The following is a 57,671-nucleotide window of genomic DNA, read 5'->3' on the forward strand; positions in this document are numbered from 1 at the left end:
CGCGGCTGTGGGCAGGGATCATGTCCTTGCGTTCACGCCATCCGTCGTCGTCTTGCGCCAGCCGGGCGCCTACCACGTCCTCGATCACATGCGGCGGCTCGTCTATCTGCACGTGCAAGGCGCGCCACAGCGCGGTCCGTACCGCCGTATTGTCCGGCGTGTTGGCAACGATTTTCGTCATGGAGCCAGACCCTTCCCAAGGTGCGCTATCGGTGCGTCCGTGATGGCGATGGCACACCGAAATACGGCGAACCACCAGTGAACGCACCCATATTAGCATTGCCTAACCTGATTTTCCGGTGGATCGAGAGCGGCTCGATCCAGAACACCACCTCGGGGCGGGCGGTTGAGGCGAGCGCCGACGCGCCGCTTCATTGGTTCCCGCGATCGAGCCCTCACCCGTCAATTCGATTCCGCTGAAGCCCATCTGAAGCACCAGCACGGTCGATTCCGCTGAAGCCCATCTGAAGCACCAGCACGGTCGATTCCGCTGAAGCCCATCTGAAGCACCAGCACGGTCGATTCCGGCACAGAACCGCTTCGTAGTCGCCCACCCTTCCAATACAGCGCGTTGACATCTAGCGGCATGATCGCCGCGGCGGTGCAATACGTCCTACGCCTGGCATGAGTAGCGGCCTCGCCAACCCAACCGACAAGTGCGTCTTACCGCCCCCAGCCAGGCCCGAGAGCACCATATTCGTCGCTATCTGGATATCGACAGGTCGCAAGCTGCTCGATGAGCTTGCGATCGACCTCGGAAACGTGCATCCCAGTCCTCTAGACGGCGAAATTGAACTTCGTAAGTCCAATTCGTGTAGAAGATCAGAAGACCGTTTCGGTTCTGCCGCACCATGCTTGTCGTGCTGCGGCGACGCTCGAGGTCAGCTGATCGAGGCGGCGTCCTCCAGGCTGTCGAAGAGGGCAGCACGCCGCATGTAGGCGCGCGCACTGTCGAAATTTTCTGCAGTACGGCGTAGTTCGTCGAAGTTGCTCTGGCGGACTTCGGGATCGCGCTCCTCGAGAAGTCGCTTGTTGGCCATGGTCTGGGCTTGCACGTAATTGACCGCGGCGTGACGGCGTTGGCGACTGTAGAGGTCGAGTAGTGATTCGGTTGCACCACCGATCACCTCTGTGAGCTTTCCCGCGAGATTGATGGCGTCATGGATTCCGCCGTTCATGCCCATACCGCCGATCGGGTTGTTGACATGCGCGCTATCGCCGGCGAGTAGGACGCGACCCTGCCGGAAGCTCGCAGCCACTCGCTGGTTGACGCCGTAAACGTTGACGTATTCAACTGGGTAGGCACCGGCCTTGGGAAAGAACTTCTGTAGCCGCTCCTCGACTCGTTCCGCCGACAGTGCGGTCGCATCGTCTTCGCCGTTGGCTATCGGCAGGATCACTCGCCAAAGCCCCTCGGGTGTTTCGCCGCGCACTTTGAACAAATTGGCCCATTCGTTGGGGTCTGAGAAATAGTTGCGCAGCGACAGGGTGGAATTGACCGTCTTGAAGTCGAACCCGGTCGCGATTTTGATGAAGCGTTCCGGGTACGTGAATCCTTCGAATTCGATGTCGGCCGCCTTGCGCACTGTTGATCTGCCGCCATCACAACCGATGACGTACGGCGCGGTCATGTATTCAGTGCCCGCGGGCGAGCTGTACTGCACCTCGACCCCGTTGGCGGTTTGGTCCACGCTCTCCACCGTGTGGGAAAACCGCACGTCGAAGTCGGATTCGTTGCCATACACCTCGGCAATGGCTGCGGTCAGTTTATATTGCTCGTACTGCAAGACATAAGGGAACTTGATTTCATCCTTCAGTCGTCCGAGGTCGAACTCCGCCACGACGGTGCCTGTCGGTCGATCATGGAAGCAGTAGGTGCTCGATATGAGCGCGTGCGGCTGAATTCTCTCGGCTATCCCTAGTTCATCGAGCATCTCCAGGGTGCTCGGGTGAAGGGTTGCGGCTCGCTGATCCATCACCGGTGCCGGTTCTGATTCGAGAACAGTGACCGGGATGCCGCGTCGGTTCAACGCCAGTGCGCAGACCATTCCGACCGGACCCGCACCGACGACGATGACACGTGTGTTCTGTGAGTTAGTCATGGTGGTTTACTTAGTGTCCGCTCAGTTCTGGGCGCGCTGCAAGCGTTTGCTGACTTTGCCGACCGCGGTGTACGGGAATTCTTCGACGACCTCCACTACATCGGGGAGTTTGTATGCGGCTAGGCCCCGCTCTCGCAGGAACTGGCGCATACTGCCCAAAGTGAGATCACCCGCGTTTTCTGGCGATCGGGGGATCAGATACGCTTTGATGCGTTCGCCGAGCACAGCATCGTCGATACCGATGACCGATGCGTTGTGTATACCATCATGTGCGAGAAGTGCGTTTTCCAATTCCTCGGGTGCAATTTTTTCGCCGCCGCGATTGATCTGATCTTTGGATCGACCTACTACCCTGATGAAGCCACGTTCGTCCCGTTCCACGATGTCACCCGTACGGTAGAAACCATCGGCCGTGAACGCCAACGCGTTCTGTTCGGGATTTCGGTAATAACCGCGGATTACCGAGGGGCCGCGAGTCAGCAAATGACCAGGAAGCCCGAAGGGCACGTCATTACCTTCGTCATCGATGACCTGAATTTCGTCGGCCTCGGACGCTGGCCGGCCTTGGTATCGAACGCTGGTCGCCCGGTCTACTCCGGCAGGATTGCTGACAACCAGCCCCTCCCCCATTCCGAAGCTCTGCGATAGCTCCACGCCTAACTCGGGTTCGACTCGGCCGGCCACCTCCTCGCTCAATTTGGCGCCTCCGCACATCAGTATCTGCAGGCTGGAAAGATCGTAATTCTTACGGAACGAGGAGTTCAGCCAGGTCAACAGGATGGGCGGCACGAGCGAAGCTCTGGTCACTCGGTGCTTCTCGATCAGGGGGAAGGCCGCGTCGGGGCTGCCATTGGGAGCTATGACAATGGTCGCACCAACGCTGAACGCGCCAAGAAAGCCAGGCGAACGCGTTGACATGCTGTGACAGATCGGGATGACCAGCAGGTGAACCGTCTTTTCGGTGATCCCTCGCTCTCCCACGCTTCTGCGCAACGCATAACCGTAGGTCTGGTGGGTGTGCGGCATCAACTTGGGGACGCCTGTGGTGCCACCGGACATTTGCAGTAACGCGACATCCTGTGGGTGGCAACGCCGCACGTGGTCGAGTGAACCGTGCGACAGCAAATCGCCGTAGTCGCTGCCGCCCTTCCGATCCACGACCACGGTGTGCTTCAGATGGGGCCACCGTTGCTTGAGGTCGGCAGCCAGCTCGGCAAGATCGGTGCCTCTGTCTGAAGCGACCGTGATGTATGCGCGTGCTTCGGCAATCTCGATGAAATGGTCTATCTCGGCACGTCGGTGCGCGATGGGCGCGACGACGGGTATCAAGCCGAGCTCCCAGAGAGCGAAGACGATTGCGATGTACTCATAGGTGTTGGGCAGATGTACAACGACCCGGTCACCTCGACTCAACCCCCACCTCTGCAGACCGGCGGCGAGTTGCAACACTTCCTGCGCAAGCTGCGCATAACTGAGTTGAGCCTGGGTGTCGATGACCGCAATTTTGTCAGGAATTCGCTCAGCGGTGGAAAATAGCAGCTCTGGTAGCGTTTGATCGTGCCAGTACCCCTTTGCGAGGTACTCCTGGGTGGTCTCCGGCGGGAATGGAACGACTCCATCCAGTGCCAACGGTTCGATACTCATCAGTTTCCTCCGCTAGGCAGGTTGCATACTCTAATGCAAGTTAGGTTAACCATACCTACCCGCAAACGATAGCGCGGGGTCCGAACTTAGGCTACGCTTGCCTTATGACTCGAATCGCAGTTTTAGGGGCCCGTGGGCGTATGGGGACAGCGTCGGTCCGCGCCATCGAGGCGACTTCGGACATGAGCGTGGTTGCCGAAATCGATATCGACGACGACCTGCAAGGTGTCGTGGACAACAACGCTGAGATTGCGCTCGTCTTCACCCCGCCGAAGGTCGCGCGCGAACACGTGCGGTGGTGCATCGAACGGGGTGTCCATGTCGTTGTGGGAACTTCCGGCTTCGACGAGGCCGCTGTGGATGAGATCCGCGCCAGCGTTGCAGGCCATGGAGATGTCAACGTATTCGTCATCCCCAATCTCTCGATAGCCGGCGTCCTCGTCACTCGGTTTGCCGAACAGGCCGCCCCGCACTTCGAATCGGTCGAAATCATCGAGATGCACCATCCAGAAAAAGTGGACGCTCCATCGGGTACCGCATTGCGCACGGCCGAGCTGATGGCGCAGGCCCGCGCGAAGGCCGGCTGCACGCCATCGCCCGACGCTACTGAGCTTGACCCTCACGGCGCTCGAGGTGGTCGCATCGAAGGCATCGGCGTCCACGCCGTTCGAGTTCGCGGGTTCATGTCGTCGCAAGAGGTGCTGCTCGGAGTTGCAAGTGAACTTCTGACACTGCGTTACGACTCAGTCAACCGTGAGGCGCTCATGCCGGGAGTGCTTGCCTCGCTGCGGGCCGTTCCGACCCTCGCCGGGGTTACGGTTGGGCTCGACGCGGTACTAGGGCTGGACTGAGTACACCTCATCGACATGGAAATGCCGGACCCTGATGTTGTGGTCGTGGGCGGCGGCAATGCCGGTTACTGTGCCGCACATGCGGCAGCTGAACGGGGCCGACGCGTACTAGTGCTGGAAAAGGCACCGCGCCAACACTCCGGTGGCAATAGCTATTTCACGCTGGGTTCAATTCGGTTTGTGCACAACGGAATCGATGACCTGCTGCAAATTCTCGAACCTGATGAACGGCACGTACACACCGAGGTCCCGCCGTATGCGGCGGCTGAGTTCTTGTCCGACCTGGAGCGGGTCACAGAAGGCCGGGGTGACAAGGCGTTGGCTAACGTTGTCGTCGAAGGCTCGCGTGATGCGATCGGGTGGCTACACGCTCTGGGGCTGCGATTTCGCCTGATGTACGACCGACAAGCCAACGTCGGCCCGGACGGGAGTTTCGTGTTCTGGGGCGGGTCGCACGTGTCTACCGTGGACGGCGGCTCGGGGCTGATGGCTGACCATGAGCGAACCGCTTCGCGGCTCGGAGTGCAGGTTCGTTATGACTGCGCGGTCACCGATTTGATCGCCGAGGACGGCGCGATCGTTGGCGTTCGGGTGGGTGACCGACGCGTGTCGGCGGAGTCGGTAGTAATTGCCAGCGGCGGATTCGAGGCCAACCCGCGCTGGCGTCAGCGCTATTTGGGAGACGGGTGGCAACACGCCAAGGTGCGGGGTACGCCATACAACACGGGCGACCTGATCGATGCGGCCTTGAAAATCGGTGCGGGTCGTGGTGGCGACTGGTCGACGTGTCACAGTGTTCCGTGGGATGCGTCCTACCCGCAGAACGAAAGCAACCGTGCCTTGACGAACAGACTAAGCCGGTATGGTTATCCGCTCGGCATTCTTGTCAATCGCCGCGGTAGACGGTTCGTCGACGAAGGAGCAGACTTTCGTAACTACACCTATGCCAAGTACGGCAAACTGATCCTGGAGCAGCCAGGTTCCGTAGCGTTCCAGGTATTCGATGCGACGTCGCGCTCAATGCTGCAGGGGTACGAGTATGAAATGCCTGGCATCGTCCCCATGGTCGCCGACGATCTCAGGGAGCTTGCTCTGGCCATGGATGTCGACGTCGAGGAATTCGTACAGACGGTATGTGAATTCAATGCCTCGATCGATACTGGCCAGCCGCTCGATCCAACGGTCAAAGATGGTCGAAGCGCGTCCGTCAAACCGGTCAAGAGCAATTGGTCGTCGGCGATCGAATCTCCGCCGTACTACGCATATCCAGTGACGTGCGGAATAAGCTTCACCTTCGGCGGCTTGCGTGGTGACATCGACGGGCGAGTACTCACGTCGTCGGGTAGTCCGATCACCGGTCTCTTCGCATGCGGAGAGGCATTGGGGGGGCTTTTCAGCGGAAACTATCCGACAGGCGCAGGCTTGATCGCGGGAGCAGTGATGGGGCGGCGCGTCGGTTCGTGCGTCTGAGGCAAGGGACGACCGACAGCGTGTCGGTACAGCGCCACAAACATCAGATCCGAGTCGGCATGGCACGTCATCTAAACCTCCTTTGACCGGTGACGCCGCGAGGGAAGCGGTATCCGAACCGGGGAAGGCGTCGCCCTCCGAGCTGTGTGGCTCGTCGAGCGGCACAAGAAAGACGGCCGTTATCTTAAGCTTCGAGCGTCGGCCATCTGAGCGGCTGACCATGACCGCGGACTCCCCCACGCGCAATCAGCGATCACCCGACTGAGCTTTCACGGTCCCCACCATCATAGAAGAACCTCCTACCGTCTACGCGCTCGACCCAACAGCTGACGAAAGCAACGACAACGCCCGTCTTCCATAACTCACCACGGCGGTCCCGCCCATCGGACAATCAGGTGTCTTACCACCCTGGCAAGCGACAACGCCGCGTCGTTCTGTGTGCAAGGACGAGGTACATGCCGAAGCGGTACACCCCCGCCGAGCACCGTGACTGTGCGGTGAGGGAACCCTCGACCACATGCACGAGTGCAACTCCGATACGACGCAGCAACGAAATGAAATTGAAATTGGGTGTCGGTTCCGAGTCACTCCTGTTCCACACATGACAGGCCCCGATTTTGCCTACCGAGCTCCTGTTTCAACGACCGACAAGCGGCCACGCATCAAATAATGCCCGACCTCGGCACCCAGTGCGTCACGGATGCAGGCGAACCAAAGCTGTCAGAGCGTTCTGCCAGGTATGGACTAACGTCTGCACCTGTTCGACTGGTAGCACCGTTGATAGGTAACGCCATTCGGAGCGGACCCGTGGACCGCTCGCGGTGTCCAACGCGCTGACATTGATTTCCAGCATGTGGCCGGCAGGCATGTCGGGGTTTGGTCCAACGTGCGCCGATATCCCGTCCGGTGCGAACGACCAATCTTCCTCGGCGAGTTCGGAGAACCGCCCGAGATAGTTGAACTCGATGAGCGGCGACGGAATCTCCATCAAGGGACTCATTGGGAGGAGATGGCGGAGCATTCCAAAGCCGATGCCGGAGTCAGGGATTGATGCCATCGACGTACTTGTGCGCTGCACAAGGGCTGTCGCCGCAGATCGGTCTCCTTGCAGGAGCGCCTGATACTCGGTCGCGGTTCCTTCCAAGCGGAACGGATGGATCACTGTGAACCAGCCTACCGTCCGCGACAATTCGACATCGCCCAGACCTTCCTCGCGTCCGTGTCGCTCCAAATCGATTATTGCAGTGGCGAGCTCATCTATCGATGATTCGGACACACTGTGCCGCCACTGCGCCAGCGCGACAGAGAGCGCCGCGGTCATCAGATCGGTCACTCCCACCCCGTAGGCATGTGGTGCCACACTCAGCAGGTCTCGCACCGCGTCCTCGGGTTCTAGCTGACTGCTGATCGCCTTGACCGCCGCGACGGTGTCGACCTCGGGGTTGATGCCGCGTGATAGCGGTAGCGGCGACGCTTCTTGCAGCATCGACTTCCACAGCGGTATCTCCTCGCGCCTACTGGCGGCCTGCTCAGTGAGCAACGCGCTCCACGTTCGGAAAGAGGTGCCCTTTTCCCCGAGATCCGGAGACTGCCCGTCGGCAAGTCTGAGATAGGTGCGCACCAAGTCGGGAACGATAGTTCGCCACGACACCCCGTCGACGACAAGGTGATGCACGGCGAGGATGAGCCGCCCTGGAGATTTCGGTCCAGCATCGATCCAGATAGCTATCATCATCTGACCAGCTTGCGGATCGAGCCGCGAGCGCGCCTCGAGCGCCGCCGACCGGAGATCGGCGGGCCAGTCACCGGTCGCGTGTCTCCTTCTCAACCAAGACCGACCATCATCTGATTCTGGAATGTCCAGATTCCAGTGCTCACCGTCAGCGCGAATACGCGCACGCAAGCTGTCGTGATGGCGCGCGATGGCGGTCAATGCCGCATCCAACTGCCCGGCATCGACACCACCCGGCGTCTGCAACACCACACTTTGGTGATATCCGTCGGTGGTTCCGGGGGCAATTGCGTCGATGCCGCGTAGCCAGTGCATCACAGGCGTGATCGGCGCGGTCCCGGTCGCGATATCGGCCGAACGCATATCGGTGATGTTTTCGACAGTCTTGGCCAGTTCGATCACGGTACGGGAGATGAACACGTCCCGCGGCGAGATCCGCAAGCCGCATGCGCGGGCGTCGCTGACCAGTTTCATGGCCACAATGCTGTCCCCACCGAGTTCGAAGAAGTCCGCGTCCGCAGCGACTGACTCGACCCCCACAACACCGGCAACGATGTCACACAACGTTCGCTCGATATCACTGGTTGGTTCCATCCCCTGCGTGGGTGCCGGCGGCTCCGGGAGCGTCGCCCGGTCGAGCTTTCCATTCGCCAGCAGCGGGAGCTTGTCGAGAACAACCACTGCAGCGGGCACCATGTAGTCCGGGAGCACGCGCGCCGCCTCCAGACGGACGTCAACGTCAACGTCAACGTCAACGTCAACGACAACGTAGGCAATCAGTCGAGGCGGCCCGCCCGGGCGTTCGCGCACCACGGCAGCCGCATCCGACACTCCGGGAATCGCCCGCAGGACGGACTCGATTTCCCCGAGTTCGATCCGGAAGCCCCTGATCTTGACTTGGTCGTCGCCGCGCCCGCGATATTCGATCAGGCCATCGAACGTCCACCGAGCCCGATCGCCGGTCCGGTACATGCGGCCATTCCCAATCGGATCGGCCACGAACCGTTCTGCGGTCAGCCCCCAGCGGGCAATGTAACCACGAGCCAAACCTGCTCCCGCCAAATACAACTCACCCTCGACACCGACGGGCACGGGCCGTAGAAAATCATCGAGTATGTACGCCGACGTACCATCGACAGGACGACCGATTACCGGGCGCTCCGAATCCGTCACGACTGCCACGGCGGAATCGACGGTGGATTCGGTTGGGCCATAAAGGTTTACGGCAACGGTTTCCGATAGCGCCTGCAGCTTCGACCACAACGAAGCCGACACGGCCTCCCCACCGAATCCGAGCATTGCGATCGGGACCTCGGTGCCGAGACCGCGATCCAGCAACTGCTCGATATAGGTCGGTGTCAGTTCCAGGAAGTCCCACTCGCGCGCACTCAGCCGGGCCAGCAGGGCATCCGGATCACGTTGGGTGTCCTCGTCGACAATATCGATGGCGTGGCCGCCTAGGATCCACAACAGCGGTTGCCACGAAGCATCGAATGCGAACGACCAGGCATGTCCTACTCGTAGGTGTTGGCGCCCGGTGCTACGAACAGCCCTCTCGTGCAGCATTCCCCGATGCGATGAATAGAGATTGACCAATCCGCGGTTCGTGACCGCAACACCTTTCGGACGACCAGTGGTCCCCGAGGTGAACAGAACGTAGGCCGGATTGTCGGCGTGACGATCGGCTCCGATCGGGCCTGGATCGTTGCCGGTCCGTAACTGCAACAGATTCACGCGCCGTAGATCGGCAGGCACGCTGTCGTCGGTCGTGTCATCTACGATCGCCGCCACCGCGCCTGAGTCGTTGACCATCGACCTCGACCGTGCCGCCGGCGACGATGGATCGATGGGCAGGTATGCCGCGCCGGCAACCAACACGCCGAAGATCGCCGCGACGTAGTCCGCGCTCCGAGGCAGGCAGATGGCAACCACGCATTCCGGTCCGACACCATACGATTGCAGCTTCGCGGCCACTCGACGCACTCGGATATCCAAGTCGGCAAAAGTCCATTCGGTCGACCCGGAGATCACCGCCAGGGCACCACCGTCACGCTGCACCTGCATGGAGAACAGCTCGGCGATCGTCTCCGGCGTATTATCGGCGGGGCTCACCGCAACTGGTGGCCTCATCACGATCGAACGCTCATCTCCCAAGACGTCGATGCTGTCTATCCGTGCATCCTCCAGCTCGACCATCGCGTCGAGTACGCGATCGAAGCGCTTGGTGATCGCTACGACCGTGCGGTCATCGAAGAGGTCCGTTGAGTACTCGACAACACCACCGAAACCTCCCGATTCGTACTCGGTGAAGTCGAACGACAGGTCGAACTTCGCCGTGCCCGTGGAATTGGCGAACTCCAAAAGAGTTCCGCCAGTGGTGTGCCGCACTACCGAGGAGGCCGCTTCGACCGACCCGATGTAGACCACCATCACCTGGAACAGCGGGTGCATCGACATGGTCCGGCGAGGCCCGATTGCATCGACAACGTATTCGAACGGGACATCCTGGTTGTCGAACGCGGCGAGGTCGGCCTCGCGAATACGGGCGAGCGTGTCACCGATGGAGGGATTTCCGGATAGGTCGGTCCGCAGCACAACGGTGTTGAGGAAGAATCCAACGAGATCCTCGAGCTGCTCGTCGCTGCGGCCCGAGATCGGAGTACCAATGACGATGTCGTTGCCAGAACCACTGCGGTGCAACGTGATAGCCACCGCGGCATGAATGAGCATGAACATGCTGACTTGATGCCGATCGGCAATCGCTCGCAGTAACCTGGCGCGCTCCGGTGCACAGATCACCGGGACCGCTCCACCGAGATAACTGATTTGGGCAGGTCGCGGCCTGTCCAACGGAAGCGGTAGTTCTTGCGGGGCACCGGCTAAGGTTTCGCGCCAGAAACCGAGTTGCCGAGCCGCCAAGCTCTCTGGATCGTCGCGATTTCCGACTCGTTCGCGCTCCCACAGCGTGTAGTCGATGTAGTCGACCGGGAGCGGCCGATACGACGGGGCGTGCCCCGCCAGGCGGGCGTCATACGCCGCGTCGAGGTCGGCTCGCAGGCGTCGAGCCGACCACTCGTCGGTTGCGATGTGATGGATGACGATAACCACGAGGTGATCGCCGTCGAAGTCAAAAGCACTGACTCGCAACGGAATCTCTGATTCGAGCCTGAACGCGTGCCGTAACGACGTAGCAACACCGTCGGTGAGGTGATCCTCGGTGACACGCTCGTACTCGACCGGGACGTGCACGTCCGGGGGTTGCACTAGTTGAACTCCGCGACCATCGATCGACGGGAACAACGTACGTAAGGTGCAATGCTGCCGGACGACGTCGGCAATGGCAGCTCGCAGTGCGGCAACGTCCAACTGTCCCGAGGGTGCTTTCCAGAACATCGGAACGTTGTAGGTCGGTGACGGTCCCTGAACTTGGTAGAGCACCCACATTCGCTGTTGGGCAAATGACAGCGGCAACTCGGCAGGCGGCTGAGCCACCGGCACCAAAGGCGGTTGCTCACCCGCGTCATGTCCGGACTCGATCGCCTTCGCGATCTGAGACACCGTCGGCGTGTCGAAAATACCTCGCAGTGTCACCGCCGTGCCCGTGCCACTTCGGATCCGATTCGCTAGGCGGATCGCCAACAGTGAGTGCCCACCGAGCAGGAAGAAGTTGTCATCGATGCCCACAGATGTGAGAGCGAGGATGTCGGAGAAGATCGTGCAGAGAATCTCCTCGGTGGGAGTCGTCGGTGGATTCTGTGTGGTGCTCGGGGAGCCGAATTCAGGCCGCGGCAAAGCGTCGCGATCTACTTTGCCGTTTGCACCCAGCGGCAGGGCATCAACGACGACGACGATCGCCGGGACCATGTATGCGGGCAGGAGCCGAGCCGCCTCGTGGCGTATGTTTTCTCCGTCCAGGTCGTCGGTGACCGTGTCACCTACCGGTGCCACGTATCCGACGATTCGGGCCAGACCGTCAGTTGTCCGATCGACCACAGTCGTCGCGACCACCCTGCCCGAGGGCTCACCGTCTGATGCCCCATTGCCAGCCGTTGCGTTGATCGATGCGGTCGTCAGCGCGGAGCTGACCTCTCCGAGTTCGATGCGGTAACCGCGGATCTTGACTTGATCGTCGCTACGCCCGAGGTACTCCAAACGTCCCTGACCATCCCACCGGGCGAGGTCTCCGGTCCGGTAGAGGCGGGTGCCAGGGGCACCGGCGTCAACACTGTGCGGTGCGGCAATAAATCTATCGGCGGTGAGCGCGGCCCGGTTGTGGTAGCCCTGAGCCATTTGCACACCACCGAGGTAGAGGTCGCCGGGCACCCCCGGGGGCACAAGCCGCAGGTTTCGGTCGAGGACGATCGCCTCAGTATTCGGTGTCGGGACACCGATCGAGACTCCGCTGTCTCCTTGGTCGACTGATTCGGCGGAATTGATGGCGAAAATCGTTGCATCACCGGTGATTTCGGTTGTTCCATAAAGGTTGATCAACTCAACACCGGGAATGAGCGATGTCAGCGTGGCAGCGGTGTGTCCTGTCAGCCTTTCGCCGGAGCATATCCATCTCCGAACACTGGACAGTCGCGCTCCGGCGTCACTTGCCGCTATGAGAGCATCGGCAAGAGCCGGGATGGTCACGAGGTCGGTGACACCGTGACGATCGATCAGACTCGCGATTCTCTGGGCGTCACGCACAGAATCCGTATCGGCGACCACAAGTGAACCGCCACGGACGAGCATCGAGAAGATCTCCGTGGACGCATCGACGAATCCGATTGCGGATTTGGCGAGTCCTACTCCGCCGGTCCCGAACTGGTCGATCGCCCATCGCAGACGATTGACCAGGCCGGCATGAGTGATCGTGACGCCCTTCGGTGTGCCGGTCGAGCCGGAGGTGTAGATCAGTGCCACGGCGTCGTCGGGCAGTAGCGCACGGGAAGGAACGACGTCGACGAACGGTGCGGCACATAGCTCGTCGGCCACGGTCGGGTCGTCCACCACGACAGCGGCTGGCATGTCCCCCAGGATCTGCGACAAGTCTCCGTTTATGACGTGACGATCGGTGATCACGGCGGTAGGAGCGGCATCATCGAGGATGAAGCGGACCCGGTCGACAGGGTACGACGGGTCGACCGGGATGTAGACGGCACCGGTTCGAACCACGGCGGCCAACGCGATAGGAAGGTGTTCGCTGCGGTCCAGTGTGATCGCGACCCGGTCGCCCACTCGCACCCCACGGCGGGTCAGAAGATGCGCCATTTGATCGATTCGAATGTTCAATTCGCGATACGAGAGCGTCACGTCCCCGAATGTGACCGCACCCGCTTCTGGGGTGGTCTCACACTGGACGCGAATGAGGTCATCGACGATTGCGGTCGGAGACTTGGGAACTCGAGGCCCACGAGACCATTCGGCCACCAGTTCACGATCGACGTCCGGGACAAGATCGAGTTGGGAAATCGGGACAGCAGTGTCGGTTGCGAACGCAATCAGTACCCTACTGAGCGTCCTGAGGAACCGTTCGATCGTCGCGTCGTCATAGAGTTCACGGGCGTAACCTCCGACTGTCGAGATCTTGTCCTCAGAGACAGTTATGTACAGTTCCACATCGCATTTCACCGTCTGCAGCGAAACACGTTCGACCGAGCCCAGACCGATTCCGGCCGCGAACTCCGGTGGCTCCTTGCCCTCTTCGCGATACATCAGCATCGTTTGAAACAGGGGCGTCCTGGACTCGGTTCGTTCGGCACCAACCGCTCGGACTATTGCGTCGAATGGTGCCTCCTGGTTTTCGAAACCAGCAAGAACTACCGAACGAACCCGCGCGAGCACCCCTTCCAAAGTCGGCCTACCGGATAGGTCGTATCTCAGCGGCAGCGTATTGACGAAATACCCAACGAGATCATCGAGATCACTGTCGGTACGCCCTCCGACCGGAGACCCGATCACCAGGTCATCGCCCGCACCCAACGACCGCACAGTCAATGCGACTGCCGCCTGGGTGAGCATGAACATCGACACATCGTGTCGGCGAGCAACCTCTCGCAGCCTTGGCACCACTGCATCCGCGATCGTGCTCTCCCGCCAGATACCCGACCAACTCGGAGTGGACGGTCGCGACCGGACGGATGGAAGCCCCGATACCTCGGGCGCACCGGCCAGCGTGCGCTCCCAGTACCGCAATTGCTGTGCCAGTAGCGAAGATTGGTCAGCGTGTTCTCCAAGGTGCTGTCTCTGCCAGATTGCGTACTGCGCATACTGAATCGACAGTGGAGACCAACGCGGTGCATGCCCTGACGAACGCGCCGCATAAGCGGTGCCCAGATCACGGGACAACGCAGGCATCGACCATTCATCCAGTGCCGAGTGGTGCACCGCCATCCCAAGAATGCAGCCATGGGCGTGCCCGATCAGCACCGCACGAATCGGCAGGTCAACGCCGAGCGCAAAAGGCTGATGCATCAACGCTTGCAAGCACTCGTTGACGCGCCCCGTATCCCACTGGCTTCCGTCCAGGATGTGCAGACTCAGCTTCTCGGCCGCTTCCGGTGCCGGCACAATCTCCTGTCGCACTTCCACCTGCTCATCGGCAACGAGCAGAGTGCGGAGCGCCTCGTGGCGACCGACGACGTCGGCGACGGCCAGGCCCAGGGCGGCTATGTTCATCTCTCCTACCAACGGCATCAGGACTGGCACAACATACTGGTCCGACGGTCCCATTAGCTGGTCCATCAACCACAGTGATTGCTGTCCGTACGAGGCCGGGACCGGGCCGTTCGGGCGCACGACGTCGGCGATCCGTAGCCGGGCCTGCCGCCCATCGTCAGCCACCCCGCCGACCAGCAGAGCAATGTCGGCAACCGTGGGGTGCTCGATGAGACTGCGGAGCGTGAGCGCAACTGCGAGCTTGGCGTTGATCCGTGAGGTGAGCCGAGCCAGCAGCAACGAGTCCACGCCGATGTCGGTAAACGAGGCGTCCACCGAGACGGTGTCGTCTGCCACGCCTACCACTGCCGCGACGATCGCGCGGATCTCACTTTCCATCTCGTTAGCTGGTGGCGTGAGGTGATCACCGGAGACGAGGTTGGGTGCCGGTAGGGCGGCGTGGTCGACCTTCCCGTTCGTGTTCAAGGGCAAGACTGCAAGCTCTGTGAACGCGACTGGCACCATATAGCCGGGGAGTTGGTTCGCGACAAAGTCGCGCACTTCGGCGACCGTGACGTCACTGCTGGCGGTGTAGTAGGCGGCGAGGCGGATGTCCTCGGTGCCGTCGGCGCGAAACGGCACCACTGCCGCCGCGCTGACACTGGGTTGCGCTCGGACAGCCTCAGCAATCTCGTTGAGCTCCACCCGGAATCCGCGGATCTTGATCTGATCGTCGGTGCGTCCGAGGAAGTCGAGTTGCCCATCGCTGCGCCAGCGGACCAGGTCGCCCGTGCGGTACAGACGCCCACCGCTGCCGAACGGGTCGGCCACGAACCTCTCCGCGGTCAACCCGGAGCGACCAAAGTAGCCGCGGGCCATACCAATGCCGGCCAAGTAGAGCTCGCCGGAGGTGCCCGGCGGCACCCGCTTGAGATTGGCGTCCAGGACGTGGGCTCGGGTGTTGTCGATTGGCCGCCCGGCGTTCGACGTAGGACTATCGGCGAGGTCGGCACCCAAAGCGTTGATGGTGTATTCGGTAGGCCCGTACAGGTTGTAGCTCTCCACACCCGGTGCGTCGCGTAGCGCCGTCCACAGTGCCTCGGGAACCGCCTCACCGCCCAAAGAAACGAACACCACTCCAGGATCAGCTTCAGCGGTCGACCGACCAGCTGGCCGGGGACGATCCAGCAGGCCTTCCTCCACCAGCACTTGACCATACGAGGGTGTGACGTCGAATCCATCGATGAGTTCGCGGTCGTAGTGCTCGAGCAGCCGTTGCGGATCCTTGCGCAGACTCTCGTCGATCACGTGCACCTCATGCCCATTGAGCAACCAGAACAGTTGCTCCCACGACGCGTCGAAGGAAAACGAGGTGGTGTGCGCAATCCGCATCCGGCGACCCTGCTGATGGGTGACCACCGGGTCGAAAATTTTCCGGACGTGATTGAAGTACATGTTCGTCAAACCGCGGTGCCCGACGGCGACCCCCTTCGGACGCCCTGTGGAGCCCGAAGTGAAGATCACGTACGCGAGGTTGTCCGGATGTACGGCCGTCGGAACAGCAGGGGTGTCGGCAACGGCGAGTTGGGACTGGACATCGTCGGAGTCGAGCACCACAGCTCGTGCCGCGTAGCTATCGGGCAACCGATCAACTAGCGCACGGGTGGTCACGATCGCCGCGGGATCGGCCGCGTCGAGGATGTACGCGACACGCTCGGTTGGATGATCTGGCTCGATGGGCACGTAGGCCCCGCCGGCCAGGAATACGCCGAATAGTGCGAGAACGGCCCGCTGGTCCCGGGGCAGCAGCAGGGCAACACGATCCTCGGTCCTCACCCCAGTGTCCACCAGCAGGGCGGCGTAGCGGCGGGAACCGTCCAGGAGTTCGGCGAAGGTCAGTCGGGTATCGCCCGCCACGATCGCCGTCTCGTCAGGTGTCCGTGCAACCTGGCGCTCCAGCAGCTCGCCGACAACGAGATCAGTTGTCTGCCAATCTGTATCGTTCCATTCAGCAAACCGTGTCAGCTCCGACGACACGGTGGCCCCGATCCGACCGACCGGGGCGTCGATATCGGCTGACATCACGTCCAAGGTGCCGAGCAGCCGATCGATGATCGTCTCGACGTCGCTCTCCGAAAACACATCGCTGCGGAAGGAACAACGCACCCGCATCTGTTCACCTGGGTAAACCGCAAATGACAGTGGATAGTGCGTGGAGTCGTGGAAGACGAAATCTGCCGGCCGAATCCTGCTTTCCCCCGAACCGATCCACTCCTCTTCATCGGGGGCCAGGGCGGGCATGTTTTGCATGATGAACAACGTGTCGAACATCTGGTCGTACCCGGCGATCCGCTGGATCTCACTCAGCGGGACATGAGCCGCCTCGAGCACCCCCGCGTTGCGCGAGTGCTGCCCGGCAAGGACGTCGCGGACCGAAGCGGTCGGCGGCGCAGACACCACCACCGGCACGGTGTTGAACAGCAAACCGATGATCGATTCAGCGCCAGCCAATTCTGGCGGCCGGCCCGACACGCTGGTGCCGAACACCACATCACGGCGATTGACCAGGCGTCCGAGGGTGATACCCCAGGCAACCTGCAGGAACGTGCCGATCGTGACTCCGGCACTGCGGCCCGCCGCCAAGACTCGCTGGTGTAACTCCGCATCGAGGTACCGATAGACATCCGCTGCAGCAGCAGCGTCCGCGGCGACATCAAGCGCAGTAGGAGCCACGATGGTGGGTTCAGGACAATCACCGTCGGCGATCCCGGGTGCGCTGGTCAAATACTGCCGCCAGGCCTCACGAGCTGCGGTTTGGTCATGCTCTTCCAACCAGGCCAAATAGTCTCGGTATCCGGTCCGGTCCGGCACAGACTGGGCCGAAGGGTCGTTGTAGAGCGCGAACAGATCGCTCCAGACGAGGCCGAAGGACCATCCGTCGATGAGCAGATGCTCGTTCGTCATCGACAGAATCCACTCGTCCTCAGCCAGTTCCAACAGAAGGAACCGAATGAGCGGTGGCTGATCAGCGATGAAGGGGGTCGACCGCTCCTGCTCCAGCACATCGTCGAGGTCCTGACCGGACCACTGCGACCGGTAGACGACCCGCACGGGAGGCTCAGGATCGGCGGGAATCACTTGCACCGCCCGGTCATCCACGCGTGCGAAACCTGCCGTCAGATTCGGAGTGCGGGCCAGCAACGCTGCCACCGCCGCCGTCATCCGCGCAGTATCGAGTGCACCGATCAATCGGAACTGCGCATAGGAGACATAAAGATCGGGAGTGCCTGACTCGTTCGCAAGCTGCAGATGGTAGAAGAAGCCCTCCTGCAGCGGCGACAACGGCAGCACCTCCGCGATCTCGCCGAATCGTGTCTCGAGATCTGCGTGCTGGGCGGCGGAAATCTGCACGAGCGGCTGCTGTACGGCATGCGCATTGACCACAGCATCGACCACCGTGCCCGTGTCCCAGCCGCTGGCGGGTGCCGTTTCCCCGCCGCCTGCCAACGCGCCGACGAGCGCGATCGCGTCCAGTTCCCGGCTGCACCGGGACTGCACGAGAATGCCGATCTTGCGGCGTCGAGCTCGGGCCGCAACCGGTCGGCGCAGGATTGTGACAAGTAGCACGTAGGTCCCCCACCAGTCGGATTCGTCTTCGTCAGCGACCAGTTCGCTCGCTGTGTCCGCGACCCGGATCAGAACTTTCGATGGTGGAAGGTGGTCGAAGGTGCTGCGCGATCTCTCGTCCTGCCAGCGGAGCAGCCCATAATCGATCTCAGACGAGCTGTCGGGCGGCAAGATTCCCTCAGCGCGCATTACCTGCACAGCGTCGGTACCAGGCGGCACAGCGACGATTCGATCTGGGTCCAGCAGCACCGGGTAGCGAACGCTCAACCGGCCCGGTACGGCAGCAGTCGACACGTCACGTACCGTGCGCTCGACATCCACGACCGTCCCGTCCGCAACGAGATCGCCAACCTCGGCTGAGAGCCACATCAGCGTGCGAGCCACGATGCCATCGGTGTCCAGGCCGGTGCGGCCCTCGGCGCGCGCAGTGCGAATCGGGCCGGACCATATCTCCGCTGTGGCCGCGCCGACGCCGGACTGTGTAAAGCCAGAGGGACAGCTGTCGAACCAGTATGTGGACTCGCGGATCTCCTGCGACGCAGCCCGCGCTGCGCGGGCTGCCACAAGGTCATCACCATCGGGAGCGGCCAATGCGACTTGCTCGCCAGCGGCGAGCGCAAGAGCCGTCCTGGCCACGCTGCGGGCAAAGATGTCTACCGCGGATGAATCGAGATCACCTGCGGCCGCCACACAGAACTCGGGTGGCTCGTGCGCGGCGATCAACAGGTGCGACGTGCCCGATGCGATCACTTCGGGCATGGCACCGTCGAGTACATGAATGAACGACCGGATATCGGAGCTGTCCATCGAGACGCCGCGGTCGTAGCCGAATGCCGTGACACACCGGACATACGCATCGACGACGAACGGCACCGCAATCTGCCCGACATCAAGGGTGTGCGTCCAATGCCAAATGTCGGCGGCCCTGAGCCTGGACTCAGCATCCGAATCAGCAAGGAGATCAATGGGTTTGAGCGATCCAGGCGACTCGTCCCGCAGGGCAGACCGGGCCGCGGCGATCCCGGCCGCGATCTCGGCGTCGATCGTGCGGGCATCGCCGGCGGTAACCCACCCAAGCTGCACCAGTGCGGTGTCGATCTCACCGAGTAGACGTTCGATAGTCCCCAGTGCGTATCGACTCGGGTCGTAGGTGCAGCTCATTGTGTGTGCGTCGCAGTCGAATACGAGATCGATGCCGGGCTTAGGGTATTCGGTTCCGGCGCGTTCACTCAGCGCCACCATCACCCAGCTCCCCGGATCGACGGCGGCATCGGCGTCATCGGCGTCATCGGCGAGTGCGGTATGGATGTCTGCGAGCCGAAGAGCAGAGTGCGCGTCCGCCTCGGCAATGGACTCGCGAACCTGTTGCAGATACGCCAGGTCGGCCTCAGCCGCTTCCGGTGCCGCGATACGCAGTGGCACCGCGCCCGCGGGCGCGGCGACGGGAATGACCAGCGGCACGGCCGCGTCGCCGGTGAGTTGCCGGATCGCCATTCCGGTAGCCGCGACGCACACCGCGATAGGGGGGTGCTCGTCGGCATCGAGCCCGAACTTCCGCATGAGGCGGCCGGCGGCGACTGCATCGCGCCCACCGTCGGTAGCGATCGGCACCGGGGAGCGAGTCGACCAGCCCAGGTGCCTCCAATATCGGAGATCGGAGACTTCCGTGGTCAGATCGTCGTTGCCATCCGCCAACTCGAAGACGATGGCGTAGTCCCAGTATATGGCGGCTAAGACCCCTAAATCCGTTGCTCTTACAAAGGTCTCGAGATCGCGATGCTTGCCCACCGTCGCGAGCTGCTTGCTGCCGTAATACGAGCCCTTCGGCTGCGCCGCAGTGCGCTGCGGGTCGGTGGCTAATTGCCTCGCAGTCCCAGCCGGATCAAAAGCAGTGACGAAAATGTCGTGGCAGCGTTGGCTCACGTCCAGGGTGAGTTGTTCGAGGGTGACGTCCGGTGCGAGGTCGAACATGCTCTGAGCGACGACCTCGCCGGTGTCGATACCGGCATCGACGCGATGGACCGTCACGCCGAATCGGTTCTCTCCATTGAGGATTGCGTACGTCGCCGCCACCATCGGCACGCCCCGATAGTCCGGCAGCGGACCACCGTGAACATTGAGAATCGTAAGACCCAGGTCCAGTATCGGAGACCGGAAGATGAACGGGTTTCCCGTGGACCACACGATGTCGCCGGGCTCGGCCACTTCGCCGAACAGTCCGGCAAGTTCGTTGACATCGGTGGTGGTGACGGTACGCAGACCATCCAGCTCTGGCGGTGCCTGCTCGCCCGGAGGTGTGACGACCAGTGTCACGTCGCCACCGACCGAGAGCGCGTGTGCCACCGCCCGCCACAGCAGTGTCCCCGATCCTACGAAAATCATCCGAGCCCTTTCCAGAAATCTATCGCATACGTCTCGGGTGTTAGTCAGGCTAGGCTAGCCTGATTCTCGTTGGTTGTGGGTTCGTGCGCCAGCGACGTGAGTACTTGGATCCATAGGTCTCGGAGCTCTCGCGCATCTGCGTCATCGAGGATGTGGGATGCGTAGGAAATGCCGCCTTGCAAAGTCCACTTGCCGTCGGTGCCACCATCAACGGCGGCGATATTGATTTCCAGCACGCTGGCCAACGGCATAGTCGGGTCGGCGAAGCCGCTGATTCCCGGTGCCTCGGGCGCGGTGCACCACACCCCGCGGCTACCGTTGCCGTCGGCACCGAACTGACCCAGATAATTGAAGACCACTTGCGGCACGGCCCCCGTGCGCAGTGCGCTTTTTGCCCGCGAGTTCAGCTCGCGCAGCACGCCGTACCCGATGCCCCGGTCCGGAATCTGACTGAGCTGTTCCTTCACGCGCAACACCACATCAGCGGCAACACGGTGATCCGTCAATGCTGACACAAAATCGATTTCTTTGGTGTTCAACGCAACTGGGTACCAGGTGGTGAACCATCCGACCGACCGGGACAGGTCACTCCCGGGAACGAAAGTCTCCTCGCGTCCATGGCCCTCGAGAGCGACCAGCAAGCTGCGCTGGGTGACATCGCGCCGAGCCCGCAAGGCACCGACAGCCACTGCCAGCGAACCCAGGAGGATCTCGTTGGGCTCTGCCGACAGGACTTGAGGCAGTCTGGTCAGCACCGCATTCGCGACATCCGGCGATATCGAAATGGGCACTGCCCCTGCAGTCCGGCGCGTATCACGCGCCGGATCGAGTTGGCTGGTGCCCAAGAGTGGATCCTCGGCAGCGGTCACCTCTGCCCAGTATCCGATTTGCTCGAGCACGTCCGGATCCGAGGCACGGACCTCGAGCGCCGCGGCCCATGCCGGCACTGTCGTGCCCGAGGTCAACAGCGTGTCCGTCGTGCGCCCGATCTCCTGGTCCCACGAATGTTGCAGATCGTCGCCCAAGATGCGCCATGACACCCCGTCGACGACCAGGTGATGAATTACCAGCAACAGCCGGCCGGTCAGTTCCGACTCGCTCGTGAACCAGGCCGCCTGCCACAACACACCATCTGATGGATCCAATTGCTGCGACAAGGTCGAGGTGGTCGAACGGACCCGCTGCAACCACTCTGCTGACGACCATTCCCACGAGACTGCCGCGGACGCAAACTGACCGGCCTCCGAGACAGCGTCCTCGGGCCGGATCTCGAATCTTGGTCGGTCCGCAGAATCCCACACAAGCTGGCCGCGTAGTGCGGGATGATGTGCGGCAACCCGATCCCAGATCCGGCGGACCTGCTGAGCATCGATATCGGGCGGGGTGACAAAGACAAATGACTGCGTATACGAGTCGAACCCTGGTTGGTCCACCCTTCCGGCGGCGATAGGCAACAGCATCGACTCCGAGACCGAGTCAGCGGTCGGAGTTGGGCTGTCACGATCCGCGGCCCGCGCCTTGTCATCAAGCACCCGGGCCAATCCTTCGATTGAACGGGCCGTGAAGACTTCCTGGCTACTCAACTGCATCCCGGCCCGTCGCGAACGAGCTACGACCTGAAACGACATGATGCTGTCTCCGCCGAGGCGGAAGAAGTCGTCATCGGCCGACAACTCGATCGCCTCGTCCAGGCGCAATACGTCACGAAAAATCTGCGCCAGCATGAGTTCGGTTTCGGTCTCCGGCTGTCGGCCACCAGCGGTGTCGCCGCGGATAGGCTCAGGTAGCGCCCGACGATCCAGTTTGCCGTTCGCCGTGACCGGGAACGTATCAAGCCGAGTGAACGTGGCCGGAATCATGTACTCCGGCACCACCGCTGCAATGTACTCACGCAGCGCGCCGAACAGATCGCTCTCCTCAACAGCGCCGGAGTCGGTCGAACTCGTGACATACGCTGCCAAATACTTGCCGCCCGCAAGGTGGTCTCTGGCAACTACCACCGCACCAGAGACCCACCGATGCCGTTCCAGAACCGACCGGATCTCATCGAGCTCGATCCGGAACCCCCGGACCTTCACCTGATCGTCGGAACGGCCCAAATACTCCAAGGCGCCACCGGCATTCCAGCGAACCAGATCCCCCGTCCGGTACAACCGGACACCACCGGCACCGAACGGGTCGGCAACAAACCGGGCCGACGTCAAACCGGGCCGGCCCACGTAGCCATCCGCCAGTTGCACCCCGCCGACATACAGCTCACCCACCACTCCCACCGGGACCGGACGCAACCACTCGTCCAGCACCCGCACCGACGAATTGATGACCGGCCGACCGATCACGATGTGCTCGATGTTCTCCAGCGGTCCGTCGATATGGTGACTGGTGATATCGATCGCCGCTTCAGTCGGGCCATACAAGTTGTACAGCCGGGCACGATCGAAGATCTCTCGCGCCCGAGTGGCGGCCGACGCCGGCAGCGCCTCACCACTGAACAACGCGACTCGAACCGAAGGGAAGGAGCCTGGTTCCGTGGCGGCGTCCAAGAATGCCTGCAGCATCGACGGAACGAAATGCACACTGGTGACCTGTCGGCGTCGGATCACCTGCACGAGGTATTCAGGATCACCGTGTGCCTTGTCGGCAGCCACAACGATCGTCGCCCCCACGATCAACGGTAGGAAGAACTCCGACACCGAAACATCGAAGGTAGCGGGCGTTTTCAGTAACACCCGATCCGCCGCCGTGTATTCCAGTTCCTCACGGGCCCACAACAATCGGTTCACCACCGCGTTATGTGACAGCTTCACCCCTTTAGGCCGTCCGGTGGTACCCGACGTGAAAATCACATACGCGGGGTCCGCCGGCGTGAGCGGACGCGACAAAACCGGCGGCTCCGATTGTCCGGAGACTAGTTGTGCACGAACTGGTTCCGTATCCAACACCACCACCCGAACGCCCTGCAAAGCCTCCCGCTGAGAGTCAGCGGTTCTCTGGTCGGTAATGACCAATACTGGGGTCGCATCTTCCACGATCGCCTGCACCCGCCCACCGGGGTAGTCGGGATCGATCGGCACGTACGCTGCCCCCGCACGCAACACTCCGGCGAGAACCACAACCAGATCCGCAGACCGCGGCAGCATCACCGCAACCCGATCGGCTACCAGCACGTCCTGATCGATCAGCAGGCCGGCTAGTCGATTGACCCGCTCGTCGAACTCGAAATACGACCATTGTGTCCCGTCCGCGTCCGCCACCACGGCAGCTGCGTCCGGTGTCGCCGCAGCTTGCAACCGCATCAAGGAATCGACGGTGGTAAACGGCACCGGGCACCGGGCACCGGACGACCACACTTCGATGTCGGCGCGATCAGCTGATGGCAGGAGCTGTAAGTCCACTACTGACGTTTCAAGTCGAGTGGAGATAACCACGAACGCATTCCGCAGCACTGTCAGGAACCGTTCGATCGTGGCTCGATCGAACAGCTCGGTCGAGAATGTGATGAGGCCAGTGAGCTTGTCGACACTGTCGAACACATAAAGGTCAAGGTCGGTCTTGACCGCACCGAGCGATACCGACCGACGCGCGGCGCTCACACCGGGGAAAGCCATCGCGTCTCGGTCGCCTGTGACGGCTCGGTGCGTAAGCATGATCTGAAAGAGAGGGTTTCGGTTGGCCGCTCGCTCGGCACCGGCCGCCGACGCGATCTGCTCGAACGGGGCCGATTGGTGGGCTAAACCGTCCAGCACAGTTCGCCGAGTGCGGTCCAATACGTCGCCGACCGTATCGTCGGGCCTGAGCCTATGACAGATCGGCAGGGTGTTGACGAAATATCCCACGAGCCCGTCGAGCCCGTCCTCGGTTCGCCCACCTACCGGGGAGCCGATGATCACATCATGGCCCGCCCCCACGGCGGATACCGCCAAGGCCACGGCCCCCTGCATGAGCATGAACATCGACACACCTCGGGCATCGACCACCCGCCGCAAACCCGCCGCCACGTCATCGTCGATCGTGAACGCGATGTCCTCGCCACGGTGAGTGGGAACGGCCGGGCGGGGCCGGTCCGAGGCGATCGTGGCTTCCTCAGGCGCTCCGGCGAGGGCTCTTTCCCAGTATTCGAGGTGCCGGGAGATGGCGGATCGCGAGTCAGCCGGGTCCCCAAGTACCTCCCGCTGCCACAGCGCATAGTCCGCGTACTGAACCCGCAACGGAGCCCACGTCGGTGCCGCACCGGCGATCCTGGCCTGATATGCAGTCGACAGATCGCCCCACAACACCGGCAGTGACCACTCATCCACCGCATGGTGATGCAACACCAACACCAACAGCCACTCCGCGTCGGCGACCCGAAGGATGTTGCAGCGGACCGGGATGTCTACCGCGAGATCGAATCCCGCATGCAAGGTCTCCTGCACTCTGGCGTCGACCGCCTGCTCACCGGCGCCGACGAGATCCTCGGCCACGAGGGCCAGTCGAGAACCGAGCTCGGTTGCCGGAACAATCACTTGGCGCAGCGGGCCGTCGTCGTTGATGATCACGGTCCGCAATGGCTCGTGCCGGACCACCACGTCACGCAGCGCAGCTGCGAGCGCCTCAAGATCGACCTCACCGGCAAGACGTACCACCGACGGCACCAGATATCGCCCACTCGGACCACCGAGCTGGTCGATCACCCAAAGCGCCTGCTGCCCAAATGAAACCGGAATCGTGTCCGGTCGCGGCACACCGCCAACCAGAGCTGGCAGGGCATCATTGTGGGTTGCGGTATCGATGATCGCGGCCAGGTCGCCGACGCTGGGGTGATCGAACACATCCCGCAGACTCAGCCCCGACCCCAGCAGCGCGTTCGCCCGCGCCGCCATTCGGGTCGCCAACAGCGAATGCCCACCCAAACGGAAGAAATCGTCTTCGGCACCGATAGATGTGACCTCGGGCAGGTTCAACACTTCAGCGAAGATGACAGCCAGAGCGCGTTCGGTCGGTGTTTCGGGGTCACGGCCTCCACCGGCATCAGCCAGCTCTGCCAGGTCTACCCTCTGCAAGGCCCGGCGGTCGAGCTTCCCGTTCGAGGTGACAGGGAACGACTCGAGCTGGATGAAGACCGCCGGGATCATGTACTCCGGTAGCCGGTCCGCTACCCAGTCCCGCAACAGCTCCGCCGTGATGGGTTCGCCAGTGTGATAGGCGGCGAGGTACTTTCCGCCCGCCGGGTGATCGAGTGCCACCACGACGGCGGTAGCCACACGAGGGTGCCGTTCGAGCGTAGCGGCGATGTCGTCGGGTTCGATCCGGAACCCGCGGATCTTGACCTGGTCGTCGGACCGACCGAGATACTCCAACTGTCCCTGAAGGTTCCAGCGCACCACGTCACCGGTGCGATACAAACGTCGACCCTCGTCACCGAACGGATCCGCCACAAACCGGGCAGCCGTCAACCCGCCCCGACCGATATACCCGTCGGCAACCTGCACACCACCTACATACAATTCGCCGGCCACACCGACAGGCACCGGACGCAACCATCCATCCAGCACCCACGTAGTCGTATTCACCACCGGAATGCCGATCGGCACTCCCGCGGCTTCGGACAAATCGACCCCGGCAAGGGGTTGGGCAGTCACTTCCACTGCCGCTTCCGTCGGCCCGTAGAGGTTGTGCAGCTCAGCATTTTCGAAGAGCACGTCGGCATCGACGGCCGCCGACACCGTCAACGCCTCACCCGAGAAGGACACTCGTCGCAGCGACTGCACCGCCGTTCGACTCGGCTCCGAGGCGAGGAATGCCTGGAGCATCGATGGCACGAAATGCGTGATCGTCACTTCGTGCCGCTCGATGACAGCGAGCAAATAGTGCGGGTCCTTGTGTCCGCCATCGCGTGCCACGACCACAGCTGCACCGGTAACCAACGGTAGGAAGAACTCCGGGACCGAGACATCGAACGTGAACGGAGTCTTCAGCAACACCCGATCCGTGGCCGTGTAACCCAGCTGGTCTCGGCCCCAGAGTAGTCGGTTCACCACTGCACGATGGGACACCGCAACGCCTTTGGGGCGTCCGGTGGTGCCGGAGGTGAAGATGACGTAGGCGATGTCGCTGGGCAACAGCGGGCGCGAGAGGGCGGGCGCGGTCGTCGCGCCGGCGTCGAGGTGCCGCTGCACCACCGAATCGTCGAGGACGAGGACACGTGCCGAGTGTTCGGTGAACTCGGAGGCATACGTGCCGATGGTGGCATGGTCGGTGACGACCACCCGTGGGGCAGCATCAGCAAGAATCTGATGGACACGCTGCGTAGGATAGTCCGGGTCGATCGGCACATACGCCGCCCCAGCTCGCAACACCGCGGCCAACGCCACCACCAGCTCGACCGAACGCGGCAACGCGACCGCCACCCGATCACCCACCCGCACACCCTGCTCGATCAACAACCGCGCCAACGCGTTGACCCGCACATCGACGTCGCGATACCTGTATTCAGGTCCACCATCAGCGACGACCGCGACCGCATCCGGAGTCTTGCTGGCCTGATCCCGCAACAACCCATCGAGGGTCGCCTCGGACACCGCACGCACCTCACCGCGCGACCACCCCTCGAGCCGCCGCCACTCCGACCCGGACAGCAGGTCGAGATCACCGATCCGGGTATCCGGACTGGCGGCGATCGCTCCTAGCACCGACGTTAAGACGGCGACGAATTGCTCGGCAGTCGGTGCATCGAACAGCTCGGTCGCGTAAGCAAGCTTCCCCGCCAGAGCATCGGCGGTGTCGAGGATGTCGAGGTCCAGATCGGTTTTGACTGCGCCCACCGCGGCAAAAGTCGGTTCGATCTTGACATTTCCGAGGTACAGGTCGTCGTTGCGAGGGCTTTCGCCGACGCGGTGCGTGAGGAGGATTTGAAAGAGCGGGTTTCGGCTGCTGGTCCGCTCAACTCCTAGAGCTCGGGCGATTTCCTCGAAGGGTGCGTTTTGGTGTTCGAATCCGGCGAGCACGGTGTTCTTGGTCGCCCTCAGTACGTCGGCGATCGAGTCACCGGCATGGAATCGGTGGCGGATCGGTAGCGTGTTCACGAAGTAGCCGACCAGGTCTTCAAGGCCGTCCTCGGTGCGTCCACCGACTGGCGAACCGATTACCACGTCCGCGCCCGCGCCCAGCGCCGAGACGGTGAGCGCGGTCGCGGCCTGGGCGACCATGAACATGCTGACCCTGTGGTCAGCGGCGACCTGCCGCAGACCGTTTACCACCTGTGAATCTATAGTGAACTTCAGATATGCGGCGTGATGGGTCGGCGGTGCCGGTCGCGTCCGGTTCGCCGTGATCGAGGACTCGTCCGGTGCGCCCGCGAGTACGTCACACCAGTACTCAAGGTGATGAGCAAGGCGCGAATTCGAGTCCGACGCCGCACCTAGTACCTCTCGTTGCCAGACCGCGTAATCCGCATACTGGATCGGCAGCGGATCCCAGCCGGGTTTCTGCCCAGCGGTCCGCGCCTGGTATGCGATCGATAGGCCACCGAGCAGCGACGGGAACGACCATTCGTCTACCGCCTGGTGATGGACCGCGATAACAAGCACCCATTCGTCGTCGCCGATGCACAGCAATGCGACGCGGATCGGGATATCGGCCGCAAGATCGAACCCATCCTGCGCCACCTCACCTACCCGCGCGTCGATGACCGCAGCATCTGCGCCAATGAAATCTTCTACAGACACAGTGAGTCGGTCAGCCGCGTCATCCGCGGGAATAATTACCTGGCGCAGCGTGCCGTCGATGTCTACAAGTAGTGTGCGCAGTGCTTCGTGACGCCTGACCACGTCTTGCACGGCGACCGTCAGAGCATCCGGATCAAGATCGCCGCGCAGCCGCAGTACCATCGGCACCACGTACCGTCCGTCCGGACCGCCCCATTGATCGAGCACCCAAAGTGCTTGTTGCCCATAGGAAACCGGCAATATTTCCGGGCGGGGAAGGTCACCCACCCGTAGCAGACCGGTAGCATCGGCCACATCGGCGGCGTCAACGATCCGGGTGAGCTCGCCGATACGGGGATGGTCGAACACATCCCGCAGCGTTAGTGCCGAACCCAGCCTCGAGTTCGCGTGCGCGACGGCCCTGGTCGCCAGCAATGAATGCCCACCTAGGCGAAAGAAGTCGTCGTTCAGGCCGAGGTCGACATCATCACCGAGGCGCAGTATTTCGCGAAACACCGACGCCAGGGTGATCTCGGTGTTGGTTTCGGGAGGCCGCCCGCCGGTGCCTGTGGCGGCTAGGTCTGGTTCGGGTAGTGCGCGCCGATCCAATTTGCCGTTGACCGTGAGTGGAAATGTGTCCATGCGGGTGAACGCGGTTGGGACCATGTACTCGGGCATGCTGCGAGCGCTGTACTCGCGCAGGGTGTCGAGCAGCATCGGGTCTTCGAGCGGCGTTGTTCCCGACGCGATCACGTAGGCGGCGAGATACTTTCCGCCCGCCGGGTGATCCACGGCGACGATTGCCGCACTCGATACCCAGGCATGCTGCTCGAGGATGGCGCGGATTTCGTTGGGTTCGATCCGGAACCCGCGGATCTTGACCTGGTCGTCGGACCGACCGAGATACTCCAACTGTCCCTGAAGGTTCCAGCGCACCACGTCACCGGTGCGATACAAACGTCGACCCTCGTCACCGAACGGATCCGCCACAAACCGGGCAGCCGTCAACCCGCCCCGACCGATATACCCGTCGGCAACCTGCACACCACCTACATACAATTCGCCGGCCACACCGACAGGCACCGGACGCAACCATCCATCCAGCACCCACGTAGTCGTATTCACCACCGGAATGCCGATCGGTGGTTGCCCGGCGTCGGTGAAGGTGCTCATGGTGGCATCACCCCCGACTTCGGTCGAACCATAGAAATTCAACAGTGTCGCTTGTGGTGCGGCTTCGTGCGATGCGTTCGCGATGCCGCGCCCGAGTGCCTCCCCGGACGAGACCCAGCATCGGACGGAGGCCAGCGCCTCCGTTGCGCCCTCGCGGCTAGCCAGTAGGTCGGCCAGGGCGGGCACGGTCAACAGGTGTGTCACACGATGGCGAGCGACCGCATCGAGCAGGTGCGCCGGATCATGCGTGGCTTCGGCGGGCACCACCACGACTCTGGCACCGACGATCAGCGGCGCAAACAGCTCCGTCACGGCATCGACAAACCCCACACCACTTTTCGACAACGCCACACTGTCTGGTTTGTGCTCGAGCACCTTATTGCCCCAGGTAAGTCTGTTGACGATTGCGGCATGGGGCACCGCAACGCCTTTGGGGCGTCCGGTGGTGCCGGAGGTGAAGATGACGTAGGCGATGTCGCTGGGCAACAGCGGGCGCGAGAGGGCGGGCGCGGTCGTCGCGCCGGCGTCGAGGTGCCGCTGCACCACCGAATCGTCGAGGACGAGGACACGTGCCGAGTGTTCGGTGAACTCGGAGGCATACGTGCCGATGGTGGCATGGTCGGTGACGACCACCCGTGGGGCAGCATCAGCAAGAATCTGATGGACACGCTGCGTAGGATAGTCCGGGTCGATCGGCACATACGCCGCCCCAGCTCGCAACACCGCGGCCAACGCCACCACCAGCTCGACCGAACGCGGCAACGCGACCGCCACCCGATCACCCACCCGCACACCCTGCTCGATCAACAACCGCGCCAACGCGTTGACCCGCACATCGACGTCGCGATACCTGTATTCAGGTCCACCATCAGCGACGACCGCGACCGCATCCGGAGTCTTGCTGGCCTGATCCCGCAACAACCCATCGAGGGTCGCCTCGGACACCGCACGCACCTCACCGCGCGACCACCCCTCGAGCCGCCGCCACTCCGACCCGGACAGTCGAGTAACCAGCAGCTCATACACGGTCCGATCAACCGATCCGTGAAGCACGTCATCGAGGAAGCTTCCGAACAGCGCACTGTGATTGGACGCATCTTCGGTGGCGGCGGCTGCAGAAATCGCTAACCGAAGGCCCCCATCGGTATTGCGATATACAGCAAGATCAAGCGCCCCAACCAGTCCAGGGCTGATCGTCTCGGAAACCGCGTCGACGGTACCGAAGTGCAGCATCTCGTCGAAGATTTTGATGTTGACCGTCGGCAACGCGAGATACGACCCTTGGCTGCCCGACCACAGCCGAGCTATTTGGTGATCTTCGACGGATACGTGACGGCGCATCTCCCTCATCTGCCGGGCGACCACCTGAACAACGTCGGCGAGTGTGTCGTACGGTCTGAGCGGAGTGACGAGCGGGAGAACACGTGCAATCGCGATCGGAGTTTTCAGTAGATGGCGACCGTCACGCATCATCAGTGGCACCCGTAAGGCGACGTAGCTACGACCAACGGCGACCGCGGTGTAAGCGCCCCAGAGCGTTATGAGGAGGTCGGTCCACGAGACTCGCGCTTCTCGCGCCATTTCTTTGAGGCGCGCGTACATTTCGTCGCTGATCGAGGTGACACTGGGCCGGTAGGAGAATGCGAATACCTCAGCAAGATCGTCTGGGCCTTGCCGTCCGACAGAATGCGGTTCGACCTCATCTGCTTTGAGCGTCTGACTCCAATACTCCAGGGCCTGCACTTTCTGCGACTGCAAGCCGAGCGCGCGGGACGCCTCGGCAAGACTGCCGAACCACCGAGCGGGGACCTGATTCTCGGCCAGCAACGCTGAATAGACTTCGGCGACTCGGCGGACAAACAGCGAGACGCTGTATCCGTCAACCAGCAGGTCGTTGGAAATGAACAGCCATGCCCAAGTCTCATTCGCCCGGCCGACAAGAGTGGAACTGGTCGAAGGCTCCGAATAGGTGGTCGGCATTTCGGATAGTCGCTGACGAGCGATCGCCCGGACCTGGTCGTCGTCATGGTTCCCGGCAACGATCGTCGTCTGGAGGGTCATCGACGTGTCGACGTATTGAAAAGGGGCACCGCCGGCGTCGCCGAAGCGAACCCGCAAAGCGTCGGTTTCGGCGAACACGATGTCGACTGCGGTAGTGAATCTGGTCGTATCTATCGGACCGTTCAGCCAGATCGCCCCACCCGTGTAGAACACGGAAGCACCTGGAGCAAGCTGCTGGGCCACCCAGGTTCCTTGCTGGCCCAGCGTCAACTCCACATAGTCACCAGTCGTCAATGACAACACGTCTCCACTCTTCGACATTCAAGTCCAGGCCTAGCCGCGCGAATATCTCTCTGTCATGGCGGTTGATCGGCAAGTGGAGAATGACGGACTCACTCTGCCCAACTGCTCCGAGAGCAGCGCCAACCGCAATGAAGCTTAGGCTAAGCTAGCTTCTCGCGCACCTGTCTCGACGCTTGCCCTTAGGGCCGAGTCCGGTTTCTACCCAGTGGCACGACCTGGGGTGTGCCGGCCACCGGATCGGGCACCACCAGACAACGCAGACCGAACACCTCTTCGACCAGCTCAACGGTCACGACCTGCGCGGGGGTGCCTTCGGCAACTACGGCCCCATCCTTCATCGCAATCAGATAGGTTCCATAGCGGGCGGCGTGGTTCAGATCGTGCAGGACGGCGACCAGGGTGTGGCCAACGTGGTGCAGATCGGTGAACAGCTCCAGCAGCTCGATCTGGTGGGTGATGTCGAGGAAGGTGGTCGGCTCGTCGAGCAACACAATGTCGGTGTCCTGTGCAAGCGCCATGGCTACCCACACCCGTTGCCGCTGCCCGCCCGAGAGCTCGTCGACCAATCGATCAGAGAGGTCGGTGACGGCGGCGTTGTCCATCGCCCTCACGACAGCCTGCTCGTCGGCCTCGGTCCACTGCCGGAGCAGTCCCTGATGCGGATAACGTCCTCGCGCGACCAGATCGGCGACCGAGATCCCGTCAGGAGCAATCGAGGTCTGCGGCAGAAGCCCGATCCGCCGTGCCACCTCCTTGGCCTTGAACGAATGAATGTCCGCCCCGTCGAGAATTACCTGTCCTTCGGACGGCTTGAGCAATCGGCACAGGGCGCGGAGCAGGGTGGATTTGCCGCAGGCATTCGGCCCGACGATCACGGTGAACGATTCATCGGGGATCGACACCGACAGCGCCTGGGAGATGATGCGTTTGTCGTATCCGATCGTTGCATTCTGGGCGTGCAATCGTCCGGGCCCCGTGATGTGCGGAGTCGTGTCGGTGGCGGGATTGGTCGCGAGGGACATGTCGGTCCTTTCGGAGACATCGGGTGGCGTATCAGGCACGGTGTCGTACCTCGCGGATGATCAGCCACACCAGATAGCCGCCACCGACGACAACTGTGACGACGCCGACGGGTAGGACGACCGGGAGCAGGTGCTGGGCGATGACATCGGCACCAGCCAGCAAGAGAGCGCCGGTGAATGCGGCAGGAATGATCGTGACCCCGGGGGTGCGGGCGAGGCGTCGGGCAATCTGCGGGGCCGCCAGCGCGATGAAGGTGATCGGCCCCGCGGCCGCCGTGACGGTCGCAGTGAGAGCTACGCCGAGCACGACAACGGCCAGTCGGACAGGTTCGGCCCGAATGCCGGTGGCCTTGGCAGCATCGTCACCGAGTCCGAGCTGGCGCATCGCCGGTGCCAAGGCCAGTAGTCCCGCCGTCAGCACGACGATGACCCCGCTGCCGATGGTGGCCTGCTCCCACGTGGTGCCGTTGAGTGAGCCGGCACCCCATGCAGCTGCGGACATGGCGACGTCGAGTTTGGCGGTGAGCATGAGCCAGGTGTTGAGGGAACCCAACACCGCGCTGAGGCCGATGCCGACGACGATGAGCCGGAAGCCCTGGACCCCGCCACGCCACGCGAGCAGATACACCGTGATTGCTGTGGCGATTCCGCCGACGAGCGCCCCGCCGGCGACCTGTAGGTAAGAACCGCCGATGAGAATGATGACCACCAGCGCGCCGGTAAAGGAACCGGCGGAGAAACCGATGATGTCCGGGCTGGCAAGCGGGTTGCGTGTCAGGGACTGGAACACCGCACCCGATGCACCCAACGCCGCCCCGAACACGGCCGCGGCGAGAATTCGCGGTAACCGCCACTCGACGACGACCGTGCGGGCGAAGCCTACGTCGGGGTCGTTGATCAGCGCACCCCATACCTGGTCCAGGGTGATCGGGTAGTTTCCTAGCGTCACCGCCCACGCCGAGACCACCACCGTGGCCGCGAGGAGAACGGCGCAGACGAGGATCGACCGAAGCTGCCACCGCACCGCGAATCGCGAGCGACGCACCACCACCGTGCGGTGGCGGAAGTTCACCCGTCGCGACGGATTTCCGACCGTGGTGTTCACAGTCCACTCGCCTTCCTTCTCCGGACGAGGATGATCAGGACCGGAGCGCCGACGAACGCGGTGACAATACCCACAGGGAACTCGCTGTCGCCTGGCCCGAGGACGCGTCCGAGAATGTCGGCAGCCACGACCAGCGACGGGGCCAGCAGAAGGGTGTAGGCAAGGATCCAGCGTTGGTCCGGGCCGACGATCCAGCGGGCGACGTGCGGGATCATGAGTCCGACGAACCCTATCGGGCCGGCGATCGCTGTCGCACCACCGGCGAGCAACGTCACCGCGAGGATGACGATGACCCGGGTGCGGATGATGTTCGCGCCCAGGGACCTGGCCAGATCGTCGCCCAGGGCGACCGCGTTCAGCGCCGAAGCTGCCACAGCCGCGAGCACGAGCCCGACGACGAGGAACGGCAGCACCGGTAGCAGCACGTCCCATCCTCGTCCGGTAACGCTGCCGGCGTTCCAGTTACGCATCTGCTCGAATGCACGAGGGCTGAGCAGCACCATCGCGGTGACCAGTCCGCTGAGGACCGCACCGAGGGCGACACCGGCGAGGACGAGCTGCACCGGATCGGCACCGCCGCGTCCGGCGGAGCCGATGATGTACACCGCCACCGTCACCACCAGAGCACCGGCGAACGCGAACCAGACATAGCCGCTGATCGAGGCGACCCCGAACACCGCGATACCGACGGACACGAAGAACGCCGACCCGGCGTTCACACCGAGAATGCCGGGGTCCGCGAGAGGATTACGAGTCAGGGCCTGGATCAGAGCACCCGACACGCCGAGGGCCACGCCGACCGCTAGTGCGACGACGGTACGGGGGATGCGCAGATCCCAGATTACGTAGGCATCGCCCTGGCCGGTTTTGTTACCGAGAGCCTCCAGCACCGTGTCCAGCGGAATGTTTTTCGATCCGACCGCGACGCTGACCAGCAGCAGAAATCCGAGTCCGAGCAAGCACGCCACGAAGCCTATGAGTCGACGGGAGTTGGTGGCGGCGACCGGGCGGCGCTCCACCGTGGCAGCGTGCGGCGCGTTGCCTCCATCCCGGGAATCCGGGATGGAGGCAACGACTTTGATCGACGTGCGCACGACTTTGTTGGCCGGTCCGTCACTGAACGGTGTTCAGTGCGGACTTCTCCAGGCCCGGCAGGATTCGCTCGAGCAGCCACGGGACAGTTGTGGGTGCAACGGCGGTCATATTGTCGAGGCCGATCAGCGGTTCGAGAATGACCATTGTTCCGCTTTTGACGGAAGGCAGGTCGGCGTACCGCGGATCGCTTTCGAGGTCTTTATGAGCGCCGCTGGCAAAGCTGGCGACAAATACGACATCGGCTGTGATTTGGTCACGGTTTTCTGCCGAGATGGGATCACCTCGGTCGGGGATCACGGGCATGTTGTCCGCGGGAATCAGTCCCAGCTCGCTGGCAAAGATACCCATCTCAGGGAGGGGATACAGACTGCCATCGAGCATGGAACCGGCGAAGAACGTCTTGCCCTGCAAACCTGCGATGCGCTCGCGAGCGGCGGAGAACTCGGCCTTCATGTCGGAAACGAGCTTCTCAGCTTGCTCACGTTTGTTGGTGACCGCACCCATGGTGGTCACTGCGTTCTCCCAATTTTCCGGGTTGTCGTCTGCGTAAACAGGAGCTATCGCCGAGAGCTGCTTCTGGAGGCCCTCATCGAGATTGCCGAAGGTCTGGAGGATGATCAGGTCTGGCTGTAGGGCACCGATAGCCTCGGCGTCGATCTCGTAAGCGGGGAAAATCTTGTCGTCGTATGCCCCGTACTGCCCCTCCAACCATGGGTAGGACTTGAGAGTGGTCTGTTCGTCCTCACCCGACCCGAATACTGCCGGCGCTTCGCCGAGTGCAGCCAGCACATCGACATAGCGCGCGTCTCCCACGACTACGATCTTCTCGGGCTTCTTGGTCAGTGTGACCTCACCGAGATCACTGTCGACAGTCACGGGATAGCCCTCTGCTGATCCGCTCTGCGCGTTGCCGGAGTCGTTGCCACCGCCGCTCCCGCAGCCGGTGAGGACAAGTGCAGCACTCAACACGGCGGCAGCCAGTGCCGCGCCTCGTCGTCTCAAAGGGGGCATTGTCATTGTTGTTCTCTTCTTTCTGCTTGGAGGGTGAAGGGGTCAGTGGAAGTTACGCACTCGTCGACGGCCGTACCTGCCCTGAAGGTGGGTATTGCTCTCTGGATCAGTGCGGGGCGTGGGCCACAGTGGCGTAGGTCGGAGCCGTGGACGGTGAAAACGATCGAGGTCTCCGAGGTCGACAGTCTCTTCGATCGGCAACACCCGGTCCCCAGAGAGCAGGTTCTCGGCTGCTCGGCATATCACATGGACGGCGGCGGCCCGTGCCTTGAGCGGGCGGATGGCGAACACCGAATCGACTGGCGACGTGAGTTCGAGGATCGACTGATCGGCCAAGGCTGACACGTCCCTCGCTGCTGCTCGTCGGGAACGGGGTTAGACAGGTCGCAGCGCAGCCAGTCGGCCTGGATGACCAGCGCGTGGATCGTGATCCGCAGTTCATCGGGAGCTGCGACGAACCCGGCGGGGCACACATCGTCGTTCATGAACTCGAAGGTCAGCACCTCCCCCACCGGCCCCCGGCGGAGTCGCAGGTCACATCCGACGGCGCACTCATCGGTGAGCCAGGCAAAAAGGGTGCCGACCCCATCAACGGACCTTCCGGGCCGCATCCGCTAAGGGAAGGCAAAGAGCGCACAGAGATCCAACGAGAGGACTTCGGCATGCTGAAAAGCCTTCCTAAGTGTTATCGAGGCAAGAAGGCCGCGCACCACCATCGGCGGAAGCACCTTCCACCTAGATTAGGCCATCCTCACCTATTAAACCACCTCTACCTTGAGTAGCACAGACTGTCGTGTAGCTACGCCGTGCAGATAGCTTCTCGGCTTACAGCCAGCGAGAGCGCGCGCAGAACGCCGCGGGATCGGCGGCGCATGTGCTGCCGAAGCCCGCCGGAGTCATGTCGGCGAATCTGGAAAGCAAGTCGGCGCGTTGCGTGACTCCGCCGTTCTTCTGAATCCACGCACTCGCAGGAACCAACGGCGCGAACGCGCCGAGTGGAATATTCGAGCTGGACGATGTCGCGCTCACCCGCGTTGTGCGGATGCCCTGGCCACCGAGGACCTTGAGTGCCTCTGCTGCGAGTCGACTCTTGCCGACGCCAGCCGAACCTGCCAACAACACACCGCGGCCCGACTGCAGGCGTGCACAGATGTCGGCGACCTCACCTGTTCGACCCACTAATGGCCACTGATCTGCGACCGGCGGAGCCACTAATTGCTCTGACATCCTAACCACTCAACTCCAACACTCCTTGCCTGTGTGCAACTTCGGCAGACTCGACCGTTCACGTCACTTTGTCGCCTGCGGTCAGGACGCGACCGACGCCGCGATGACCGCTCGCATTTCCCTGGCCCATTCTCCAGCGAGTTCCTCTGGGTCGTCTCCGCTCGATGCGTCGTAACGAAAGGTCGCCCCAAGTTGCGTAGCACCCAGCGCGCTCATTTGCTCAACCACTATCTCGCTCGCTCGGTTATACGTCGTGTAGTAACTGTCACCGAGACCGAAAACCATAAAGCGGACACCTTCCAACCGCGCAGACATCGCCAGGAGGGCGTCGAAGAACCGCACCCCGCCGCCTGCCAACTCGCCTTCGCCGTGCGTTGCGGTCACTACGACCACAGTGCCAGCTCCCGATGCGAGCAGCTGTTGCGGGCTGTAGTCGCTCATATCGTGAACATCGACCGGAGCGACCTCGCCCATGACTCTGCTGATCTCGATTGCGCATTCCTCGGCATTGCCGGTCTCGGTTCCATAAAGTACGACGACACTCATAGCTATCCATGCTTTCTCTACTAAGTTTCGGGGCTCAGGTTCGGGCGATCTCGATCATCGTGGCAATGTCAGGCACTTTTACCCGGCAACGCCCCTCCCTCTGCTGTGCCGACTCGAATTCGTCGATTCGCTTCCAACCTGCGAAATCTACTGTTTTATCGTGCAGTTCGGGAGCCAGCGCACGCAGTCCACGCCTACCCGTGCTTGTTGTCTCGTCAGCCAGATCCGCAACGATGCGCGAGCTGAGAAGTTTTGCGTCCGCCCGGTTGTGCGGTATCCCACCGGCCGAACCCCTTTCTAGCCAGCCGACGCGATACAGGCCTTCTGGATCCGATCCGGTCGAGGTGTGGCCCGACTCAGGCTGACAGTCCTGCGGGGCGAACCCGACGGCTGTCACCACACTGTCCACCTCGATCTGCCGTGCCGTGGACAGGCCATCGGTGCTTATCAAACCGAGTTGCTGTGCACCACCGGCGATCTCCAGGTTGAGAGGCTGCCATCCGAAATTGAATTCGATCCGCACTCGGGGTCGCTCCAAGGCGCTTCCGTCAGCTAAATCCCGCAAGGCCTCGGCCTTTGCCCGCACCCCTGGGTCCTGATGATCGAGCGAATCGAGAACATTTACGGTGACGGCCAAGCCGTCAATGGAAGCCAATTCTCGAATCATCACGCTGTCGAACTTCGCCGCCGATAAAGCCGAACGCCCAAAGACATGGATATGTGACGGCTTGTGTCCGAGCCTGAGCGGATCCAGGTCGCTACCGACGAACGCGGAAGCACCCTTCGACAGCAGGCGAAGCACATCAACCGCGACGTTGCCGTTGCCGATGATCGCCACCCGATCGCCGAAGTGAGGCTCGAACAGCAGTTCGTCCGGGTGAGAATTGAACCAACGCATAACCCTGCCAGCACCGTAGACCCGATCTCCCGAGACGCCTTGCACGGCACGATCGGTCGCCAGACCCGTCGCCAGTACAACGACGTCGAACAGTGTTCGCATCCTGTCGAGCGAGACGTCTTTTCCAACAGAGACATTTCCTACGAAATCGACCTCGCCGCTTCCGAACATCTTGTCGAACTGACGGGTAACTGCTTTGGTGCCCTGATGATCCGGTGAGACCCCATAGCGTAAGAGACCGTACGGAACCGGTAGGCGATCAAAAACTGCAATTGCTGCTTGCGGCAATTGCTTGCGTAACATCTGCGCAGTAAAGCAGCCGGACGGACCACTGCCCACGATCGCAATGTGCGGAGAACGACGTTTGTCTTGAGATGGACCGAGGACCTGTATGGTCGCTGGGTGGTCGAGCAAAGTGTTTCCCTCCTTGTGAACCCTTGCCGGTCGTCAGATTCCTGCCTGCACGCTCGCCGTCTTTCGGTCACTCGTTCAATCGCTTGCCCCTGGGAAATACGATCGGTACATGCAGCATTCCTGCGACCTGACCCATGAGCCACTCGCACTCCTTGTCTGGGTCCAGAGCGAAATCAGGTATGCGGTTGAGGAATTCACTAACCGCGACTCGCGCCTCGACACGGATGAGATGAGCGCCGAGACAGCGGTGGATACCGTGTCCGAGGGAGAGATGACGATTCGTGTCTCGGTCGAGAACGATGTTGTCGGCGCTAGGGAATATCGACCGATCGCGGTTGGCTACCGCAAACCACAGCATGGCGGTCTGACCCGGTTCCATGGTGACGTCTCCGACTGTAATCCGCTCGGTTACGAGACGCCCGACCATGGCGGGACCGTAGAAACGCAACAGTTCATCAACTGCGGCAGGTATCCGCTCAGGATGAGCAATCAAGCGACGTCGGAGCTCGATATCCCATGCGAGACGCCAGAACACAGAGCTCAAGAATCGAGCAGTGTTGTCGATGCCTCCCAGCAGCAAAACAGTGAAGAAACCTACAAGGTCGTCGTCGGAGAGTCTTTCTCCGTCGACCTCGGACATGACTACTCGTGACATGATGTCGCCGCCCGGGTTCCTGCGTCGCTCGTCGATCAAGTTCCGCGCGTGGGCGACCAGCTCCGCGAATATCTCGGCACCCTCTTCAGGGTTTTCGACATGGGTGATCGCCCACACCCACCGACGATAGGTGTCTCCGTCCTCGGGTGGGAGACCTAAGAGGATGGCAGTGAGTCGGGCCGGAATCTCGTCCGCCAACCAGGACGCGATGTCACCTTCCCCGAGTTCGATGCGATCGTCGATCAAGGCGTGGGTTGTCTGACGCAACTGTTCGGTGAACAGGTCGGTTGCTTCGGGTGAGAACGGCTTAGCGACCAGCTGCCTGTATTTCTTGTGGACCGGATCGTCCTGAGCGGCCATCATCAGCTCGAACTCCCCGGTCTCGTAGCGAGGAAAAGTCACGCCCTTGTTGGAGAACGCCTTTGGGTTTTGGATGATGCCCTGAACTTCTTTGTAGCCCGCGACCACCCAGTGTCCGCCGTAGGCCTCACTCCACGCGATCGGTGTTGTCTCGGCCTCGTCGCGCAGCGCCTCGAAGAACGCATGCGGGGTCCCGTCCGAACCAAGTGGAGTGTGGTAATGGTCAGCTGTAGTGAACAAACTGGTCGTGGGCTCGGCTGCGGCAGTCATTGGTCAGGTCTCCTACATGTAGACGGGTGACCACAGAGTCTGCGGTCGTGAGTCGGAATGCGGTCGGCTGCGTACGCACAACATGCCGCTCACCCACTGTGATAGCGGTCACCCAATCGTCCAAGAGTAGCTACTACTCGACTTGAAGCGCAGTCACCACCTTGCCCCAATTCGACAGCAGGGCCGAAGGTGATCATGTAACCCGTTTCCGTGGTCGTCGGATGCGACTGCGGCTGCAATTCTCAAACGGCCGATTGGTTGTTTTCGGCCGTTACTCTCTACCGAACCGACACCAGGAGCACTTAACTCATGACAGGCAGACTCGCAGGAAAAGTAGCTATCGTCAGCGGCGCCGCACAGGGCATGGGAGCGAGCCACGCACGCGCCGTCGTACGGGAAGGTGGTCAAGTCGTGATCGGTGACATCCTCGACAACCAGGGCTCGCTCCTCGCAGATGAACTGGGGGACAGTGCACGTTTCGTACACTTGGACGTCACGAGCGAAGATGACTGGGACACCGCCGTTTCCACCGCTATCTCCGAATTCGGCAAGCTCAACGTATTGGTTAACAACGCGGGAATCGTCAACTTTGGATTTCTCGACAATTACTCGCTCGACCAGTGGAACGCAATCCTTGCCGTCAACCTGACCGGACAGTTTCTCGGAATCAAGGCAGCCCGCAACGCGCTGGTCGATTCAGCACCATCGTCGATAGTCAATATCTCCTCGACTGCAGGAATCACCGGCAGCGCCGGGCAGCATGGGTACGCTGCCTCGAAGTTCGCCGTCCGGGGTTTGACGAAAACCGTTGCGGCCGAACTTGGCAGCAAGAACGTTCGAGCGAATTCGGTTCACCCCGGCACAATCAAGACCCCAATGACCGAGGGGATGGACCTGTCTTCACTTGCAGCACCGATCAGGCGCATCGGGGAGGACATCGAGGTGTCCAACCTCGTGGTCTACTTGGCATCGGACGAGTCAACGTACTCGACCGGATCGGAGTACCTGGTTGACGGTGGATTGGTCAACTGCGCCGGAGCGGTCGTCGACGAATAGCGCCCCGTGGGCCGCTCTACGACTTTGACGAGACCGGCTCAGAAGGGATCGCAGAAGCGCCGCCACCGTACACAGCAACTCGAAGCACACCAACAGTTCACGCTCACCACAGAGCGTTTGCGTCGGGCGGGAAACACGTTTGAACAACAATAGAGAGCCTCAACTGCGGGCAACCGCTGTTGAGGCTCTCTTCGTTGTGCGCCCCAGGGGGATTCGCAACCCCTAACCTCTTAGTAGTAACTCACACGGATTTGCGGACCGATATGGATCCACTTACACCATCCGGCCAGCCGTTTCCGCGATGCAAGTATCCACCGAAGTTCTGGTGGAACCACCCGAACCGAGATCAAAGTGTTGAGTGAGTGTTGAGCGAGTTCCAGGGTCGAGCGTCCTGCGAAGCTTCACGTAGTCCATCAACGTCTGCCCGGTTAGCGGGCCCGGTGCCACCTAGGCCGAGCAGTTCCAACTGGGTCGGTGCGTCGACGAGCGCGGAGGTCCGACGGCGCAGCAGGTGACTGCGCATATCGGCGCCGGTCTCGCCGTGCGAACACGATGGCCTCGGGTGCGCCCGACGTGAACGGCAGTTTTCGTGGGAGCGCAGCGACTGCTCGACGAAAAGTGTTCGGAGCCTTCGGCCGTAGCGCAGCGGAGCGAGGGGTTGAGGCGGCGGGCACGGGTGATGGATGCTCGGAGAAGCCACCTACGTCACAAAGAAATTCGATTTTTTTCGCTCTTTTGAGAGCGGAGCGGAGTTCGATTCGGTGCAGCCCGTAGGGGTGCGTGTGGCCCGCTAGAGCATGCCTGTAAGCGTGGCCGGGTGGGTGCTGGGACGCGGAACGCCACCGGAGCTGGTGCTCCACGGCGGCGCGGTGTGGGGTACGGCAATGTAAATAGTGATCCAGTCACCGCGCAGCCGTGCTCGACACGAACGGTCCGCACGGACACGGTAACCGGCCGCGAGGCCCCTCCGCATGGTGAGCTCGTGATTGTCTCGGCCCAAGCCCAACCCCCAAATGCTTGAATGGCTGTGCTAATCAGTCAACACATTCTGCATCAAGAGAAAAGGGGTTCGAATAATGGAAAAGACGAAGCTGCTGAGCCTGACTACTGTGTTCGGCGCACTTGCGATGACCGGCTGCGCCCCCTGGTCGCAATCCGAACCGACAACATCGATGGTTGTCGAGGTGGAGGTCACCAGCGACGCTGCGATGGCCGGTACGCTGCATGTCGAGGTCGACGCGAGGGAAGATCCGCAACGCGTCAGAGAGCAAGACACACCATTGCCGTACGCAGCAACGTTCGAGGTGCCTCTCGATGTGCCCTTTCCGTTGTCGGGATCGACGGTCGAAGCCACCGCATCAGAGCAGGCAAGCTGGATCGCGTGCCGTATCGTGCAAGACGGTGCCGTGGTCGCTGAGGATCGGGCGGAGGGCGCAGGCGCAATTGCAGTATGCGAGAAGAAGCTTCGGGCAGGACCGCAGTGACCGTTATCCCCTTAGACCAACTGGGTGCGCTGGTCGTCCTGGCACTGACCGACTCGTTGAGCGTCGGCACTCTCCTCGTTCCCGTCTGGCTCCTGACAGTCCCCGGACGGATTCGTGCACATCGCGTCCTGCTCTACCTGACTGCAGTGTTGACCACCTACGTCGCAATCGGTGTCGCACTGCTCGCAGGTGGACGGACCGTGTTCGATCGTGCAACAGGAATTCTCGCCACTCCAGGCTTTTCGGTCGCGCAGTTCGTAGTCGGGGTCGCGCTGTTCATCTCCAGTTTCGCCTTCGACACGAAAGCCGCTCGCGCGCGGGCTGCTGCCCGTACGCAGTCTGGAACCGGCCGTCTACCGCGCTGGCGTGATCGCGCGATGGCAGATCAGCATTCCACCGGCGTAATCGCTAGCCACACTACGACTTGGATCGCAAGTTTCGTTGCACTTGTTGCCTATTGCGTCGTCATGGTTGTTCCGGCGGTCGTCCTCACCGTTGCCCGTGTGACTGCCAAGGGATTGGTCGAAGCTCCGTTACGCCGACTGTAAGGTCGGCTTACCCGAAACGCTCGCACCAGTACGCTCTGGATCATTGGAATTGATGGCTTCTTCCTCGCTGCGACCGCGGCTCAGAAGCGGGGCTGGGCTCAATCTTCGTCTTAGCCTCGATCTTTCTCCACAGTGATGTGCTGGCCTGAGCGGGCCGGGATTGTGTTTTGAGCCTGTGGGCGCACGATGGAGCGACCGGTACCGATCGGTAGCGCTCGGTATCTGCTCGAGGTAGGGGTTCTTTCGGGGTCGTCGGGTTGGTGTAATGCGGTCAGGCGGGCGCGGGTAGCGCCGCCAACCGGGTCAATGCGGTGACGATCAACGTCGACCATGTCCCGTTTCTTCGACAGGCGCAGGTGGATGCGACGCGGATAGTTCGAGATGCATCCCGCAACCGAGAAGATGCATCGTTCTCCTCTCGAAGTCAGGCGCTGCGCCGACCGGCGACCCCGCGTGCGGCCAACTCATCCACCACCATGGCTGCATGCCCGCGCTCGTTCGCAGCCGCAGCCACGGTTTCAGTAGTCGGGACGGACGGGAGATCGACGACGGCTGCGGCGACATCGGCGGTGGTGTGGCCGATGTCGATACCGAACACACCCTGCCCTCCGCGTAGTAGGTCCATGATCTGATCGTCGGTAGTGCACTCGTACACCGACCCGTCACGTCGCGTAACCTTAGGCAAACCTAACCACCACGAAAGAAGGATGGAGCCACGGTGCACAACACGACGCGCACGCTCGCACGAACGACGCTGCTGACGTTGGCCGCGACACTTGCCCTCGCAGGATGCTCTTCTACCGATGACTCGTCAGCCGTGGCGGGTGCGTCATCAACAGCGTCCGCGGATTCAACCTGGCCCCGTACCGTCGACACCGAACAAGGACCAGTACAAATACCGGCACAGCCGGAGCGGATCGTCTCCACCGCGGTCACCCTGACCGGGAGTCTCCTCGCCGTCGGCGCGCCAGTGGTCGCCAGCGGTGCCACCTCCCCCAATTCGGAAGTGGCCGATGAACAAGGCTTCTTCACCCAGTGGGGCGAAGTCGCCGACGAACGCGGCGTCGAGCCGCTGCCCAGCGGAGACCTCGACGTCGAGAACGTCATCGCCTACGACCCCGACCTCATCGTCGTGTCCAAGACTGGTGCCGATTCGGCCGCCGAACTTTACGATCAACTGAGCCAGATCGCGCCGACCATAGTCCTCGATTACGGCAACAAGACCTGGCAGGACGTCACCACAATCATGGGTGAGGCCACCGGCCACGAAAACAACGCCCTCGCCACCATCGACAGCTTCGAACGGACCGTCGCCGACGCCAAGAAGACCATGACGCTTCCACCGCAACCCACCACCGCGCTGGTCTACAACGGGCCCGATGGCGCGAACGTGTGGACCGCCGAATCCGCACAAGGCAAACTTTTGACCGAACTAGGCTTCAGCCTCGCGGAGCTCCCGGTCACCGGTAACGGACCCATGAGCACGCGCAAAGACATCGTTCCGGTCGCACCGGAGAACTTCACTCGTGCCTTCATCGGAAACACCGTCATCCTGGTCAACGCCGACGACTCCGACACCGCAACCTATATCGCAGACCCGTTGCTGGCACAGACACCGGCAGTCATCGGAGGCGATGTATACGCGGTCGGCGTCGATACTTTCCGCCTGGATTTCTACAGCGCCACCAATTTCGTCGAACGCCTCACCGGTCAGCGACAGCAATGACCTTCGATATCTGCCCTAAGCGGCTCAACTGCCAAGAGGTACGGCAGCTTCGAAGGCCCTTGCCGTCGTCGAGCGGGTCAACGGACACAGTCCCGAAATCCACGCCAACTTCTTGCGCTCGAAACGACGATGCGCGCACTCCTCCATCGAGCGACGGCACATACATTCTCTTAGAATGAGACTGACGGAACTACCGTCTGACAGGATGGATGTTTCAGGGACTTAGCGGTCCCGGATAGTCGGCGGCACGCTGTCCGAACACCAGTGAATCCTGCCGAATACCTCTGATGACCACGGCATCCCGCAAGTGTCCTTCGCGGCGGAATCCCGACTTCTCCAGCACCCGCGCCGAACCGATGTTCTCTGGTCGGCAGGTCGCAGCAACGCGTTCGAGACCGAGCCGATGAAATCCCAGTCGCACCAGCTCTTGGGCCACCAAAGTGCCATAGCCGCGCCCCCAGAAATCACGATGGAGAGTAAACCCGAGTTCACCGGTTCCGTGCACTGTGCTCGTGGTCCACACAGCAGCGGAACCGACCACAACGCCTCCGGACAGAATCGCCAGCTGATACCTGCCATCGACAACCGCAACGGCGTCGTCGAGAAATTCGTGTGTGTCCTCGACCGTGTTCGGCCCCCAGGCTTGATGGAGGCACACCACAGGATCTGAAGCGAACGCATGTACATCGGCGAAGTCGCCCGGCATGAAGCGCCCCAGCTGGATTGGCCCGAGGTCGCTGATAAGTTGTCGCACCACAGCAACATTGGCACATGACCCACCAGGTCGTCACGCCCACGGGCGCGCCAACACTCCGCACTGGAGCCAAACCCGTTCGTCAACAGCGATTCGCCATCTGCCGGTCAGGTCGGCCCGCCTGCCCACCGACCGACCGGCCGGTCGAGTCGCCAGTCGGATTCCCCTCCCGAGGAACGGATCTGGGTCAGTTGCCCACCTGATCGGCCGGATACAACTGCGAACCCGTTTCCACTCCACAGCGCGGGTACGCCGACGGACGTGCTGCCCACAGACAGCCACCCTCGGGGCCGGTTCCCGCCCGGCATCATTCGCGGGTGTCACTCAGTTTTCTGGAGCCGCGTTCAGGGCGGACGACCGCCGAGGTAATCAAGTACGCCCTGCGGCCCATCGCCATCATGACCGTGATCCAGCGGGTGGTCATCAAGGCGGTCAACGGTGATATCACCAACGACTTCAATCCCGTGTACAGCGCAGCTCTGGCATTCCTCAACCGCCAGCCGGTGTACACGGCGAATTTCGACTCGGTCGATCCGCACTACCTGTATCAGCCGAGCGCGACGATGCTGCTCTCCCCCATTGCCGTCATCGATCCCGAGCGATCCCGCTGGCTGTTCATCATCGCCAGCACGATCGCGATATTGCTGGCGCTGTACATCCTGTTGCGCATCTTCGGATTCCGCCTCGATTCGGTTGCAGCCCCCGCACTCCTCCTCGCCGCATTCGTCAGCGAGACGGTGACGAACACGTTGGTGTTCACCAACTTCAACGGCTTCGTCCTCCTCGGCGAAGTAGCGTTCCTCGGGTTTCTACTCCAGCGCAAGGACCTGTCGGCGGGCGTTGCCATGGGTCTGACTCTGGCGATCAAGCCGATGCTTGCGCCGCTGCTGCTGCTTCCGCTGATGACGCGTCAGTGGAAGGTGTTCATCACCTCGATCGCGATCCCGGTTGTCATGATGGCCATCGCCTGGCCGCTGTCGGTCGACCCGATGAACTTCATCGACCGGACGCTGCCGTACCTGTTGCAGACCCGCGATTACTTCAACAGTGCTGCTGTCGGCAACGGTCGCTATTACGGTGTTCCCGAACTGCTCACCCTCGGCATCCGCGCGGTGCTGGGAATAATGGTTCTGGTGTCGCTGTGGCTGCTGTACCGGTACTGCCGCGAGGACCGCCTGTTCTTCTTCGCGACCACCTCGGGATTGATCCTGACCGCGCACTGGTTGCTGGGCTCGCTGGGACAGATGCACTACTCGATGATGCTGTTCCCGCTGCTCATGACTGTGGTGCTGAAGAACTCGCTACTCCGCAACTGGCCCGCCTGGCTCGCGATCTACGGGTTCATGAACTACGACCGATGGCTGTCCGGGCGCTGGATCGAAACGGGCCGTGCCCTGGATTACCTCCGAACCACGTTCGGGTGGGCGCTGCTGATCGTCGTCATCTTCGGTGTTCTCGTCGGGCGCTATTTCGCCGCTCGAAGCGAAGGACGACTGGGCGACGGAATCGAACCGAACTACCTCGCAGCTAGGTCCCTACCACCGCGATGACCCGGTCCCCGGGTCGGACTCGACACGCAAACGTTTCGCCGCGTGTTCGACAGCGAGGCGTGGGCTCGACAACACAGGCACCGACAAGCCGAGAAGACGCCCTTCAGCAGGTGCCATGCTCGCCTGCGCCAGCACGATCACCTCGACCCTTCCGTCCAGCGCGAAGGCACTTTCGGCGATCACTCGAATGTATCCGTCCAGGTCCCCAGCTTGGAACAATGACCACGCCTCACCGGCGACCACGAGGTCGATACTGATCTGGGTATCCGCGGCCTCGGCCTCTCCAATGATCACACTCCGCGTCGGGCCTACGGTGGATTCCAGTGCGGCAACGATTCCGACCCTTGGCCCCAGACCCTTGACCCCAGTGCGACGGCTTGACGAGCCATCGGGCGGTCGACTCGAAAGACGGGCACGCCCATCTCGGACTTTTCCGCGATGTCACCGACTGTCGAGCAGGTGCAGCAGATGACGTCAGCGCTGTGGTCCTCGAGCTCGTTGAGGCGCGTCCGCACAGCAGACTGCGTCGCCTCCGGCCCTTCCGCCCGCGCCTGAGCCAACAACGCCTCGTCCACCACATGAATCGTTCCGAGCAGTGGCCAACTCTGGTGTGTCAATCCATCGAATGTCGGAACATGGACTGGCGAGGTATGCAAGAACCCGATCGTGCTCATCGCTGAACCCTAGCGTCGTATCTCGGCAGTACTGCAGGAGTCGATGCGGCTGATCGACGGCCGCACAGATCTTCGTGTGACTCCAGGCGATTTCACTTCGATCGATGGCCGATTCGTTTGGGCTTGGGGACGTGCCCTCGGAGATTGCGGTCCGGCCGTGGCGCAGAAGGGTACTGAGGATTGACGAAACCCACCGACACGATCTCGATCAGCAGCAACAATCCCATCTGCAGCAACCACCACACAGCTTCGACGACGAACCTCACGTAACGAATCACCCGATCAGAATATGCACCTGCACCGAATTCCAGGCGTGTCCAAAGCATTCACCGCACGTCGAGTGCTGTGCGGGTCCCCAACGGACAGAACACAGTCAGCGCGCCGTTGGATTCATGACGGTGTCGAGAAAGGCCAGTGCGTCGGCTAGCGCTGCGACGATGCCCTCATGGTCGGTGTCGTAGGTCTTCAGTTCGTAGCGTGTTCCTGCAGTCGACATCTGGGCTGCGAGGGTGAGGGTGAGGGGGTACGGGACCGTCGTATCGCGGGTTCCGTGAGCGATGAAGATGGGGCGGTCGAAATCGCTCGCGGGAACGGCCATGTAATGCCGCAGAGCCTCGGCCATGGCGGGGTCGCTCAACGGTCGGTCGAGTATGTCGGCGATGCCGGCACCACCAGTCGCTGTGCCCCAGTCGTTCACGCATGCGGTAGCGACACTATCGACCACTTCTCGGCCACGGGGAGTGAGGTAGGAGTCGACATCGACATCGGGCCCGGTGGTACGCAACCCGGACAGTGTCGCTGCCAGCAGCGGTGCGAACGACGTCGAGATCTCCGACGTCGGGATCCACGGCCCAGCAGCGGTGAACAGTGATTCGATGTTCGACGCCGGGGCCAACGCAGCGGTTCCGCGGAAGTCGAGCCGTGGTGCCTGTGCCGAGGCGATACGGCCGGTGTTGAGGGCCGCATGCCCGCCCTGGGACGCTCCGAGCACGGCCCAAGTCGAGGACAATGTGGGATCGGCTGCGACCGCGGCTTTCACTATGTCGGTGGTGGCGGTGGCTTCTGTGGCCGAATTCAGGTACGGGTGGGTCGTGGTGGAGTCTGCGCTCAGCCCCACGTAGTCCGGTGCGACGACGGCGTATCCGTGATCGATCACAGACTCTACGATTGTCTTTTCGTTCACGGCACGATTCGTTGTCAGACTGCAATCGGGTGTCAGACCGGCGGTCCCATGATCCCACGCTACGACCGGCCAGCCACCTTCGGGTGCTATACCGTTCGGGGTGAAGACGACGCCTGAGGCGACTTCCGGCACACCGGTAGGCCCGGAGGTGACGTACCGCAGCAACGCAGCGTCGGTGTATCCGCCCCAGCCGGGCTCCTGCCGAACATAGTCCACCACAGCACCCGGTGCCGGAGAATCGACCGCCTGGGCCTGCGCGACGGCCGGTGTCAAGAGAGCCGCTGCGCACAACGCTGCATACACGATCGCTACCGCAGTGCCCCGCATACCCGGCATATCGCGGCAGGGCGCACTCGACATTTTGGTTTCGGAAATAGGCGTGGCAGCTGCCACGGAATGCCATCGCATCAGTTGAGGTCCTGTTCGTCGAGGAGTTCGCCGCACCGGCATCCGAGCGGCGACCAAACCAGTCGAGCTGTGTGCGGCCCATTTTCGTTGTGAACTATCGACCTACAAGTCGACATGCCAACGGTGCAACGTCTCCAGCACCCATTGAAACCGGCTATTTACTACAGAATCGGTCCGCCGGTGAAGAGGTTGAACAAGCTCACCGCGAAGAACTGAGTCACAGCGATGGCGGTGGCGAACGGGTTGCGCGCGTAGGTTTCGGCGTTGATCCATTCGTTGAATGCGGTGATCAGATCCATTGATGGACTCTCTTCGGAAGTGTTGGTGCACTGCGTGAAGCAGCGCTTGTCCATCACGGTAACCGTCGGACCGACTCGTGGTGTTACACATCGTCCACATCCAATACTGTTGTGTAACAAACACACCCGGAATGTAACGGAGGCAGCCGACGGTGTGAAATGCTTCCTCGACCACGTCCTCGACGATGCACCGCAAACACGGACAGGAGGTCTGCACGCCCGGTCAGCCGCCCCGTATGACTCAATGCGCAAGTCTGCATACACCCTCTGCGGCTCCACTCTTCGCACGTGGTGGACACCGGACCGCCGCCCCGGGGCCAGATCAAGTTGACAGAATCAGCCCTGTCGCTATTGATAAGAACACCGACTTACGACGTAGGGAAACGCATGACCGACCCCGTCTCGGGCTCGCACGGCTTCACTCAAGCATTCAGCGACCTGAAGACGGGACTGCATCAACGAGAACTGTGGTTGCACCTGGGTTGGCAAGACATCAAGCAACGCTACCGCCGGTCAGTGATCGGACCGTTCTGGATCACCATCGCCACTGCGGTACAGGCCGCTGCTATGGGCCTGCTGTATTCAGTCCTGCTGGGTCTGGACCTGACAACATTCTTGCCGCACGTGGCTGTCGGGCTCATACTGTGGAACTTCATCAGTGCCGCGATTGTCGAGGGTGGTGACGTGTTCATCGCGAACGAGGGACTGATCAAGCAACTACCGTCGGCATTGTCGGTGCACGTGTACCGACTCGTATGGCGTCAAGTGCTGCTCTTCGGGCACAACCTGATCGTGTACGTCGCCATCACTCCATAGGCCCTACTGAGGGAAATGGATCCCGGCTCGCCTTTTCGTGTCGATGAAGAATGCGGATATCGACGCTGGTTACCCTCGTGGAGACGAATGCGGTTGCGCATTGCGAATGTGTCGATGAAAGGTTTTCCGGCTGTGGCCAAACGAGTGACAACCCAATTGGTGGACGATATCGACGGTCGGTCATCGACGACGAGTCCGGCGAGACGATCGAGTTCGCGATCAACGGCGTCGAGCACTCGATCGACCTGAAGGCGAAGAACGCGAGCGAGTTTCACAAGAAGCTCGACTACTACGTCGGGCATGCGACGCGTGTCGGTGGACGCAAGCGTAGGCCCTCCCCCGCTGCCGCGTCGACCGCGACAGCGGCCGGCGGATCGGTCAAGCGTGATCCGGAGCAGACACGCGCGATTCGGCAGTGGGCGTTCGACCAGGGCTACGAGATCAGCGAGCGTGGCCGCATCCCGGCCGATATCGAAGAGGCATACAACGCCGCTCACTGATTTCGGTGAGCCGCCTGCATCGCAGTGAGCGGGCGCCGGTGGTGGTGCGCCGAGCGGGGGAGCTCGAGTGCTTCTATCTCCTTCGCAAGCCCCGCCACCGAGATGCCGGACTGGCTTGCGTCCGCGTGTGAGCTTTCGCTGGTCGACTCAGCCGATCTGACGACGCTTCTCAAGATAGCAAGGTCGCCGCCGCACTGGGGCCGGGTTGATTACGCGGTCATCAGTACTCGGTCAGCCCTCGTAAAAGCAGGCCGATAAAGCCAGTCATCCGACTGGCGAGTATGCCCGCCACGAACAACGTGGTTGCAACAGCGCTCAGTTCCCACAGGGCCGCGTAGTCGCCGGCCGGTGCATTGGCTCGACGGCAGCTTGCGAAATCGGCGGCGAGGTAGAGGAGGATGAGAAGTGTCGACACCGCTAACCAGGCGGCGGCTACGGACGGCAGTCCCGCGAGTGTGAGCAGTGCTCCGCCAGCGAGGACTGCGAGTGTTTCGATCAGAAGTCCTCCGGCGGCGAAGAGCCATCCCGCGACAGCGGAGTCACGGTATCGGGTGAACGCGTGTACGTAGCGGTGGTCGTCGGGACCGATCCAGCCGTCCGGGGTGCGTAGAGCTACGTGCGGCGGCCTCGCGCCGATCACGACGCGAGCGGCCCCCCGCGGCAGCCCCACCAAACGTCCCACCAGCAGGTGACCGTACTCATGAATGACGATCGTGCCCCAGATGAACCCGACAATGCCGAGTACCCACCCCACTATATCCAGCACACTTGCCCAATGTTCAGCCACGCCGGTACACGGCAACGAGGCTCGGCATACCTTTCGAGTATTTGGTGCCGGCCCAATCCGACCAGTGGGCTTCTTTACGCAGACCGACACCGCGCGCCATCTCGTTCAGCTCGGCCGGGGATGTTGGGTGCATCGTGACCGGCAGCAACCGGATACCCGACTCCGAAATGAGGATGTCTTGATAGTCGAGTCGACCGGCAGATTTGTCGTAGCGTGACACCCCGATGCCGACGTGGTCGGCGGTCATAGCCGATACACGTACGGAGCTGTCGACGTAGTCCGACCACTTATCGAGCTCCATGATCGAAATTTCGATCAGCAGGGCTCCGCCGGGAGCGAGGGCACCTGCAATGTTCTCGATGGCGGCGCGCTGGGCTGTGTGATTGCCGAGCATGATGAACGTTTCGAAAAGGAGATATACAAGGTCGTACCGTCCATCGATCGGATCCTTGGTCACATCGCCGTGTTCGCAGGTCACGAGCCCGGCAAGGTCGTTTTGCCGGAGCTTGAGCAACATCTCCTGCGAGGAGTCCAGACCTGTGACGTCGAGGCCTCGCTCGGCGAGGGCCTTCGTCATCCAACCTGTGCCACATCCGACGTCGAGGACGGTACGCATCCCTGTCCCGGAACGTGCAAGGCCTTCGAGCACCGCGAGCTTTTCCTTGCTCGGTGCGACTTCCAACGCGTAGTGCGCATCGTAGATGTCAGCGATGACGTCTCCGAATGTGTTGGCGTCGTAACCCTTCATGCCTGCTCCTCGCTCGATGGATGCTTGGGTGAACTTCAGATGGGGCCGTTTACCTCGGGCGTTCGACGTAGACCGAACCGATGCTGGCTGGATCGGGCGCGTCTGAGATCGGTTTCACGGGCCAGCGCCGCAAGGACGTTGTAGGCGACGTGCGCTGAAACGGCCGCCGCAAGCCCCCCGCCTGCCAGCAGCACTCCACCGAAGACGGCACCTGTTCCGCAATGCAGCAGAGCGATCCGTGGCCCACCTACAGGCAAGTGGTGTAAACCGAACACGATGGTGACGATGAGTCACGCCCACGGCGCGGGCAGCACTGCAACGGCACCGGACAACAGCAGCAGACGAAATGCGATTTCCTCGCCTATGGCGCTCCAGACGTTGGTGCCCACGCCGACGATCAGTCGGCGACCCGGCGGCCAGGCGGCCAGGCGTAAGGGGTTGCTCCAGCCGGTCAGGACGGCCCAGGCCAGTATCCCGCTGACAACTCCGACGGCCACAGCCGCCGACGCCGGCCAGGTGGCCGGTACCGCGGTGATGACCCCGGTGGACATGGCCACGACGGACACGAGAGCAAGTGGTACAAGTGCCAGCTCGTATGCGAGCAGAGCGATAGGTCGCCGCTCCTCGCGTCGCACGATCGACCACCACACCATCGACCAAGAGAGCCACCACAGGGTGAAGAGTGCCGGTCCCAGCAAAACGTCGGCAAAGCGATTCGCGCTCAACGGTCAACGGTCGTCCGGGGTCCAGCGGAACAGACGCGCGGCCCCCACCAGAAACACCACGAACCACGTCGAGACAATGAGCATGTCCACTCCCACCCCGGCAAGATCGGGGTCGCTCCACGTGGCGCGCATACCATCGACGATCGGCTTGAACGGAAGGACATCCACGACTGTCTTCAGCCATCCGGGGAAACGCGACGGGTCCATGAAGAACCCGCTGCCGATCATGACGGCAAAGAAGATAACGCTCGACAGCGCCCCGGCCGTCTCGATCGTCTTGAAGCGTGAGGCCAGCAAGAAGCCGAAAGACAACATCGTCGCGAGCGACAACGTTGCCATCACCAAGTACAGCAGTAGCGAACCAGTACTGGTGATGTCGAATGCGAGCCATGCGACGAGCAGCATCACGATGTTCCCGGTGAAGGTCACCACCACGCGGTCCAGCACCTGCCCTGCGAGGTAGGTACGCGCCCGTAGGGGGGACGACAGGTATGTCTTGAGTGTGCCGTCCTTTCTCTGCTCGGTCACCGCGACTCCGATCGAGAACAGACCGCTCGCGAGGACCGACATCACCGCCATGTCGGGGACGGTGATCTGCCGCGCTTCGGTTGGGTACCAGACTCCGAGAGCGATAAGCAGCAGTGCGGTGGGCATCAGAAGCACGAACAGCAGCCCACCCCAGGATCTGAGGTAGGACGTCATCTCGAGTCGGGTGACGGAGAGGATCTGGCGCCACTCCGGCACGCTGGCCGGTCGCCGAGGTGCGGCAGTACTCATGATTGCTCCTAGGACCGTAGACCGGTGCCGGTCAGGTGGAAGTAGGCGTCGTGGAGTGTCGGTTCGCGGTGCTCCAGAATCGTCGCGTCCCCCACCAACTCCTGAACCTGTTGAACGCTGTTCGCGTAGACAATTGTCCGACCGATATCGTCGGACACTGTGATGTCCGGCCCGGCCCAGTGCGGCTCAGGGGCGGCGTCGACGACTACGCGAACACTGCGGCAGTGCGCCTGCACGATGTCCCGCGGTGAACCGGCTGCCACTACCCGACCGCGATCGACGACGATCACTGCCTCGGCGAGCCGAGCGGCGTCGTCGACGTCGTGAGTGCTGAGCAACACCGTCCGTCCTTCTTGCCGCAAGCGGCGGGTCTCTCGCCGTAGGAATTCCTGTCCTTGCGGGTCGAGTCCCGAAGTAGGTTCATCGAGCACGACGAGTTCAGGGCGTCCAACAAGCGCCTTTGCAATGGCCAAACGCCGCTTCTGACCTCCGGACAGGGTCGGGAATCGCGCAGTCGCCTTTTCCACCAGACCGAAGCGTTCGAGAAGCTCGTCGACGTCCTCGGGCTCTGCGTGCAACGTGGCGAAAAAGGCCAGGGCTTCGCGTACCTGGACAGTGGACTGCAAGTTGAACTCTTGTACTTGGACGCCGATCCGAGCTGCGAGCCCGATCCGGTCACGGCCCGGGTCGGCACCGAGTACATCAACTGAACCACTGTCGGGAAGTCGAATACCTGTGATGATCTCCATCAGCGTGGTCTTACCGGCCCCGTTGGGCCCCAGCAGCGCAGTGACATCACCGCGTTGGATTGTCAGTGACATCCCGTCCAGCGCCCGAACGGAACCGTACTTCTTGTGGACATCGCTCAATATCACCGCCGGCACTGCCGACCGGGGGTCACCGCCGGTCGTGAAGGACATGCCGCGCTCGTACTGGTCCATCTCAGCCACCCTGCCCAGGCTGACCGCTGACCACCATGTAAAGCGGGACGTCGTGCACGCCGTCCATCGCCATAAGGTCGGCGAGCTCGTCGTCGAAGAACCCGCCGATGGCGCGGGCGGCGTGATCGTCCGCCATTACTGCCAGCACGATGTTCTGCGCGATGTGTCCGGCTTCGAGAAGAGTGAAGCGCAGTGCGCGTTGTCCGTATTTGAACCGGTTTCGCCATAGTGCCCCTGCGAGGATCCACACGGCAGAGGCATTGTCGAAAGTCTCCGGTTGTGGTGTCGTCGCTGCGAAGTCGGCGGGCATGGCCGAGCCGACGTGAAACAGACAGTGACCGCCCGGGTCGTAGTAGTAGGTGCCGCCTTCCACAGCTTCTCCGGGTTCGAGGGAGATGAACACATCGCACGGGAACATAGCTCCCCCGCTCGGGTAGGTCCGCCCGTGATGGACCGTGCTGATCGCTGCGGTCCGACCGGCGGCCGACCAGCACCACGCCGAGAGCTGATCGAGCGTAGGAGATGCCCCGGCGGTGAACGATTCCGGGCTCCGGCGTCCTCCCAATGACACACGAAGCCTGATGTCCGGGGCTTCGTCGGCAACGGGTGGCAGATGCACAACCGGGCGGTGGTCGTACGTCCGCCCCGAGCGCGCCGTTGCCTCGACCATCCATGGGTTCGTTTCGAGCATGTACACCCCGGGGACCTCCACGGTGCTCATTCGACGGTGCAGCTTGCTGACTTCGACGTAGTCCTCGGACGGATCGCCCACACCCGGCGGATCGCCGGAAAAGATGAGGTCGGTGACATTCGGGGTCGCCTCCACGGTGTTGGCTCCTTAGGGAAACGGATGCGGATGGGGTGTCAGATCGGCCTCGTCGAGCTGGGTCTTTCGTAGTCCGAGCTCTACTGGGACAGTGCGGGGCCGCCGACCTCCGAGCAGCCTGGTCCGCCAGCCCACATCGAGCGGCTGCAGCTGAGGGGAGTAGACCTTGACCACGCTCAGTCCCGCTTCGGCTACGTCTGGCGAGGTGAGGTCCACTGCATAGACATCGATGGTCGGCGGAAGGCGGTCGAGCACGTCTTCCACCAGTGCGGCGGGGCTGGCAGTGGCCAGGGGCGCAGTGGAGTCGAGGTCACGCTTTTCGGCGGAAGCGACAAGGAATGCTGCGAACTCGGCGCGGTCACGCTCTCCGTAGTAACGGACGTGGTCGTCGAAGGTGACTATGCTGGTCGCGAGCTCGGCGTCGTCGGGCAGACGTGGTGTGCTGAGCTGTTGGGATTTGCACCATGTCCGCGTCTGGAACGCCTCGAGGAGTGCTTCGACGACTGCTTCGCGCAGCGTCGGACGTGCTGCAGCGCCCAGGGCCAGTGCGCCGATGTCGGAATGGTGGTTCCGTACGACGCCCAACACGGTCGGTATGCCCAATATGCTGGAGAGGTCGACAGCCGAGTATTCGAGCCCGGTCGGGTCGAAGTGTCGACGAAGAACGGGCGTCAAGTCGGCGTCGTCGTGTATCGACAGCAGCGGCAGTGAGAGGCCGGCGTGCCAAGCGATCATCAGGGGGTCGCGTTCGACGAGCTCGAGCAGCCCAGAAACGGTCGCCTCACGACGCGTGGGTCCAGCCGCCAGGCCATTACTGGTCGAATAGGCGATGCGCTCCTCGCCGAAGGCGAGCCTGCTGCTCAAAAACGACAGTTGCGTAGGGACCCATGCAGCCCGCTCGCGGCGCAGATCGAATCCTTCCACCCATCGGACGGGGGTGTCGCGGGTGAACGGGACGAATCCGAAGTTCTCCTGCGTGTACTGGGCAGAAGAGAAGAGCGTTACTTCCTGCGGATCCACCGCAGGGTCCTGCAACTCGTTCCAGGTCGACAAGTGGACCCTCGATGGTGGCAGGTACGCCGCGGAGTAGCGCTCGATGGTCTCGCCGATCGCGGCACTGCGTGCACTTGCCCGCCGAAACGAGCCTCCGCCGTTTGCACTGTTCGACGGATGACCGAGTACCTCGTCCGATCGAGACGTAGAGGCACCGGCGTAGTGACTGCGCACGTCGTCCTCACTGTGAGTCAGCTCGACGAGCTCACGACAGATCCCGATGAGCGAGGAGTCCATCGACTGCAGCAAAGGTTCGGTGGCGCGCATGTCCGACCACGGGCCTGCAAGAGCCGCAACTGATTTCGTCGTCTGCTCCACTGAGGATCCAGCCGAGGTACTCATCGACTCATCGCCGACGTGTCGGCTTCCACTCCTGGAGCCGCCGGCCCAGGCAGGAACACCTCCGCGTCGTGCGGCCCCATCTGAGCTGAGGTCCCAGCGTGGGTGGGGGCTGACAGCGTGGCCGCTGTCCACGGCTGAGGCACCCCCGTATCGCGGGCGCGGCCACACTCACGGCATCGGGGCACCCGGTAGAGCACATGGTCCTCGATAGTTGGCCCCACCATGGTCCACCCCATCGCGATTGCACGGCCGAGCA

The 57,671-nt window shown here is 62.1% G+C and carries 35 protein-coding genes and 2 pseudogenes (2 of these 37 running past the window's edge); 9 read left to right on the forward strand and 28 right to left on the reverse strand.

Going from position 1 to position 57,671, the window contains the following annotated elements; all coding sequences use genetic code 11:
- The 3 genes from CH295_RS26410 to CH295_RS26420 form a co-directional block, all read right to left on the reverse strand.
- On the reverse strand, positions 1 to 181 hold the 5' end (the start) of the coding sequence (locus CH295_RS26410) for a class I SAM-dependent methyltransferase (protein ID WP_094742411.1). It extends 677 nt beyond the left edge of the window; only the first 181 of its 858 coding nucleotides appear in the window; it begins with the start codon at positions 179 to 181; the stop codon falls past the left edge of the window.
- 700 nt (positions 182 to 881) lie between these two features.
- A complete protein-coding gene (locus CH295_RS26415) occupies positions 882 to 2,102 on the reverse strand; it encodes an FAD-dependent oxidoreductase (protein WP_094742412.1) in 1,221 nt (406 codons plus the stop codon).
- 21 nt (positions 2,103 to 2,123) lie between these two features.
- Complete coding sequence (locus CH295_RS26420; RefSeq protein ID WP_094742413.1) at positions 2,124 to 3,746, reverse strand: (2,3-dihydroxybenzoyl)adenylate synthase; 1,623 nt, start codon at positions 3,744 to 3,746, stop codon at positions 2,124 to 2,126.
- A 104-nt stretch (positions 3,747 to 3,850) separates the two neighbouring features.
- Here CH295_RS26420 and dapB point away from each other — a divergent pair, with 104 nt between their 5' ends.
- Both dapB and tcuA read left to right on the forward strand, forming a co-directional pair.
- Positions 3,851 to 4,597, forward strand: a complete 747-nt coding sequence (gene dapB / locus CH295_RS26425; protein WP_094742414.1) for a 4-hydroxy-tetrahydrodipicolinate reductase — start codon at positions 3,851 to 3,853, stop codon at positions 4,595 to 4,597.
- Between the two features lie 15 nt (positions 4,598 to 4,612).
- Positions 4,613 to 6,067, forward strand: a complete 1,455-nt coding sequence (gene tcuA / locus CH295_RS26430; RefSeq protein ID WP_212556219.1) for an FAD-dependent tricarballylate dehydrogenase TcuA — start codon at positions 4,613 to 4,615, stop codon at positions 6,065 to 6,067.
- 694 nt (positions 6,068 to 6,761) lie between these two features.
- Here tcuA and CH295_RS26435 read toward each other — a convergent pair.
- The 10 genes from CH295_RS26435 to CH295_RS26485 form a co-directional block, all read right to left on the reverse strand.
- Complete coding sequence (locus CH295_RS26435; protein ID WP_094742415.1) at positions 6,762 to 20,453, reverse strand: non-ribosomal peptide synthetase; 13,692 nt, start codon at positions 20,451 to 20,453, stop codon at positions 6,762 to 6,764.
- 44 nt (positions 20,454 to 20,497) lie between these two features.
- Positions 20,498 to 31,633 carry a non-ribosomal peptide synthetase gene (locus CH295_RS26440; protein WP_094742416.1) on the reverse strand — a complete coding sequence of 3,712 codons (11,136 nt, stop codon included), beginning with the start codon at positions 31,631 to 31,633 and terminating at the stop codon, positions 20,498 to 20,500.
- Between the two features lie 161 nt (positions 31,634 to 31,794).
- The gene (locus CH295_RS26445) at positions 31,795 to 32,637 is read right to left on the reverse strand and encodes an ABC transporter ATP-binding protein (protein WP_094742417.1); all 843 of its coding nucleotides are present in this window, start codon (positions 32,635 to 32,637) and stop codon (positions 31,795 to 31,797) included.
- 31 nt (positions 32,638 to 32,668) lie between these two features.
- Entirely contained in the window at positions 32,669 to 33,742 is a 1,074-nt protein-coding gene (locus CH295_RS26450) for a FecCD family ABC transporter permease (protein WP_212556220.1), read from the reverse strand.
- Positions 33,739 to 34,761: a FecCD family ABC transporter permease gene (locus CH295_RS26455; RefSeq protein ID WP_094742569.1), complete on the reverse strand. Its 1,023-nt coding sequence runs from the start codon at positions 34,759 to 34,761 to the stop codon at positions 33,739 to 33,741. The genes CH295_RS26450 and CH295_RS26455 overlap by 4 nt, the downstream gene beginning before the upstream one ends.
- A 94-nt stretch (positions 34,762 to 34,855) precedes the next feature.
- Positions 34,856 to 35,713 (reverse strand): ABC transporter substrate-binding protein, encoded by an 858-nt coding sequence (locus tag CH295_RS26460; protein ID WP_170946097.1) that lies wholly within the window; start codon positions 35,711 to 35,713, stop codon positions 34,856 to 34,858.
- A 960-nt stretch (positions 35,714 to 36,673) separates the two neighbouring features.
- Complete coding sequence (locus tag CH295_RS26470; RefSeq protein WP_094742420.1) at positions 36,674 to 37,075, reverse strand: AAA family ATPase; 402 nt, start codon at positions 37,073 to 37,075, stop codon at positions 36,674 to 36,676.
- Between the two features lie 81 nt (positions 37,076 to 37,156).
- On the reverse strand, positions 37,157 to 37,621 hold the full coding sequence (locus CH295_RS26475; protein WP_094742421.1) for a flavodoxin domain-containing protein: 465 nt from the start codon (positions 37,619 to 37,621) through the stop codon (positions 37,157 to 37,159).
- A 34-nt stretch (positions 37,622 to 37,655) separates the two neighbouring features.
- The gene (locus tag CH295_RS26480; RefSeq protein WP_170946098.1) at positions 37,656 to 38,858 is read right to left on the reverse strand and encodes a ferredoxin--NADP reductase domain-containing protein; all 1,203 of its coding nucleotides are present in this window, start codon (positions 38,856 to 38,858) and stop codon (positions 37,656 to 37,658) included.
- A 142-nt stretch (positions 38,859 to 39,000) separates the two neighbouring features.
- Positions 39,001 to 40,218, reverse strand: coding sequence for a cytochrome P450 (locus CH295_RS26485; RefSeq protein WP_094742423.1), 1,218 nt, complete (start codon positions 40,216 to 40,218; stop codon positions 39,001 to 39,003).
- Between the two features lie 309 nt (positions 40,219 to 40,527).
- Between CH295_RS26485 and CH295_RS26490 the strand changes: the two genes are divergently transcribed.
- From CH295_RS26490 to CH295_RS26500, 3 genes are all read left to right on the forward strand, one after another.
- Complete coding sequence (locus CH295_RS26490; protein ID WP_094742424.1) at positions 40,528 to 41,274, forward strand: SDR family oxidoreductase; 747 nt, start codon at positions 40,528 to 40,530, stop codon at positions 41,272 to 41,274.
- 1,076 nt (positions 41,275 to 42,350) lie between these two features.
- Positions 42,351 to 42,758, forward strand: coding sequence for a hypothetical protein (locus CH295_RS26495; protein WP_094742425.1), 408 nt, complete (start codon positions 42,351 to 42,353; stop codon positions 42,756 to 42,758).
- Positions 42,755 to 43,306: a hypothetical protein gene (locus CH295_RS26500; RefSeq protein WP_094742426.1), complete on the forward strand. Its 552-nt coding sequence runs from the start codon at positions 42,755 to 42,757 to the stop codon at positions 43,304 to 43,306. The genes CH295_RS26495 and CH295_RS26500 overlap by 4 nt, the downstream gene beginning before the upstream one ends.
- A 424-nt stretch (positions 43,307 to 43,730) precedes the next feature.
- Here CH295_RS26500 and CH295_RS28155 read toward each other — a convergent pair whose 3' ends face one another.
- Positions 43,731 to 43,931, reverse strand: coding sequence for a hypothetical protein (locus CH295_RS28155; RefSeq protein WP_212556221.1), 201 nt, complete (start codon positions 43,929 to 43,931; stop codon positions 43,731 to 43,733).
- 93 nt (positions 43,932 to 44,024) lie between these two features.
- Between CH295_RS28155 and fepB the strand changes: the two genes are divergently transcribed.
- Positions 44,025 to 45,032, forward strand: a complete 1,008-nt coding sequence (gene fepB / locus CH295_RS26510) for a Fe2+-enterobactin ABC transporter substrate-binding protein (protein ID WP_094742428.1) — start codon at positions 44,025 to 44,027, stop codon at positions 45,030 to 45,032.
- A 214-nt stretch (positions 45,033 to 45,246) separates the two neighbouring features.
- Here fepB and CH295_RS26515 read toward each other — a convergent pair whose 3' ends face one another.
- The gene (locus tag CH295_RS26515; protein WP_094742429.1) at positions 45,247 to 45,738 is read right to left on the reverse strand and encodes a GNAT family N-acetyltransferase; all 492 of its coding nucleotides are present in this window, start codon (positions 45,736 to 45,738) and stop codon (positions 45,247 to 45,249) included.
- 365 nt (positions 45,739 to 46,103) lie between these two features.
- Here CH295_RS26515 and CH295_RS26520 point away from each other — a divergent pair, with 365 nt between their 5' ends.
- Positions 46,104 to 47,336, forward strand: coding sequence for a glycosyltransferase family 87 protein (locus CH295_RS26520; protein ID WP_094742430.1), 1,233 nt, complete (start codon positions 46,104 to 46,106; stop codon positions 47,334 to 47,336).
- Here CH295_RS26520 and CH295_RS28160 read toward each other — a convergent pair.
- The 5 genes from CH295_RS28160 to CH295_RS28015 all read right to left on the reverse strand — a co-directional run bounded on the left by CH295_RS28160 (position 47,322) and on the right by CH295_RS28015 (position 49,900).
- Positions 47,322 to 47,630 carry a hypothetical protein gene (locus CH295_RS28160; protein ID WP_212556222.1) on the reverse strand — a complete coding sequence of 103 codons (309 nt, stop codon included), beginning with the start codon at positions 47,628 to 47,630 and terminating at the stop codon, positions 47,322 to 47,324. The two genes, CH295_RS26520 and CH295_RS28160, sit on opposite strands and share 15 nt — an antisense overlap.
- Before the next feature lie 14 nt (positions 47,631 to 47,644).
- Entirely contained in the window at positions 47,645 to 48,010 is a 366-nt protein-coding gene (locus CH295_RS28165) for a hypothetical protein (protein WP_212556223.1), read from the reverse strand.
- Positions 48,011 to 48,102: 92 nt separating this feature from the next.
- Complete coding sequence (locus tag CH295_RS26530; protein ID WP_141217098.1) at positions 48,103 to 48,288, reverse strand: hypothetical protein; 186 nt, start codon at positions 48,286 to 48,288, stop codon at positions 48,103 to 48,105.
- A gap of 95 nt (positions 48,289 to 48,383) precedes the next feature.
- A complete protein-coding gene (locus CH295_RS26535) occupies positions 48,384 to 49,520 on the reverse strand; it encodes a lipase family protein (RefSeq protein WP_212556224.1) in 1,137 nt (378 codons plus the stop codon).
- Positions 49,521 to 49,762: 242 nt separating this feature from the next.
- On the reverse strand, positions 49,763 to 49,900 hold the full coding sequence (locus tag CH295_RS28015; RefSeq protein ID WP_170946100.1) for a hypothetical protein: 138 nt from the start codon (positions 49,898 to 49,900) through the stop codon (positions 49,763 to 49,765).
- Positions 49,901 to 50,287: 387 nt separating this feature from the next.
- Here CH295_RS28015 and CH295_RS26540 point away from each other — a divergent pair.
- Both CH295_RS26540 and CH295_RS26545 read left to right on the forward strand, forming a co-directional pair.
- Positions 50,288 to 50,707: pseudogene (locus tag CH295_RS26540) on the forward strand (ABC transporter permease); the annotation flags it as partial.
- 141 nt (positions 50,708 to 50,848) lie between these two features.
- Positions 50,849 to 51,216 (forward strand): annotated as a pseudogene (locus CH295_RS26545) (histone-like nucleoid-structuring protein Lsr2).
- A gap of 220 nt (positions 51,217 to 51,436) precedes the next feature.
- On the opposite strand, the gene CH295_RS26550 reads toward CH295_RS26545, so the two are convergent.
- The 8 genes from CH295_RS26550 to CH295_RS26585 form a co-directional block, all read right to left on the reverse strand.
- A complete protein-coding gene (locus CH295_RS26550) occupies positions 51,437 to 51,982 on the reverse strand; it encodes a hypothetical protein (protein ID WP_141217099.1) in 546 nt (181 codons plus the stop codon).
- Between the two features lie 13 nt (positions 51,983 to 51,995).
- Positions 51,996 to 52,751 carry a class I SAM-dependent methyltransferase gene (locus tag CH295_RS26555; RefSeq protein WP_094742434.1) on the reverse strand — a complete coding sequence of 252 codons (756 nt, stop codon included), beginning with the start codon at positions 52,749 to 52,751 and terminating at the stop codon, positions 51,996 to 51,998.
- A gap of 290 nt (positions 52,752 to 53,041) precedes the next feature.
- Positions 53,042 to 53,476 (reverse strand): hypothetical protein, encoded by a 435-nt coding sequence (locus CH295_RS26560; protein ID WP_094742435.1) that lies wholly within the window; start codon positions 53,474 to 53,476, stop codon positions 53,042 to 53,044.
- A 3-nt stretch (positions 53,477 to 53,479) separates the two neighbouring features.
- Positions 53,480 to 54,253, reverse strand: coding sequence for an ABC transporter permease (locus CH295_RS26565; RefSeq protein ID WP_094742436.1), 774 nt, complete (start codon positions 54,251 to 54,253; stop codon positions 53,480 to 53,482).
- An 8-nt stretch (positions 54,254 to 54,261) separates the two neighbouring features.
- Positions 54,262 to 55,194: an ABC transporter ATP-binding protein gene (locus CH295_RS26570; protein WP_094742437.1), complete on the reverse strand. Its 933-nt coding sequence runs from the start codon at positions 55,192 to 55,194 to the stop codon at positions 54,262 to 54,264.
- Between the two features lies 1 nt (position 55,195).
- Positions 55,196 to 56,020 carry a SagB/ThcOx family dehydrogenase gene (locus tag CH295_RS26575; RefSeq protein WP_094742438.1) on the reverse strand — a complete coding sequence of 275 codons (825 nt, stop codon included), beginning with the start codon at positions 56,018 to 56,020 and terminating at the stop codon, positions 55,196 to 55,198.
- A gap of 12 nt (positions 56,021 to 56,032) precedes the next feature.
- Positions 56,033 to 57,415 (reverse strand): YcaO-like family protein, encoded by a 1,383-nt coding sequence (locus CH295_RS26580; protein WP_094742439.1) that lies wholly within the window; start codon positions 57,413 to 57,415, stop codon positions 56,033 to 56,035.
- A protein-coding gene (locus tag CH295_RS26585) for a TOMM precursor leader peptide-binding protein (protein ID WP_170946102.1) crosses the window boundary here: on the reverse strand, positions 57,412 to 57,671 show its 3' portion. Its footprint extends 697 nt past the window's final position; 260 of the gene's 957 nt are visible here — the last part of the coding sequence; the start codon falls outside the window, past its right edge; its stop codon occupies positions 57,412 to 57,414. Before CH295_RS26585 ends, CH295_RS26580 begins: the two co-directional genes overlap by 4 nt.

Source organism: Rhodococcus sp. 14-2483-1-2 (assembly GCF_002259405.1).
In the GTDB taxonomy this organism is placed as follows: domain Bacteria; phylum Actinomycetota; class Actinomycetes; order Mycobacteriales; family Mycobacteriaceae; genus Rhodococcoides.

Excerpts from the sequence above, each read along its gene's own strand:
- CH295_RS26415 (WP_094742412.1), bottom strand. The coding sequence starts at position 2,102 with ATGACTAACTCACAGAACACACGTGTCATCGTCGTCGGTGCGGGTCCG.
- CH295_RS26420 (WP_094742413.1), bottom strand. The coding sequence starts at position 3,746 with ATGAGTATCGAACCGTTGGCACTGGATGGAGTCGTTCCATTCCCGCCG.
- dapB (WP_094742414.1), top strand. The coding sequence starts at position 3,851 with ATGACTCGAATCGCAGTTTTAGGGGCCCGTGGGCGTATGGGGACAGCG.
- tcuA (WP_212556219.1), top strand. The coding sequence starts at position 4,613 with ATGGAAATGCCGGACCCTGATGTTGTGGTCGTGGGCGGCGGCAATGCC.
- CH295_RS26435 (WP_094742415.1), bottom strand. The coding sequence starts at position 20,453 with ATGATTTTCGTAGGATCGGGGACACTGCTGTGGCGGGCGGTGGCACAC.
- CH295_RS26440 (WP_094742416.1), bottom strand. The coding sequence starts at position 31,633 with ATGTCGAAGAGTGGAGACGTGTTGTCATTGACGACTGGTGACTATGTG.
- CH295_RS26445 (WP_094742417.1), bottom strand. The coding sequence starts at position 32,637 with ATGTCCCTCGCGACCAATCCCGCCACCGACACGACTCCGCACATCACG.
- CH295_RS26470 (WP_094742420.1), bottom strand. The coding sequence starts at position 37,075 with ATGTCAGAGCAATTAGTGGCTCCGCCGGTCGCAGATCAGTGGCCATTA.
- CH295_RS26475 (WP_094742421.1), bottom strand. The coding sequence starts at position 37,621 with ATGAGTGTCGTCGTACTTTATGGAACCGAGACCGGCAATGCCGAGGAA.
- CH295_RS26485 (WP_094742423.1), bottom strand. The coding sequence starts at position 40,218 with ATGACTGCCGCAGCCGAGCCCACGACCAGTTTGTTCACTACAGCTGAC.
- CH295_RS26490 (WP_094742424.1), top strand. The coding sequence starts at position 40,528 with ATGACAGGCAGACTCGCAGGAAAAGTAGCTATCGTCAGCGGCGCCGCA.
- CH295_RS26495 (WP_094742425.1), top strand. The coding sequence starts at position 42,351 with ATGGAAAAGACGAAGCTGCTGAGCCTGACTACTGTGTTCGGCGCACTT.
- CH295_RS28155 (WP_212556221.1), bottom strand. The coding sequence starts at position 43,931 with ATGGACCTACTACGCGGAGGGCAGGGTGTGTTCGGTATCGACATCGGC.
- CH295_RS26515 (WP_094742429.1), bottom strand. The coding sequence starts at position 45,738 with ATGCCGGGCGACTTCGCCGATGTACATGCGTTCGCTTCAGATCCTGTG.
- CH295_RS28165 (WP_212556223.1), bottom strand. The coding sequence starts at position 48,010 with ATGAGCACGATCGGGTTCTTGCATACCTCGCCAGTCCATGTTCCGACA.
- CH295_RS26535 (WP_212556224.1), bottom strand. The coding sequence starts at position 49,520 with ATGCGGGGCACTGCGGTAGCGATCGTGTATGCAGCGTTGTGCGCAGCG.
- CH295_RS28015 (WP_170946100.1), bottom strand. The coding sequence starts at position 49,900 with ATGGATCTGATCACCGCATTCAACGAATGGATCAACGCCGAAACCTAC.
- CH295_RS26555 (WP_094742434.1), bottom strand. The coding sequence starts at position 52,751 with ATGAAGGGTTACGACGCCAACACATTCGGAGACGTCATCGCTGACATC.
- CH295_RS26565 (WP_094742436.1), bottom strand. The coding sequence starts at position 54,253 with ATGAGTACTGCCGCACCTCGGCGACCGGCCAGCGTGCCGGAGTGGCGC.
- CH295_RS26570 (WP_094742437.1), bottom strand. The coding sequence starts at position 55,194 with ATGGACCAGTACGAGCGCGGCATGTCCTTCACGACCGGCGGTGACCCC.
- CH295_RS26580 (WP_094742439.1), bottom strand. The coding sequence starts at position 57,415 with ATGAGTACCTCGGCTGGATCCTCAGTGGAGCAGACGACGAAATCAGTT.